This is a genomic window from Pseudomonas sp. M5 (assembly GCF_016907075.1).
GTDB lineage: Bacteria > Pseudomonadota > Gammaproteobacteria > Pseudomonadales > Pseudomonadaceae > Aquipseudomonas > Aquipseudomonas putida_E.
Genome location: NZ_JAFBBH010000001.1, coordinates 4,429,059 through 4,486,729 on the forward strand (window position 1 = coordinate 4,429,059; position 57,671 = coordinate 4,486,729).

Below are 57,671 nucleotides of genomic sequence, written 5' to 3' on the forward strand. Positions count from 1 at the left end.
GTGGCACATCGATGACGTGGTCGCCGAACAGCAAGATGTCCAGGTCGAGCGTGCGTGGGCCCCAGCGTTCCTTGCGTACACGGCCCTGTTCATTCTCGATGGCCTGCAGGGCGTCCAGCAGGTCCAGGGGGGCGAGAGAGGTATCCAGAGCGGCGACGGCGTTGGTGTAACGCGGCTGGCCAGGCAGCAGGGAGTCGCTGGTGTACAGGGCAGAGGCCGCCACCAGGCGGGTGCTCGCGACCCGGTCCAGCGCCTGCAGGGCGTTGCCCAGTTGCTCGGCAGGCGCATCCAGGTTGCTGCCAAGGCCGATGTAGGCGCGAGTGGTCACTCGAACGCCTCATCGCCACCACGTTTGCGCTTGCTGTTGCTGCGCTTGCGCTTGCGTGGGCCGGCCCCGGTGCCTTCATCACGGCTGCCCAGCTCGCGGATCATCTCGCGGCGCTCGGAGTCGCTGGCATCCTGGTAATCGGTCCACCACTGGCCAAGGTCGTCGGTTTCTTCGCCTGCGCTCTCGCGCAGCAGGAGGAAATCGTAGCCAGCACGGAAGCGTGGGTTGTCGAGCAGCAGGTCTGCGCGTTTGCCGCTGCGTCGTGGCAGGCGCTCCTGCATGTCCCAGATCTCGCGGATAGGCAAGGTGAAACGCTTCGGAATGGCAATGCGCGCACACTGTTCGGCAATCAGGTCGTGGGCTGCGCCATTCATGGCCGGGATCGGCGGTACACCCTGGTTTTGCAGGTGCAGTACGCGGCTTGGCAGGGCTGGCCAGAGCAGGGCGGCGAACAGGAAGGCCGGGGTCACCGGTTTGCCTTGCTTGATACGCAGGTCAGTGTTGCTCAGCGCCTGGCTGATCAGGGTATGGGTGTAGGTCGGGCGCTCTTCCAGTGCATGCGCACTGGCCGGGAACAGCGGCTCGAACAATGCCAGGTCGACCAGCATCTCGAAGACGATCGCGCCTTGGCCGGACAGGAACAGCTTGAGGCATTCCTCGAACAGCCGCGCAGGCGGGATTTCGCGCAGCAGCGGTGCCAGGCCGCGGATCGGCTGGAAGGTGTGCTTTTCGATGCCGAAGTCGAGTTTGGCGGCAAAACGCACCGCACGCAGCATGCGTACCGGGTCTTCCTGGTAGCGATGCGTCGGGTCACCGATCAGGCGCAACAGGCGGTTGCGTACGTCGTGCACGCCGTTGGCGTAATCGAGGACGCGTTCGCTGACCGGGTCGTAGTACAGGGCGTTGATGGTGAAGTCGCGGCGTTGCGCGTCCTCTTCCAGGCTGCCATATACGTTGTCACGCAGAATGCGACCACTGGCATTGTGCGACGAGCGGTGACTGTCACCTTGGTCGTCTTCTGAGTGATGGGCACGGAAGGTCGCGACTTCGATGATTTCACGGCCGAAATGCACGTGAACCAGCTTGAAGCGACGGCCGATGATGCGCGCATTGCGGAACTCGGCACGTACCTGCTCAGGTGTTGCGCTGGTGGCGACGTCGAAGTCCTTGGGCGTGATGCCCAGCATCAGGTCGCGCACGCAACCACCGACCAGGTAGGCCTGGTAGCCCGCGCCTTGCAGGCGCTCGACGATATTCACCGCATGGCGGCTGAACTGGTGGCGCTGCAGCGAGTGTTGGCTCTTGTTGATCACCTCAGGCGTGGTGCGCTTGTGGTGCTGGCCCGGTACGGGAGGGCGGAAAGACTGGAACAGCTTCTTCAGCATGGGATGCACTGTGTGAAGGAATGTTCGGCCAAGAATAGGAGAATGGCCGCATGATGGGCGGGGATTCTAGCATTTACTCGGGGAATGGTGTAGGCGGTAGCAGGATGGACTGCCAGAAGGGAGAAACGACAAGGGGAGCCTAAGCTCCCCAAGAAGTCGTTGCGTGCTCTTATTGTTTTTATGCCGGGCTTCTTGTTTTTGTTGAGTGCCCTGCCCACAAATCTCAAAGCTTGTGGACGACCCCCAATCCAGGGGTTAAGAGCAAACGGATTGCTTTGGCCGCTGATGTCACGCTGATCATTCGATCCAACCAGTTCAGGCGCTGCTTTTTAGTGCAGTTTTTGTTGTTCTCTGCCTGGTCGTGGGGCAAGCCCCAAACACGCATCCTCTCCAAAAGAATCAGTTAGCTGCGCCTCCGCCGTCTTGTTTTTATTGTGCGTGAGCCGTTTCGTCTTGTTCTTATTCTGAGTTGCAGTGCTTGTTATTGTTCTTGTACTGAACATATAGCAGGTGGCGTGCCAACTTTTGCAAACCCAATGAAATCAATGGCTTGGCGGGTTTTTGAAAAGGCTGGCGGGTGGTAAATGTCGGAATTTCGTTACCGTACGCCTCGGGAACTGTTACGGCGCAAAGATTGGGTAACAGATTTTTGCGGGTACTGATGTGTTACCACGGGTTGCCGCGACCTGTTCAGCGTCCATGCGATCAAGCGCCGCGCGGGCGGCGCTCGATCTGACTGGCGCCACCTTTGCTGCGGCGTGCACCATCGGAGTCGCTCATTCGCTGGTAGCGTTGCTCTTGCGGCGCGGTATGCCCAGGCGCTGACGGCGCTCCCACAGGCACTTGCGGCTGACCCCGAGCTTGCGGGCAAGCTCGGTTTCGGTCATGTGGTCCTGGTGCTCAAGCACGAAATGCTGGAAGTAGTCTTCCAGCGATAGATCCTCGGTCGGCTCATGGCTGGCGTTGCTGGCAGCGCCAGCGGCCATCGCCTTGTCGAGAAGGTCGTCATCGTCCATATCGCTCAGCTCGATATCGATACCCAGCAGTTCGGCCGATATTTCCGCGCTCTCGCTCAGAATCACCGCACGCTCTACGGCGTTCTCCAGTTCGCGCACGTTGCCCGGCCAGCTGTAATGACGAATGGCTTGCTCGGCTTCAGGCGAGAAGTGCAGGTCGTCACGACCGATGCGCGCGCTCTGCCTGGCGAGGAAGGCGCTGGCGATCTCGTTGACGTCACTGCCGCGCTCGCGCAGGGCTGGCAATTTCAGGGCGATCACATGCAGGCGATAGTAAAGGTCTTCACGGAATTGCCCAGCCTTGGCCAGGTTTTTCAGGTCGCGGTGGGTCGCGGCAATCAGGCGCACATCGACTTTTTGCGACTGTACCGAACCCACCCGGCGGATTTCGCCCTCCTGCAGTACGCGCAGCAGACGGGCCTGGGCTTCCAGTGGCAGTTCACCGATCTCATCGAGGAACAGGGTGCCGCCGTCTGCCGCTTCCACCAGGCCGGCACGCCCGGCGCTGGCACCGGTGAACGCACCTTTTTCGTGGCCGAACAGTTCCGACTCGATCAAGGTTTCGGGAATGGCCGCGCAGTTCACCGAGATCATCGGCGCTTTGGCGCGCCGTGACAGGTTGTGCAGGGCACGGGCTACCAGTTCCTTGCCGGTACCGGACTCACCCTGGATGAGCACATTGGAATCGGTGGGCGCCACCTTGCGGATCTTGCTGTACATATCCTGCATGGGGGGGCAGGAGCCAATGATGCCGATCTCGCCGTTGGCAGATGCCGGGGCGCCTTTGTCGGCAGGCGCTGCCTTGCCGTTGCTGCGTGGCTCGGCGGCTGGGGCGGGTGCCGGCGCACTCTGCCGGTCGCGCAGGATGCGCGCCACGGCCTGGAGCATTTCGTCGTGGTCGAAAGGCTTGGCGATGTAGTCCACCGCGCCCATCTTCATCGAGTCCACCGCCGAGCGCAGGCTGGCGTAACTGGTCATGATCAGCACCGGGGTGCCTTGGCCGAGCTTGATCAACTCGGTTCCCGGCGCGCCGGGCAGGCGCAGGTCGCTGACGATCAGGTCGAAGGTGGCAATGCTGAAGCGTTCCTGGGCTTCCTGCACCGAGCCGGCTTCGCTGACCTGGTACTGGTTCCGCTCGAGCAGGCGACGCAAGGCCGAGCGGATGATGGTTTCGTCTTCGACGATCAGAATATGCGGCATTGATTCAATTCTCTCGACGGTCTCGAATTTCAGGGGACGTCGCTACGACATGCCGGGGCAGGGTCACGCGGATCCGTGTGCCACGTTGCCGTTCGATGTCGGCCGGGCTGTCGATGGTGATTTGCCCATAATGCTCTTCCACGATGGAATAGACCAGAGCGAGCCCCAGTCCGGTTCCCTCGCCCGGGTCCTTGGTGGTGAAGAAAGGTTCGAACAGGCGGTCCATGATGTTCTTCGGAATCCCACTGCCTTCGTCCTCGACGATCAGGTCGACGGTGTGCTCGCTGACTTCGGTGCGTACCCGCACGGCGCTGCCGGGCGGCGAAGCATCGCGCGCGTTGGAGAGCAGGTTGATCAGTACCTGGGCCAGGCGCTGGGGGTCCCCCTCGGCCCAGTGGTCGGGGTCGCAGAGGTTGAAGAACTGTACTTCGAAATTGCGCCGGTTCAACGCCAGCAGACCGATGGCATCCTGGGCCACTTCAGCCAGGCACACCGGCTCTTCGCTGTTCTGGTGGCTACCGCCGGCATGGGCAAAGCTCATCAGCGACTGCACGATGCGCGACACCCGTTTGGTCTGTTCGAGTATCTGGCTCGACAATTCGATGATCTCGCCGTCCCCTTCGCGCTCCTCGCGCAGGTTTTGCGCCAGGCAGGCGATGCCGGTGATCGGGTTGCCGATCTCGTGGGCCACGCCCGCAGCCAGGCGGCCGATGCTGGCAAGGCGCTCGGAGTGCACCAGCTTGTCTTCCAGGGCCTGGGTCTCGGTGAGGTCTTCGACCAGCAGCACCAGGCCGCTGTTGCCGGGTGCCAGGGGCTCGTCGATGGCTGCCTTGTGCAGGTTCAGCCAGCGCGGCTGCCCGTCCAGTGCCAGGCGCTGCTTGTGCAAGTGCTCATCAGGCACGTTGATGAAACCTTGCAGCAGGCCGCGCCAGGGTTCATCGATGGTTACCAGGCGCGACCCGACCACGTGTTTGGCGGCGATGCCGGTCAGCTCTTCCATGGCCTTGTTCCACATCAGGATTTCCTGGTCCTTGGCCAGCGAGCAGACGCCCATGGGCAGCTCCTGCAGGGTCTGGCGGTGGTAGCGGCGCAAGGCATCGAGTTCAGCAGCCAGGCCCGTCAGGCGCGAGTGGTAGTCTTCCAGGCGGCTTTCGATGAAGTGGATGTCTTCGGTGACGTAGTTCTCGTTGCCAGACTTGTAAGGCAGGAAGGTTTCGACCATGTCCTGGGCCACGCTCGGGCCCATCAGGCCCGAGAGGTTGGCCTCGATGCGGTCACGCAGGCGGCGCAGGGCATAGGGGCGGCGCTCGTCGAACGGCAGGTAGAGGTCACGCAGGGCTTGTTCGACTTCCTTCTGTGCAGCCTTGGCGCCCAGTGGCTTGGCCAGTTGGGTGGCGAATTCCTGCGGTGAGGCAGCATGCAGCTCGCGGCGCTGGGGGCGGCGCACGTTGTCCACCGCGCATGCTTCAGCGGCGCTGACTTCCTCGCTGCTGGCGTTGGTGAACAGTGAAATCAGCGTGAACAACAATACGTTGGCGGCCAGCGAGGCAATTGCCGCCATGTGCCAGCTGGTGTCGTCGAGCACATAGATCATGTCCAGCAGCGGGATGTAGAAGCCCTGCAGGTTGCCCAGCAGGGGCAGCAGCATGGTCACCATCCATACCAGGGTGCCGGCCAGCAGGCCGGCGATGAAGCCACGGCGGTTGGCGGTCGGCCAGTACAGCACCGACAGCACCCCAGGCAGGAACTGCAAGGTGGCGACGAAGGCGACGATGCCCAGGTTGGCGAGGCTCTGGTGGGTGTTCTGGTTCAGGTAGAACATGAAGCCAGCGGTGATGATGGCGACTATCAGCGCGCGGCGGGTCCATTTCAGCCAGCGGTAGATGTTGCCTTCGGCCGGTGGCTGGTACAACGGCAGCACCAGGTGGTTGAGCGCCATGCCCGACAGCGCCAGGGTGGTGACGATGATCAGGCCGCTGGCGGCAGACAACCCACCGACATAGGCCAGCAGTGCCAGCGCCTTGTTGTTGGCGGCGATGCCAAGGCCCAGTGTGAAGTACTCGGGGTTGGTACTGGCGCCCAGGCGCAGGCCTGCCCACAGCACCAGCGGCACGGCCAGGCTCATCAACAGCAGGAACAGCGGCAGGCCCCAGCTGGCGCTGACCAGTGAGCGCGGGTTGAGGTTTTCGGTGAAGGCCATGTGGTACATGTGCGGCATGACGATGGCCGAGGCGAAGAACACCAGCAGCAGGGTGCGCCATGGGCCCTCCTGCAAGGGGGTGTGCAGCGCTGCCAGGGCTGTCTGGTTCTGCAGCAGCCACACTTCCAGCCCGTGCGGGCCCCCGAACACGCCGTATAGGGCATACAGGCCAATGCCGCCCAGGGCCAGCAGCTTGATCACCGACTCGAAGGCGATGGCGAACACCAGCCCTTCATGCTTTTCGCGCGTGGCGATGTGGCGTGAGCCGAAGAAGATGGTGAACAGGATGATCAGCGCACAGAAGGCAAAGGCCACCCGGGCCTTGACTGGTTCACCGGTGAGAATGCTGATCGAGTCGGCCACTGCCTGAATTTGCAGCGCCAGCAGGGGCAGTACCCCGATCAGCATGAAAATGGTCGTCAGCGCACCGGCCCAGGTGCTGCGAAAGCGAAAGGCCAGCAGGTCGGCCAGTGACGACAATTGGTAGGTGCGGGTGATCTTGAGGATCGGGTAGAGCAGCACCGGTGCCAGCAGGAAGGCGCCGGACACCCCAAGGTAACAGGCGAGGAAGCCGTAGCCATACTGATAGGCCAGGCCCACCGAGCCGTAGAACGCCCATGCGCTGGCGTAGACGCCCAGCGACAGGGTGTAGGTCAGCGGGTGGCGAATGATCGAACGGGGTATCAACCCACGCTCGCTGATCCAGGCCACGCCGAACAGCACCATCAGGTACGCGGCGCTGATCAGGATCATCTGGGTCAGGCTAAAGCTCATCGGCATCTCGTTGGCTCTGCAGGATGAAGGTGACGACGATCAGGATCAGCCAGAGCAGGTAAGGGCGGTACCAGGCACCGGTCGGTTCGATCCACCAGTCCATGATGGCCGGGGAGAACAGGTAGATCCCCACGACCAGAAGCAGGACCAAACGATAGATGTACATGCTGGCCTCGATGGTTGGGCGCTGCGGGCTTGGACTTATTATTGGCGCAAATGGCTGGGGCGATGCTAGCGGGAATCGGTGGTGTTCGCCAAGGGTTTGAAATTATTGGGCTTTTGTTTTTGAGACGTTAGTTGCCTGTAATGGCCCTATCGTCGGTAAGCCCGCCCCCCACAAGTACCCACACCTATAGGTACTGCACTGTACCTGTGCAAGCCGGCTTGCCGGCGATAGGGCCGGTGATGCTTCAGTTCAAATCAGCCTCGGGCACCGTCGTTCGCTGTGCAATGGCCGCTGGCTGCCAGCGCTGGCGCGCCACGGCCAACACTTCAGCCGGCGTTGCCGTCAACAACTGGGGGTCAGCTTCCTGGCCCAATGCCCGCAACGCCCGCAACAGCAACGGCGTCGCCTGGCCAGCCTCAAGGGGCGGCGAACGGTACGACTTGCCCAGCTTGTGCCCATCAGGTTGCACGATCAGCGGAATGTGCAGGTAGCGCGGCTGGGAAAAGCCCAGCAATTCCTGCAGGTACAGTTGGCGCGGCGTGTTGTCGAGCAGGTCGGCCCCGCGCACGATGTCGGTAACACCTTGCCAGGCATCATCCAGCACAACGGCCAACTGGTACGCATACAGCCCGTCGCGGCGCTGAATCACGAAATCGCCCACCTCGCGCCCAAGGTGTTGCTGGAACGCCCCTTGCACCCGATCGGTAAAGCGGTAGAGCAGTTCTGGCACCCGCAGGCGGATGGCCGCGCCTTCACGGGCATGCCCGGCGTTGCGGCAAAACCCTGGATAGATGCCGTTGTAGCCTTCGAGCTGCTTGCGCGAACAGGTGCAGGCATAGGCCAGGCCCATATTGAACAAGCGCTCGACCACTTCTGCATAAGCCGGGTGGCGCTGGCTCTGGAAGACAACCTCGCCGTCCCACTCCAGCCCATAGCGCTCCAGCGTCTGCAGGATTGCATCACGGGCGCCCGGCATTTCCCGGGGCGGGTCGGTGTCTTCCACGCGAAGCAGCCAGCGGCCATTGACCGCACGGGCGTCAAGCCAGGAGGCGAGGGCTGCGACCAGCGAGCCGAAGTGCAGAAAACCGCTGGGGGTGGGGGCGAAGCGTCCGATGTAGCGGGAGTCGTTCATGGGTGGTCGTGCGTATGAAATGAAACGGGGCGCATGATGCGCCCCGTTCGGGTAGGAGAAGGATCAGCCTTTGCCGACTGTTTTTTCCTTTTTCTCCGCGATTTCCTTGCAGTCGAAGCACAGGTCGGCAGTCGGACGGGCTTCCAGACGGCGCAGGCCGATCTCGATACCGCAGGAGTCGCACCAGCCGTACTCGTCGTCCTGAATTTTCTGCAGGGTCTTGTCGATCTTCTTGATCAGCTTGCGCTCGCGATCGCGGTTGCGCAGCTCAAGGGCGAATTCCTCTTCCTGGCTGGCGCGGTCGGCCGGGTCCGGGAAGTTGGCCGCTTCGTCTTTCATGTGATCAACGGTGCGATCCACACTGACCATCAGCTCGCCTTTCCAGGCATTGAGCAGCTTGGTGAAGTGCTTTTTCATGGGCTCGCCCATGTACGCCTCACCCTTGCTTTCGACGTAGGGCTCGACACCGTACATGGTCTGGACTTTTTGCTTTTCTACGGTGGACATGAATAGACCGCCTCTCACTCATCTGATCCAATGCGCAGGATGCTCCATCTCCGGCACCCGCCGGCCCTGCGACTGCGAGCCGCCGAACTTACCAGATAGATCGGGGGTGCGCTAGCCCGCCCGGTCCTAGCTGTTGACAGCGCCGTGAAGCGCACGTTCGGTGCCGCGCAGAGGTAGAATCACCAGTTTAGACCCAATTGAGAGAAGGTCATGGCTCACCCCTACAGTGCGCGCAGCCGCGCCATCGAACCCTTCCACGTCATGGCGTTGCTGGCGCGGGCCAACGAGCTGCAAGCGGCCGGTCATGATGTGATCCACCTGGAGATCGGCGAGCCGGACTTCACCACTGCCGCGCCTATCGTCGAGGCAGGCCAGGCAGCGCTGGCTGCCGGGCATACCCGCTATACCGCCGCGCGTGGCCTGCCGGCACTGCGCGAGGCGATTGCGGGTTTTTACGACCAGCGTTATGGCGTTGCGGTAGACCCTGAACGCATCCTGATCACCCCGGGGGGCTCTGGCGCGCTGCTGTTGGCCAGCAGCCTGCTGGTCGACCCGGGCAAGCACTGGCTGTTGGCAGACCCCGGCTATCCATGCAACCGCCACTTCCTGCGACTGGTCGAGGGTGGTGCGCAACTGGTACCTGTCGGGCCTGAGGTGAACTACCAGCTGACCGCCGACCTGGTGGCCCGTCACTGGAACCAGGACACTGTCGGTGCCCTGGTCGCCTCGCCAGCCAACCCCACCGGTACGGTGCTGGAGCGTGATGAGCTGGCCAGCCTGGCCAAGGCCACCCGCGAACGAAATGGCCACCTGGTGGTGGACGAGATCTACCACGGGCTGACGTACGGCATGGACGCTGCGAGCGTCCTGGAGGTGGATGATTCGGCATTCGTCCTGAATAGTTTTTCCAAGTATTTCGGCATGACCGGGTGGCGGCTTGGCTGGCTGGTTGCGCCGCCTGACGCCGTGGCCGATCTGGAAAAGCTGGCGCAAAATCTGTACATCAGCGCGCCCAGCATGGCCCAGCACGCCGCACTGGCCTGCTTCCAGCCTGAAACCCTGGCAATATTCGAAGCGCGCCGCGCCGAGTTTGCCCGTCGTCGCGACTACCTGTTGCCCGCCCTGCGCGAACTGGGCTTTCGCATTGCCGTGGAGCCGCAGGGCGCGTTCTATCTATATGCCGACATCAGTGCCTTTGGTGGCGATGCCTTTGCCTTCTGTCGGCACTTTCTGGAAACCGAGCATCTGGCGTTCACGCCGGGCCTGGACTTTGGTCGCCACCTGGCCGGCCATCATGTGCGCTTTGCCTACACCCAGAGCCTGCCGCGGCTGGAGGAAGCGGTCCAGCGCATCGCCCGGGGCTTACGGAGCTGGCAAGGCTGATGGTGTTCTTTCCTCCACTCGAGCAGGGGCGGCTGTTGCGCCGCTACAAGCGGTTCCTGGCGGACATCGAACTGGCCAATGGGGAGCAACTGACCATCCATTGCCCCAACACCGGCTCCATGCTCAATTGCATGCGTGAGGGCGGGCAGGTCTGGTTCAGTCGCTCCAACGACCCCAAGCGCAAGCTGCCGGGCACCTGGGAAATCAGTGAAACGCCCCAGGGGCGGCTGGCCTGCGTCAACACGGGGCGGGCCAACGCGCTGGTCGAAGAAGCGCTTCGCGCCGGCGTGATCCGAGAGCTGGCGGGCTTCACTGCACTCAAACGTGAGGTGGCCTACGGTGAAGAAGGCAGCCGTGTGGACTTTCGCCTGGAGTTCGACCACGGGCCGGCCTACGTCGAGGTCAAGAGTGTGACACTGGGGTACCCGGACACGGCAGTGGCTGCTTTCCCGGATGCTGTCACCCAGCGCGGTGCCAAGCACCTGCGCGAACTGGCGACGCTGGCCCGGCAAGGTATACGTGCGGTGCAGTTGTACTGTGTGAACCTGACAGGCATCGAAGCGGTGCGCCCGGCCGACGAGATCGATGCGGCTTATGCCCGGGCACTGCGCACCGCGGTGGCGGATGGAGTAGAGGTGCTGGCCTATGGTGCGCGCCTGGATGCCGGGCACATCGTCATCGACCGTCCGCTACCGGTGCTGCTCAACCCCTGAGCCAGATGCCCTGGCTATCTTCCAGGCAGTCCAGGGCCTGCAGCGCGTCACCTTCGCAGGGGCCTGCCACGCATTCGCCATTCTCAATCAGGAACAGCGCCCCGTGATGGGCGCAGTGGATCAGGCTGGCACTGTCATCGAGAAATGCGTCCGCCTGCCAGTTCAAGGGGATACCCCGGTGCGGGCAGCGGTTGCGATACAGGTGCACACGGCCCTGGCGACGCACGCCGAACAGTTCGGTGCCGTCTACGCTGAAGGCGCGGCTGTGGCCCTCGGCCAGCGCTGCGGAAGTACAAAGGAAGTGCATTTGCGGGAACGACTCGTGAAACAAGTGATGGCTTGACGCGTCAATGCGAATAATTATCAAATTGCCCGCTATCGCTGCGCCCGGTTGTCTATGGTGCGCAGTTCCGCCGTTCGCCACAAGGCGTGTGGCTCGCCTTCAGAAGGAATCCGATGATGCGTCGTCCCACTGTCTTGCTTGCCTTGTGTGCGGCCCTGGTTACTTGCACCCAGGCCCTGGCCGCCGACCTGCCACAGCGCTGGGTCAGTGCTGGCGGCGCATTGAGCGAGTGGATCAGCGCACTGGGCGGCGAACCGCGCCTGGTGGGTGTGGACACCACCAGCCAGCATCCTGAGTCACTCAAGGGCCTGCCAAGTATCGGTTACCAGCGCCAGTTGTCGGCCGAGGGCATTCTCAGCTTGCGCCCGGATGTACTGGTGGGCACAGAAGAGATGGGGCCGCCACCTGTGCTTGCGCAAATCCGCAAAGCCGGCGTTCGGGTGGAGCTGCTCTCCAGCAAGGCTGACCTCGCCGCCGTGGATGCAAACCTCGAGCAGTTGGGTATGTTGCTCGGCGCCGAGCAGAAGGCCGCGCAACTCGTTGCCGATTATCATCAGCAGCTCGAGGTATTGCAGGAGCAGGTCAAGCAGGCTCAGGCCAGCCACAAGGTGCCGGGTGTGCTGTTGCTGGTCGGCCATGCCGGTGCCAAACCGCTGATTGCCGGGCAGGGCACCGCAGGTGACTGGCTGCTGCGTCAGGCAGGTGGGCGAAACCTGGCGGAGCATCAGGGATACAAGAACTTCTCCAATGAGGCGTTGGCGGCGCTGGACCCGGATGTCGTGGTGTTCTCCGACCGCGCCTTGGTCGGCGACCAGGCCCTGCAGGCACTGCTCAAGGAAAACCCGGCCCTGAACGCCTCCCGCGCGGTACGCGACAGGCGCCTGGTGCCACTCGACCCGACCTTGCTGGTTGGCGGCCTGGGCCCGCGCTTGCCGCTGGCCCTGCAAGACCTGGCGGCTGCGCTCTACCCGGCGGCAAAGGTCAGCTTCACGCAATGAAGCCGCGCGTGCAGCCACGTACACTGATTATCTGCCTGAGCCTGCTGTGCCTGTTGGCGGTATGGCTGTCCCTCGCGTTGGGCCCTGTGAGCTTGCCGCTGTTCGATACCTTGCGCGCGGGCCTGCGGTTATCGGGGCTGCGCATCGATGGCGAAGGCCTGCAGCAGGCCGAAATGATCCTGGGCCAGATTCGCCTGCCACGCACACTGCTGGGTTTGGCAGTGGGGGCGGTGCTGGCCCTGTGCGGTGTGGCCATGCAGGGGTTGTTCCGCAATCCGCTGGCCGACCCTGGGCTTGTGGGTGTCTCCGCCGGTGCCGCAATGGGCGCCGCAGTGGCTATCGTTGGCGGTAGTTGGTTTGGCGGCATGCCTGAGGCTTTCGCACCTTACTTATTGTCACTGTGCGCCTTTGCCGGCGGCCTCGGGGTCACCGCGCTGGTCTATCGCCTTGGGCGGCGCGACGGGCAGACCAATGTGGCCACAATGTTGCTGGCCGGTGTAGCCATGACTGCGCTGGGGGGCGCGGCGGTTGGCCTGTTTTCCTACCTGGCCGACGATGCCACCCTGCGCACGCTGACCTTCTGGAACCTGGGCAGTCTCAATGGTGCCAGCTACGACCGGCTGTGGCCGTTGCTGATCGTTGCCGCAGGCGTCGCGCTGTGGTTGCCGCGCCGGGCGCGGGCGCTCAATGCCTTGCTGCTGGGCGAGTCCGAGGCGCGGCACCTGGGGATCGAGGTGGAGCGGCTCAAGCGCGAGTTGGTGTTCTGCACGGCCTTGGGTGTGGGAGCGGCCGTTGCGGCGGCGGGGCTTATCGGCTTCATCGGCCTGGTGGTACCGCACCTGGTGCGCTTGCTGGCCGGGCCTGATCACCGCGTGGTGTTGCCCGCCTCGTTGTTGGCCGGCGGCGTGCTGATGCTGCTCGCCGACCTGGTGGCGCGCTTGGCGCTGGCGCCGGCCGAGTTGCCGATCGGTATTGTCACGGCATTTATCGGTGCGCCGTTTTTCCTGGTTCTGCTGATCAGAGGGCGCAGCTGATGTTGCAAGTCGAGGGCCTGTACCTGCGTCGTGGTGGGAATGAAGTACTGCAAGACCTCCACCTGCAATTGCACCCGGGCCAGGTCATGGGCGTGCTCGGGCCGAATGGTGCAGGCAAGAGCAGCCTGCTGGGCGTGCTGTGTGGCGAGCTGTCGCCCGGCCAAGGAAGCGTGACGCTGCAGGGCCGGCCGTTGGCCGATTGGCCTGGGCAGGCGCGGGCCAGGCGCCTGGCGGTGTTGCCGCAGGTGTCCAGCCTGGGCTTTGCGTTCAGGGTCGAGGAAGTGGTGGGCATGGGGCGAATGCCGCATGACAGCGGCCAGGTGCGTGACGCTGAGATCGTTGAGGCGGCCCTGCGCGCGGCGGATGCCTGGCACCTGCTGGGTCGCAGTTACCTGGCTTTGTCGGGCGGAGAGCGGCAACGGGTGCATCTGGCCCGCGTACTGGCTCAGCTTTGGCCGGGTGAGGAGGGGACTACGCTGCTGCTTGACGAGCCGACCTCGATGCTCGACCCCTTGCACCAGCACACCACCTTGCAAGCCGTGCGCAGTTTTGCCGATCGCGGCGCAGCGGTATTGGTGATCCTGCATGACCTGAACCTGGCGGCGCGCTACTGTGATCGTATCCTGTTGCTCGAAGGCGGCCGTGCCCATGCTCTGGCGTCGCCGCAGGAGGTATTGACGCCCAGGGCGCTCAAGGCCGTGTTCGGCATTGACGTATTGGTGCAGGCCCATCCGGAACGGGGGCATCCGCTGATCATCACCCGCTAGGAGGCGTTGCCGATGCATCATTCCTTACTGTCTGGCGCGTTGCTGGGCTTGTTGCTGGCGTTGGGTGGCTGCCAGGCCAGCTTGCCGCCGTTACCCGCCTGGCAGAGTAGCGAGGGGCGTGACAGCGCAGAACTGGGGCAAATCCACGACCTGGCCAGTGGCAAGGTCATCAGCCCGGAACAGCTGGTCGAGCAACTGGCTGGCGTACCGCGAGTGCTGGTAGGCGAAAAGCATGACAATGCCGACCATCACGCCTTGCAACTTTGGTTGATCCGCGCCATGCAGGCCCGGCGTGCCCAGGGCAGCCTGCTTCTGGAAATGCTGCAACCGCAGCAGCAGTCACGGGTCGATGCGGTTGAAGGCCAGGCCCGGTTGCCGCAGGACCTGCCCAAGGCCCTGGCGTGGCAGGAGGGCTGGGACTGGCAGCTGTACGGGCCGATCGTACGTGAAGCACTGGGTAACCATATTCCCCTTCTGGCCGCCAACCTGTCGCCTGGCGAAATGCGCCAAGCCTACCGGCAGGCGGCGGCGGTGCCGGGGGCGCAGTCCAATGCCCCGTCAGTAAAGGCGGCATTGCTCGAGCAGGTGAGGGCCGGGCACTGTAATTTGCTCCCCGAGAGCCAGTTGCCGGCCATGCTGGCCGTTCAGCAACAACGTGACCGGCGCATTGCCGAGCGGCTGCTGGCAGCGCCGCAGCCGGCCTTGTTGTTCGCCGGTGCATTCCACGCACGCAAGGACCTGGGCGTGCCGCTGCACCTTGCCGACCTGGGGGCCGAGGGGCAGAGCAAAGTGCTGCTGCTGTCCGAGGTCGGTCAGCAGGTCGAGGCGGGGATGGCAGACTTTGTGTGGTATACGGCTGCGATGCCGGAGCAGGACTATTGCGCACGGTTGCGTAGGTAGACGGGGAAGCGCGGGCGCTGACAATGCAGTGACAAGCAAAAAAAGACCCGGCAAAAATGCCGGGTCAATAACCGTGATTAGCCTGATGAGGAGATAATCTGAGAGTCCGAACCAGGGGCTTTCAGCTTATCCAACCAGTCTCGCGACCAGTTGTGATAATCATAACGATTCTCATTATCGAGTCAATCCCCATCTGATGTTTATTTTGCATTTTTTTGCGCAGGGCATTTCGCATCCAGTTGTTGATTGAGCGCTTGCTTGCGTTCGGCCGGCAAATCGTTCCAGTGCATGTCCAGCAGCGCGCCTTCAATGGCGTACAGCAACACCTTCGACGCCCGGAATCCTCGGGTTTTCACGGCCTGGTACGCACCTACCGCGCCGAGTCGACGCAAATCCGATGCACTGTGGATACCGGCCGCATGCAACCACTGCGCGGAGGTCTTTCCAAGATTCTTCAGATGCTGCAATTCATCGTTCATCGAGCCTCCTTGCGATGGCTGAACGGGTATTAGGGGATAAATCGCGAGCAGGTCAGAGAGGAGTGTAGCGGGGGTTGGAAAATGCGCGGCCTTTTGCCATCGGGGGCGACGAGATGCCCTGTTTGCGCTGGGTGCAGGAATGCGGGCCGGCCAATTGCCGGCCCGAATTGCGTTGAATCAAAGACCGGGCAAACGCTGACGGACCTGGTCGATCACCTGGTCCATGCTGCTGGCATCCTGAGTATCAACACGTGTGCTCTGCTGCAGTTCAACGTCATCCAATGGCTCACGGCTGGCCTGCTGTGCCTTGACCACTTCCAGGGTGGCGTCCGACGGGTCGCTATTCTGGGCCAGGCGCTGCGCCAGCCAACTGGCGATGACCGCCTCCGGTGCCTGGCAATCGAGGATCAGCAGTGGCACGCCGGTATCGCTCGCGACCTCGGCTGCGGCCTTGCGGTGTTCGTGCTTGAGGTAAGTGGCATCGAGCACTACCGGGAAGCCTGCGCGCAGGATGGTCGCGGCAAGCTGGTGCAGGCGCTGGTAGGTGGCGGTGCTGGCATCGTTGTCGTAGATGCCGGCTTGCAGTTGGCCTGCTTCGGCTTTCTGCTGTTCACCGAACAGGCGCTTGCGCTCCACATCGGAACGCACGCGCACGGCGCCCAAGGCTTCGACCAGGCGCATGGCGACGTGGCTCTTGCCCACTGCCGAGACGCCGTGGGTGATGGCCAGCAGGCGCGAAGGGATGGCGCTGTAGCTTTCAGCCAGGTTGGCGTAGTTGCGGTAGGTGCGCAGGCTGGTGGCGCGCTGCACGCCATCGGCATTGGCCGGCATGCTGAACAGGGCGATCTTGGCGCGGACCAGGGCGCGGTAGGCCTTGTAGAAGTTCAACACTTCCAGGCCTTCATAGTCGCCGGTCAGCTCCAGGTACTGGCTGACGAAGCGCCGCGCCAGGCATTTGAGGCCGCGGTCTTCCAGGTCCATGGCGAGGAAACCGGTGTCGGCCCAGACGTCGGTCATGCGGAACGGTTCATTGAACTCGATGCAGTCGAAGATCACCACCTTGCCATCGATCACGGTGGCGTTACCCAAATGAATGTCGCCATGGCATTCGCGGGTGAACCCATTGGCCTTGCGCGCCGCGAACAGGCCTTCAAGGCGTTCGAAACTGCTGCGCGCCCAGGCCTGCAGGTTGTCCAGCTGCTGCAGGTCGGCCTTGTCACTGAGGAATGGGCGGATCTGCTCGAAGTTTTGCTCGACCGGGGCCATGACGCTTTCAGGTGAGCCATAGGGCTGCTCGGCGGGCACTTTCGGAGTTTGCAGGTGGAATTCGGCGATCTGCCGGGCCATTTGGTCGATGTGCCCGGCATTGAGTTCACCGTTGGCCTGCAGGGTGTTGAGCATCTGCCCCTGCGGGAACTGGCGCATTTTCAGCGCGTACTCGATCGCCGCACCTTCACCGCCGAGCTGCGGGGCTTCGGCGCTGCCAGTGATCGGCAGCACTTCCAGGTACAGGCCGTCGGTCAGGCGCTGGTTCAGGCGCAACTCTTCGTTACAGAAATGCTGGCGCTGATCAAGCCCGGTGAAGTCGAGGAAGCCGAAATTCATCGGCTTCTTGATCTTGTAGGCGTATTCGCCAGTGAGCAGGACCCAGGAGATATGCGTCTCGATGAGTTGGAACCCGTCCACGGGGTGAGGGTAGAGGGCAGGGTTCTGCAACGCTTTGATCAAGGCTTGGCTCACGGGAAATCCTTCCGGGGGCAGGGAATTCGAAGGCGCCATTATGGTCAATGGTGCCGCCCCTGCATACCGCCAGAGGGCGCCTGCCCAGCCTTTACAAAGTGCGTATAATCCGCCGCCATGACTCGAACCCGAAATTCCCGTACTCCTAAGAAACGCCCGACCGGCCGCTCGCGCGCCTGGCTGGGCTGGGCGTTGAAGCTCAGCCTGGTTGGCCTGGTGATCGTTGCCGGCTTCGCGGTTTACCTCGATGCTGTCGTCCAGGAGAAGTTCTCCGGCAAGCGCTGGACCATCCCTGCCAAGGTGTACGCCCGGCCGCTGGAGCTGTTCGTCGGCCAGAAGCTGAGCAAGAACGACTTCCTCACCGAACTCGATGCTCTCGGCTACCGGCGTGAAAGCGCGGCCAATGGCCCGGGCGCTGCGGCTGTCAACGGTAACACCGTCGACCTCAACACCCGCGGCTTCCAGTTCTACGAGGGTATGGAGCCCGCGCAGTTCGTGCGTGTGCGCTTCTCCGGCGACTACGTTGCCGGGCTGTCCGGCGCCAACAATGGCAAGCTGGATGTGGTGCGCCTCGAGCCGTTGATGATCGGGGGTATCTACCCGAAGAACCTCGAGGACCGCATCCTGATCAAGATCGATCAGGTGCCGCCGTACTTGCTCGAAACCCTGGTGGCAACCGAAGACCGAGACTTCTACAGCCACTTCGGCGTGTCGCCAAAGTCCATCGCACGCGCAATGTGGATCAACACCTCCTCCGGTTCCATGCGCCAAGGTGGCAGTACCCTGACCCAGCAGTTGGTGAAGAACTTCTACCTGACCAGCGAGCGCACCCTCAGCCGCAAGCTGACCGAAGCGATGATGGCCGTACTGCTGGAGATGCACTACGACAAGCGCGAAATTCTCGAGGCCTACCTCAACGAGGTGTTCGTCGGCCAAGATGGCCAGCGCGCCGTGCATGGCTTTGGCCTGGCCAGCCAGTTCTTCTTCAGCCAACCGCTGTCGGAGCTCAAGTTGCACCAGATCGCCCTGTTGGTGGGTATGGTCAAAGGGCCGTCCTACTACAACCCGCGTCGCCACCCCGAGCGGGCTCTGGCGCGGCGTAACCTGGTCCTGGACCTTGTGGCCGAGCAGGGCGTTGCGAGCCAGGAAGCGGTCGATGCGGCGAAGAAGATGCCGCTGGGCGTGACCAAACGAGGCAGCCTGGCCGACAGTTCGTTCCCGGCCTTCCTCGACCTGGTCAAGCGCCAGCTGCGCCAGGACTATCGCGACGAAGACTTGACTGAAGAGGGCCTGCGCATCTTCACCAGTTTCGACCCGATTCTGCAGATGAAGGCCGAAACCTCGATGAATGAGACCTTCAAGCGTCTGTCGGGGCGCAAAGGCGCTGACGAGGTCGAATCGGCGATGGTCGTGACCAACCCGGAAACCGGTGAGGTGCAGGCCCTTATCGGCAGTCGTCAGGCCGGATTCGCCGGCTTCAACCGTGCCATCGATGCCGTGCGGCCGATTGGCTCGCTGGTCAAGCCGGCGGTGTACCTGACCGCGCTGGAGCAGCCGAGCAAGTACACCCTGACCAGCTGGGTGCAGGACGAGGCGTTTTCGGTCAAGGGCGCCAATGGCCAGGTGTGGCGCCCGCAAAACTATGACCGCCGCCCGCATGGCACCATTTACCTGTACCAGGGGCTGGCCAACTCCTACAACCTGTCGACCGCCAAGATCGGCCTGGAAGTGGGTGTGCCCAACGTCATCAAGACCATCGGCCGGCTCGGGGTCAGTGTCGACTGGCCTGCGTTCCCGGCAATGCTGCTGGGGGCCGGTGGCATGTCGCCGATGCAGGTGGCGACCATGTACCAGACCATCGCCAATGGCGGTTTCAATACGCCGATGCGCGGCATCCGCAGTGTGCTCACCGCCGAAGGTGAGCCGCTCAAGCGTTACCCGTTCCAGATCCAGCAGACCTTCGATCCGGGCTCCATCTACCTGGTACAGAACGCGATGCAGCGGGTGATGCGCGAAGGTACCGGCCGCTCCGTGTACAACGTGCTGCCCAGGTCGCTGACCCTGGCGGGCAAGACCGGTACCAGTAACGACTCGCGTGACAGCTGGTTCTCAGGCTTCAGCCAGGACCTGCTGGCGGTGGTGTGGATGGGCCGTGACGATAACGGCAAGACGCCGTTCACCGGGGCTACTGGCGCACTGCAGGTGTGGACCAGCTTCATGAAGAAGGCTGACCCGCTACCGCTGGACATGCCGCAACCGGACAACGTGGTACAGGCCTGGATCGACCCCTACAGTGGGCAGGGTTCCGACGCAAGCTGTCCGGGGGCGGTGCAGATGCCGTATATTCGCGGGAGCGAACCGCCCGCCGGCGCGATCTGTGGCGGCGAGCAGAATCCGGCAGAATCGGTCATGGACTGGGTCAAAGGCTGGATGAATTAAGCCCTGGCAGCATTGATGAGGTGTGAAGTGAAAAAGTGGTGGTTTCCTGCCGTGACGGCACTGGTGGTGCTGCAGGGCTGTTCCAGCGTTCAGCGTGGCAACATCCCGGTTGTGGACTCGAGCACACGGGTGTCCAACAGTGAACGCGTGACGGCCAACCGCTCGGCGGCCGGCATCAGCAATGGCACCTCGCAGGCGCAGACCCTGCCTGAGGACTCCGGCGTGACCGTGATGATTCCGCAAGGTGCCGGTGCCACGGGCATCCAGACGTTCCCGGCAGGCAATGGCGTGGCCCCGATCAGCACCACGCCGATTACCACTGGCCCCGGCACATCTGCACCGATGACGACCAACCCCAACCCGATCGCCGACGAACCGTTCGACATCGCGTCGATGAACAGTGCCCCGGCCGCTGCCAGCGCGCCAACCGGCATTCCGCGCAGCAGTGCGGCATCCGGGGGGCTGTCGGCTGACGAGCAGCTCGATGGCCCGGTGCTGGCATTGTTGACCACCGCCCAGTCGCAACAGGGCAGTGGCGACTTCAACGGTGCGGCCTCGAGCCTGGAGCGCGCCCAGCGCATCGCCCCGCGTGAGCCGCAGGTACTGTTCCGTCTGGCGCAGGTGCGCCTGTCCCAGGGCGATGCGGCGCAGGCCGAGCAATTGGCGCGCCGTGCCCTGACCTATGCCAATGGTCGCCCTGACCTTCAGGCCGAGCTGTGGAACACCATCGCCCAGGCCCGTGAGAAGCAGGGTGACAGCGCCGGCGCCGCGCTGGCCCGGCAAAAAGCGCGGGTCAACTCCTGATGATCGAGCAGCGCATTCTGGACATCGCCGACCACCTGCTGCTCATCGAGCGTGAGTTGATCGTGCAGGGCTGGTGGGCTGACGAGCCGCCAAGCGATGAGGCGCTGGCCAGCACAGTGCCTTTTGCGGTCGATAGCATGAGCTTCGAGCAGTGGCTGCAGTGGATATTCCTGCCGCGCATGAAGATCATCATCGAGCTTGGTCAACCGCTGCCCAACGCCTCGAGCATTCTGGTGATGGCCGAGACGGTGTTCGTCGACCGGCCGGAGCAGAGTCGTGAGTTGCGGCGCCTGCTGGCAGAGTTCGATCAATTGATCGCTGCTTGAGCCTGATTTCTTCTCTTTTTCCTTCAGGGGCCGCAGATTGTGGCCCTTTTTTGTGGAAAAGTTATTTTTCCTGCTGCTGTGTCGGTTTTTAGTGGTGGCAGGAATTCATCTTGAGGAAAAATTGGCAATAATTTTTCTTGACTTGTAGCCGCCAAATCACAAGAATCCAGTTTCCGCTTTAGAGGGACTGCCAGAAGCAGACCCGCTAAGCAGATCATGAGGCGCACACCCGCGCCGACCTGTTACACCCCGCAACGCGTTACCTCGCGCTGGGTGGGATAACCCCGCAACACTCAGGGGTGCTCCCAATACTTGCTCAGTCAGTGCTGACGTTCGCTCATGCTCTGCTTGGCAGTAAACCTATTAAGACCCGTCCACTAGGGACGGTATTCTGGCGTTTTAGAGGTGAACAACGTGGAGCTTTTATCTGGCGCTGAGATGGTCGTCCGCTTCTTGCGTGACGAAGGCGTTAAGCACATCTACGGGTACCCTGGTGGTGCTCTCCTGCATGTTTACGACGCCCTGTTCAAGGAACCGGAAGTCGAGCACATCCTGGTTCGTCACGAGCAGGCTGCTACCCATATGGCGGACGGCTACGCCCGCGCCACCGGCAAGGCCGGTGTGGTGCTGGTAACCTCCGGCCCGGGCGCGACCAATGCCATCACCGGTATTGCCACCGCTTACATGGACTCGATTCCGATGGTCATCCTGTCCGGCCAGGTGCCTAGCACCATGGTGGGTACCGATGCCTTCCAGGAAACCGACATGATCGGCATCTCGCGGCCGATCGTGAAGCACAGCTTCATGATCAAACACGCTACCGAGATCCCTGAAGTTCTGAAAAAAGCCTTCTATCTGGCGCAATCCGGCCGTCCAGGCCCGGTCGTGGTCGACATTCCAAAAGATATGACCAACCCGGCCGAGAAGTTCGAATACGTCTATCCGAAGAAGGTCAAGCTGCGCTCCTACAGCCCGGCAGTGCGTGGCCACTCCGGCCAGATCCGCAAGGCTGCCGAGATGCTGCTGGCTGCCAAGCGTCCGATCGTCTATGCCGGTGGCGGTGTGATTCTCGGTGGTGGCTCCGAAGCGCTGACCGAAATTGCCAAGTCGCTGAACCTGCCAGTCACCAATACCCTGATGGGCCTTGGCGGCTTCCCGGGTACCGACCGCCAGTTCCTCGGCATGCTCGGCATGCACGGCAGCTACACCGCCAACATGGCCATGCACAATGCCGATGTGATTTTCGCGGTCGGCGCGCGCTTCGATGACCGCGTGGTCAATGGTCCGGCCAAGTTCTGCCCGAATGCCAAGATCATTCACATCGACATCGACCCGGCGTCGATCTCCAAGATGATCAAGGCCGACGTGCCGATCGTGGGCCCGGTCGACAGCGTGCTGAGCGAGATGCTCGGCATCCTCAAGGAAATCGGCGAGCAGCCAGACAAGGCCGCGGCCGAAGCCTGGTGGAAGCAGATCGACGAGTGGCGCGGTAATGGCGACCTGTTCCCCTACAACAAGGGCGACGGCAGCGTCATCAAGCCGCAGACCGTCATCGAGACCTTGTGCGAAGTGACCAACGGCGATGCTTTCGTCACCTCCGACGTCGGTCAGCACCAGATGTTCGCAGCACAGTACTACCGCTTCAACAAGCCGAACCGCTGGATCAACTCCGGTGGCCTGGGCACCATGGGCTTCGGTTTCCCGGCAGCCATGGGCATCAAGCTCAATTTCCCGGATCAGGACGTGGCCTGCGTGACTGGCGAAGGCAGCATCCAGATGAACATCCAGGAGCTGTCCACCTGCATGCAGTACGGCCTGCCGGTGAAGATCGTCAACCTGAACAACGGCGTGCTGGGCATGGTCCGTCAGTGGCAGGACATGGCCTACAACGGCCGTCACTCGCACTCCTATGTCGAGTCGCTGCCTGACTTCATCAAGCTGGCCGAGGCCTATGGCCATGTGGGTATCCGCATCACCAGCCTGAAGGACCTCAAGCCGAAGCTCGAAGAAGCCTTCGCGATGAAGGACCGCCTGGTGTTCATCGACATCGCGGTCGACCGTACCGAGCACGTCTATCCGATGCAGATCAAGGATGGCTCGATGCGTGACATGTGGCTGAGCAAGACGGAGCGTACCTGATATGCGGCACATCATTTCCCTGCTGCTGGAAAACGAACCCGGTGCTCTGTCCCGCGTGGTCGGCCTGTTCTCCCAGCGCAACTACAACATTGAAAGCCTGACCGTGGCGCCCACCGAAGACCCGACCCTGTCGCGTCTGACGCTGACCACCGTTGGCCATGACGAAGTGATCGAACAGATCACCAAGAACCTCAACAAGCTGGTCGAAGTGGTCAAGCTTGTCGACCTGTCGGAAAGCGCTCACATCGAGCGTGAACTGATGCTGGTCAAGGTCAAGGCCACCGGTGCCCAGCGTGCCGAGATCAAGCGCACCACGGACATCTTCCGTGGCCAGATCGTCGATGTTACCGCCAGCGTGTACACCGTACAGCTCAGTGGTACCAGCGACAAACTGGACAGCTTCATCCAGGCCATCGGCACTGCATCGATTCTCGAAACCGTGCGCAGTGGCGTCACCGGCATTGCCCGTGGCGACAAAGTGCTCAGCATCTGAATTCAAAAATTAGCGATGGCTCCGCAGGGGCCGAGATATAACCAGGGGTATTTCATGAAAGTTTTCTACGATAAAGACTGCGACCTTTCCATCATCCAGGGCAAGAAAGTCGCCATCATCGGTTACGGTTCCCAGGGCCACGCCCAAGCGTGCAACCTGAAGGACTCCGGTGTAGACGTTACCGTCGGTCTGCGTAAAGGTTCGGCTACCGTTGCCAAGGCTGAAGCTCACGGCCTGAAAGTGGCCGACGTTGCCACCGCCGTCGCTGCTGCCGACCTGGTCATGATCCTGACCCCGGACGAGTTCCAGGGCGCTCTGTACAAGAACGAAATCGAGCCGAACATCAAGAAGGGCGCCACCCTGGCCTTCTCCCACGGTTTCTCGATCCATTACAACCAGGTCGTTCCACGTGCCGACCTCGACGTAATCATGATCGCGCCGAAGGCCCCGGGCCATACCGTGCGTTCCGAGTTCGTCAAAGGCGGCGGTATCCCTGACCTGATCGCTATCTACCAGGACGCCTCCGGCAACGCCAAGAACGTCGCCCTGTCCTACGCTTCCGGCGTTGGTGGCGGCCGTACCGGCATCATCGAAACCACCTTCAAGGACGAGACTGAAACCGACCTGTTCGGTGAGCAGGCCGTTCTGTGCGGCGGTACCGTCGAGCTGGTCAAAGCCGGTTTCGAAACCCTGGTCGAAGCTGGCTACGCGCCGGAAATGGCCTACTTCGAGTGCCTGCACGAGCTGAAGCTGATCGTCGACCTCATGTACGAAGGCGGCATCGCCAACATGAACTACTCGATCTCCAACAACGCCGAATACGGTGAGTACGTCACCGGTCCGGAAGTCATCAACGAAGAATCCCGCAAGGCCATGCGCAACGCTCTGAAGCGCATCCAGGACGGCGAGTACGCGAAGATGTTCATCTCCGAAGGCGCCACCAACTACCCATCGATGACCGCCAAGCGTCGCAACAACGCCGCTCACGGTATCGAAGTCATCGGCGAGCAACTGCGTTCGATGATGCCGTGGATCTCGGCTAACAAAATCGTCGACAAGACCAAGAACTGAGTCTTATCGAATGATGAAAAACGCGGCTTCGGCCGCGTTTTTTCGTTCTGGCATTCAGCTTCTGGTATAAAGCAGACCAGTGGCCTGCCGTCAGAACCTGTTTCGCGGGCCCGTGTCGAACATTTTCCATCCTGTTGCAAGGTACCCTCCATGAGCGAACGTCCCGAAGAGCCGAACAAGCCCTCCGACGCCGAAAGCCTGCTACCTGTCGATGAGCACGTTGAAGAAGGGCATGATGCCGAAGGGCGCAAGGTGCGCCATCGCGGTATCTATCTGTTGCCCAACCTGTTCACCACCGCCAACCTGTTTGCCGGTTTCTATTCCATCATCAACTCGATGAGCGCGCAGAGCGCCCTGAGTGCTGGCGACCCGCGCGAGGCGAGCAAGTACTTTGCATTTGCCGCCATCGCCATCTTCGTGGCCATGGTGCTCGACGGCCTCGATGGCCGTGTCGCCCGCATGACCAACACCCAGAGCGCCTTCGGGGCCGAGTACGACTCGTTGTCGGACATGGTCGCCTTCGGCGTGGCCCCGGCCCTGCTGGCCTTTGGCTGGGCGCTGGGCGACATGGGCAAGGTCGGCTGGATGGTCGCCTTCATCTATGTGGCCGGTGCCGCGCTGCGCCTGGCGCGTTTCAATACCCAGGTTGGTACTGCCGACAAGCGCTACTTCATCGGCCTGGCCAGCCCGGCTGCCGCTGGTGTGGTCGCCGGTACCGTATGGGCCTTCAGCGACTATGGTATCCAGGGCTCCAAGTTGTCGTTTTTGGTGGCACTGCTGGTTGCCGCCGCCGGTATGTTGATGGTCAGCAACATCAAGTACAACAGCTTCAAGGAGCTCGACCTCAAGGGCCGCGTGCCGTTCGTGGCGATCCTGGCGGTGGTGCTGGTGTTTGCCGTGGTATTCAGCGACCCGCCGCGCATCTTGCTGCTGATTTTCCTTGCCTACGCCGCTTCTGGTCCGATCCAGTTCCTGCTCAAAGGCCGCCATCGTAAATCCTGAATGATTTAATGATGGAATAACCCTGCGGCTCCATAGTCTTACTGGTACATCCGTTAACCAGTGCTGTGGAGCCGTCATGCTTATAAAGCTTCCCAGGTCTTCCGATTGCAAGGCATCGGAGATCACTCCCGAAAGCATCTACCTTTCCCGTCGTACCCTGTTGGGTGGCTCCATGGCCGGCGTTGCGCTGGGTGCGATGCCCTTTGCGGCGCGCACGGCCCAAACATCGCGTTACGCAGATGTCGAGGCAGGTAACGCACCGGCCTGGTTCACCAGCAAGCTGGCTGACACGCGTTGGCAAGCGGTGACGGTAAAAGACGAGGCGATCACGCCCTTCAAGGATGCCACTCATTACAACAACTTCTATGAGTTCGGGCCTGATAAAGGCGACCCCGCCGCCAATGGCGGGAGCCTGAAGACCGAACCCTGGTCGGTGGTGGTCGATGGTGAGGTTGGCAAGCCCGGGCGTTATGCGCTGGAAGACTTTGTCAAACCCTACGCGCTTGAGGAGCGTATCTATCGGTTACGCTGCGTGGAGGCCTGGTCAATGGTCATCCCCTGGTTGGGCTTTCCCCTGGCGCAAGTGCTCAAGCAGGTTGAACCGACCTCAAAAGCGCGTTATGTACGGTTCGAGACCCTGCAGGATCCGCAGCACATGCCGGGTCAGCGTTCGGGCTTCGCGTTGATCGATTGGCCGTACGAAGAGGGCTTGCGCCTGGATGAGGCGATGAACCCGCTGGCCATCCTGGCGGTCGGCATGTATGGGCGCGAGTTGCCCAACCAGAACGGTGCGCCGCTGCGCCTGGTGGTGCCGTGGAAGTACGGGTTCAAGAGTATCAAGTCGATCGTGCGGATCAGCCTGGTGGCCGAACGGCCGCGCACGACCTGGGAGAGTCTTGCGCCTGATGAATATGGTTTCTATGCCAACGTGAACCCCGAGGTCGATCACCCGCGCTGGAGCCAGGCGCGCGAACGGCGCCTGCCCAGTGGCCTGTTCAGCCCCAACGTGCGACAGACACAGATGTTCAATGGCTACGCCGATGAAGTGGCGTCGCTGTACGCTGGCCTCGACCTGCGGAAGAACTATTGATGCGTTATCCCTGGCTGCGCCTGGCTATCTTTATAGTGGGTTGTCTGTTTCCGCTGTGGTGGTTGTATGAGGCGGCGATGAACCTGCTCGGACCGGACCCGGGGAAGATCCTTATGGATCGGCTTGGGCTGGGGGCGTTGATCTTCCTTTTGATCACGCTGAGCATGACGCCGCTGCAGAAGCTGACAGGCTGGTCGGGGTGGATCGTTGTGCGTCGGCAACTGGGGTTGTGGTGTTTTGCCTATATCGTGCTGCACCTCCTTTGCTACCTGTTCTTTATCCTGGGGCTGGATTGGGGGCAGTTTGCCGTCGAGCTGCGCAAGCGGCCGTACATCATTGTGGGGGCGCTCGGCTTTCTTTGCTTGCTGGCGTTGGCGGTGACTTCCAATCGTTACAGTCAGCGGCGCTTGGGCGCGCGCTGGAAGAAACTGCACAAGCTTGTGTATGTGATTCTCGGTTTGGGCCTGCTGCACTTCCTGTGGATTGTGCGCTCCGATCTGCGTGAGTGGGCGATCTACGCGGCCATTGCTGGCGTGTTGATGGTGCTGCGGGTGCCGGCGGTGGCGCGGCGAGTGCCTCGAATCATGGGGCGTCGGGGAAGGGTGGCTTCCTAGGCGCTAAAAGGAAAATGGCGAACACCTGCTGTGCTTGATAGGGCCATTTCCGCCTATATTTCAATTTCTTGAAATTAAGCCTTGACGGGCGTTCGAATCTCCTTATAATGCGCCCCACTTCCAGCGTAGTCGGAACGAGAAACTCCTTGAAATTCAAAGAGTTGCTTAATCCAGGTAGTGCTGGTGGTGCTTCGGTCGTCTGATCGATAGCGGTGAAATGGTGGTTGACAGCGCTTCTAAACGCTGTATGATTCGCCTCCCGCTACGAGAGATCGCAGCGAGCCAAGTGTTTGAAGTTGAACGAGTTTCTCGCAAAAAACTTCAAAATAAACGCTTGACAGCCTCTGAGGAAAGCGTAGAATGCGCACCTCGGTTGAGACGAAAAGCTCTTAACCAAACGCTCTTTAACAAATCGAATCAAGCAATTCGTGTGGGTGCTTGTGAGTACGGACTGATAGTCAGAAAGATTATCAGCATCACAAGTGACCATGCGAGAAATCACATAGTCATTTGAGATTGCTGAGCCAAGTTTAGGGTTTCTTAAAAACCCAAGCAGTATTGAACTGAAGAGTTTGATCATGGCTCAGATTGAACGCTGGCGGCAGGCCTAACACATGCAAGTCGAGCGGATGATGGGAGCTTGCTCCTTGATTCAGCGGCGGACGGGTGAGTAATGCCTAGGAATCTGCCTGGTAGTGGGGGACAACGTTTCGAAAGGAACGCTAATACCGCATACGTCCTACGGGAGAAAGCAGGGGACCTTCGGGCCTTGCGCTATCAGATGAGCCTAGGTCGGATTAGCTAGTTGGTGGGGTAATGGCTCACCAAGGCGACGATCCGTAACTGGTCTGAGAGGATGATCAGTCACACTGGAACTGAGACACGGTCCAGACTCCTACGGGAGGCAGCAGTGGGGAATATTGGACAATGGGCGAAAGCCTGATCCAGCCATGCCGCGTGTGTGAAGAAGGTCTTCGGATTGTAAAGCACTTTAAGTTGGGAGGAAGGGCATTAACCTAATACGTTAGTGTTTTGACGTTACCGACAGAATAAGCACCGGCTAACTCTGTGCCAGCAGCCGCGGTAATACAGAGGGTGCAAGCGTTAATCGGAATTACTGGGCGTAAAGCGCGCGTAGGTGGTTTGTTAAGTTGGATGTGAAAGCCCCGGGCTCAACCTGGGAACTGCATCCAAAACTGGCAAGCTAGAGTACGGTAGAGGGTGGTGGAATTTCCTGTGTAGCGGTGAAATGCGTAGATATAGGAAGGAACACCAGTGGCGAAGGCGACCACCTGGACTGATACTGACACTGAGGTGCGAAAGCGTGGGGAGCAAACAGGATTAGATACCCTGGTAGTCCACGCCGTAAACGATGTCAACTAGCCGTTGGAATCCTTGAGATTTTAGTGGCGCAGCTAACGCATTAAGTTGACCGCCTGGGGAGTACGGCCGCAAGGTTAAAACTCAAATGAATTGACGGGGGCCCGCACAAGCGGTGGAGCATGTGGTTTAATTCGAAGCAACGCGAAGAACCTTACCAGGCCTTGACATGCAGAGAACTTTCCAGAGATGGATTGGTGCCTTCGGGAACTCTGACACAGGTGCTGCATGGCTGTCGTCAGCTCGTGTCGTGAGATGTTGGGTTAAGTCCCGTAACGAGCGCAACCCTTGTCCTTAGTTACCAGCACGTTATGGTGGGCACTCTAAGGAGACTGCCGGTGACAAACCGGAGGAAGGTGGGGATGACGTCAAGTCATCATGGCCCTTACGGCCTGGGCTACACACGTGCTACAATGGTCGGTACAGAGGGTTGCCAAGCCGCGAGGTGGAGCTAATCTCACAAAACCGATCGTAGTCCGGATCGCAGTCTGCAACTCGACTGCGTGAAGTCGGAATCGCTAGTAATCGCGAATCAGAATGTCGCGGTGAATACGTTCCCGGGCCTTGTACACACCGCCCGTCACACCATGGGAGTGGGTTGCACCAGAAGTAGCTAGTCTAACCTTCGGGAGGACGGTTACCACGGTGTGATTCATGACTGGGGTGAAGTCGTAACAAGGTAGCCGTAGGGGAACCTGCGGCTGGATCACCTCCTTAATCGACGACATCAGCCTGCTGATGAGCTCCCACACGAATTGCTTGATTCTTTGTATAAAGACGATGCTGTAACGCGACCCTGTTATAGGTCTGTAGCTCAGTTGGTTAGAGCGCACCCCTGATAAGGGTGAGGTCGGCAGTTCAAATCTGCCCAGACCTACCATTACATGGTTCAGCCGTAGAATACGGGGCCATAGCTCAGCTGGGAGAGCGCCTGCCTTGCACGCAGGAGGTCAGCGGTTCGATCCCGCTTGGCTCCACCACTTTTGCAGTAACTTGTCAGAACTTAGAAATGAACATTCGGCTTGAATGTTGATTTCTGGCTTTTGTCAGATCGTTCTTTAAAAATTCGGATATGTGATAGAAATAGACTGAACACCAGTTTCACTGCTGGTGGATCAGGCTAAGGTAAAATTTGTGAGTTCTGCTCGAAAGAGCAACATGCGAATTTTCGGCGAATGTCGTCTTCACAGTATAACCAGATTGCTTGGGGTTATATGGTCAAGTGAAGAAGCGCATACGGTGGATGCCTTGGCAGTCAGAGGCGATGAAAGACGTGGTAGCCTGCGATAAGCTTTGGGGAGTCGGCAAACAGACTGTGATCCAGAGATCTCTGAATGGGGGAACCCACTCAGCATAAGCTGAGTATCTTGTACTGAATACATAGGTGCAAGAGGCGAACCAGGGGAACTGAAACATCTAAGTACCCTGAGGAAAAGAAATCAACCGAGATTCCCTTAGTAGTGGCGAGCGAACGGGGACCAGCCCTTAAGTTGATTTGAGATTAGTGGAACGCTCTGGAAAGTGCGGCCATAGTGGGTGATAGCCCCGTACACGAAAATCTCTTATCAATGAAATCGAGTAGGACGGAGCACGAGAAACTTTGTCTGAACATGGGGGGACCATCCTCCAAGGCTAAATACTACTGACTGACCGATAGTGAACCAGTACCGTGAGGGAAAGGCGAAAAGAACCCCGGAGAGGGGAGTGAAATAGATCCTGAAACCGTATGCGTACAAGCAGTGGGAGCCTACTTTGTTAGGTGACTGCGTACCTTTTGTATAATGGGTCAGCGACTTATATTCAGTGGCGAGCTTAACCGAATAGGGGAGGCGTAGCGAAAGCGAGTCTTAATAGGGCGTTTAGTCGCTGGGTATAGACCCGAAACCGGGCGATCTATCCATGGGCAGGTTGAAGGTTAGGTAACACTGACTGGAGGACCGAACCGACTACCGTTGAAAAGTTAGCGGATGACCTGTGGATCGGAGTGAAAGGCTAATCAAGCTCGGAGATAGCTGGTTCTCCTCGAAAGCTATTTAGGTAGCGCCTCATGTATCACTGTAGGGGGTAGAGCACTGTTTCGGCTAGGGGGTCATCCCGACTTACCAAACCGATGCAAACTCCGAATACCTACAAGTGCCGAGCATGGGAGACACACGGCGGGTGCTAACGTCCGTCGTGAAAAGGGAAACAACCCAGACCGTCAGCTAAGGTCCCAAAGTCATGGTTAAGTGGGAAACGATGTGGGAAGGCTTAGACAGCTAGGAGGTTGGCTTAGAAGCAGCCACCCTTTAAAGAAAGCGTAATAGCTCACTAGTCGAGTCGGCCTGCGCGGAAGATGTAACGGGGCTCAAACCATGCACCGAAGCTACGGGTATCACCTTTGGTGATGCGGTAGAGGAGCGTTCTGTAAGCCTGTGAAGGTGAGTTGAGAAGCTTGCTGGAGGTATCAGAAGTGCGAATGCTGACATGAGTAACGACAATGCGAGTGAAAAACTCGCACGCCGAAAGACCAAGGTTTCCTGCGCAACGTTAATCGACGCAGGGTTAGTCGGTCCCTAAGGCGAGGCTGAAAAGCGTAGTCGATGGAAAACAGGTTAATATTCCTGTACTTCCAGTTATTGCGATGGAGGGACGGAGAAGGCTAGGCCAGCTTGGCGTTGGTTGTCCAAGTTTAAGGTGGTAGGCTGAGATCTTAGGCAAATCCGGGATCTCAAGGCCGAGAGCTGATGACGAGTTGCCTTTAGGCGACGAAGTGGTTGATGCCATGCTTCCAAGAAAAGCTCCTAAGCTTCAGATAACTGGGAACCGTACCCCAAACCGACACAGGTGGTTAGGTAGAGAATACCAAGGCGCTTGAGAGAACTCGGGTGAAGGAACTAGGCAAAATGGCACCGTAACTTCGGGAGAAGGTGCGCCGGTGAGGGTGAAGGACTTGCTCCGTAAGCTCATGCCGGTCGAAGATACCAGGCCGCTGCGACTGTTTATTAAAAACACAGCACTCTGCAAACACGAAAGTGGACGTATAGGGTGTGACGCCTGCCCGGTGCCGGAAGGTTAATTGATGGGGTTAGCGCAAGCGAAGCTCTTGATCGAAGCCCCGGTAAACGGCGGCCGTAACTATAACGGTCCTAAGGTAGCGAAATTCCTTGTCGGGTAAGTTCCGACCTGCACGAATGGCGTAACGATGGCGGCGCTGTCTCCACCCGAGACTCAGTGAAATTGAAATCGCTGTGAAGATGCAGTGTATCCGCGGCTAGACGGAAAGACCCCGTGAACCTTTACTATAGCTTTGCACTGGACTTTGAATTTGCTTGTGTAGGATAGGTGGGAGGCTTTGAAGTGGGGACGCCAGTTCTCATGGAGCCATCCTTGAAATACCACCCTGGCAACTTTGAGGTTCTAACTCAGGTCCGTTATCCGGATCGAGGACAGTGTATGGTGGGTAGTTTGACTGGGGCGGTCTCCTCCCAAAGAGTAACGGAGGAGTACGAAGGTGCGCTCAGACCGGTCGGAAATCGGTCGTAGAGTATAAAGGCAAAAGCGCGCTTGACTGCGAGACAAACACGTCGAGCAGGTACGAAAGTAGGTCTTAGTGATCCGGTGGTTCTGTATGGAAGGGCCATCGCTCAACGGATAAAAGGTACTCCGGGGATAACAGGCTGATACCGCCCAAGAGTTCATATCGACGGCGGTGTTTGGCACCTCGATGTCGGCTCATCACATCCTGGGGCTGAAGCCGGTCCCAAGGGTATGGCTGTTCGCCATTTAAAGTGGTACGCGAGCTGGGTTTAGAACGTCGTGAGACAGTTCGGTCCCTATCTGCCGTGGACGTTTGAGATTTGAGAGGGGCTGCTCCTAGTACGAGAGGACCGGAGTGGACGAACCTCTGGTGTTCCGGTTGTCACGCCAGTGGCATTGCCGGGTAGCTATGTTCGGAAGAGATAACCGCTGAAAGCATCTAAGCGGGAAACTTGCCTCAAGATGAGATCTCACTGGGATCTTGAATCCCCTAAAGGGCCGTCGAAGACTACGACGTTGATAGGTTGGGTGTGTAAGCGCTGTGAGGCGTTGAGCTAACCAATACTAATTGCCCGTGAGGCTTGACCATATAACACCCAAGCAATTTGCTTCTGCAAATTGTGGTGGTGAAGACGAAAGAACCGAAAGTTCGCAACATCACAACTATCGCATATCCGAATTCGCTGGGCTGTCCATCTGGACATTCTGGCTACAGAATTTCTTGACGACCATAGAGCATTGGAACCACCTGATCCCATCCCGAACTCAGTAGTGAAACGATGCATCGCCGATGGTAGTGTGGGGTTTCCCCATGTGAGAGTAGGTCATCGTCAAGATTCATTTCGCAAAACCCCTATCTGCGTAAGCAGGTAGGGGTTTTGTCTTTTCTGGCTTTTACAGATCCCGGACTCGGCGGCTAGCCGTGATATCGTTCCCCATCAGCCCGAACTGCCTTCCAGAGAACCATCAATGGCCAACCCGACTTCACTCCATCCCGGCTTCATGATCGTGCACGGCAATCGCCTGGACGACTTGCGCAGCCTGGTGGTGAGCTGGATGCGGCGCTATCCGCTGGCCCCCCTGGAAAACGAAATCGCCCTGGTACAAAGCAATGGCATCGCCCAGTGGCTCAAGCTGGCCTTGGCCGAGGACCCGCTCGAAGATGACCAGGGTGGTTGTGGGATCGCTGCTGCCATCGAAGTGCAGTTGCCGGGCAGCTTCATGTGGCAGCTGTACAGAAAAGTCCTCGGGCGTGACGAGATTCCAGAGGTTTCCTTGCTCGACAAGGCCCCGCTGACCTGGCGACTCATGCGTTTGCTGCCAGCGCTGATCGAGCGCACGCATTTCGAACCGTTGCGACGCTTCCTCACCGACGACGGTGATCTACGCAAACGCTATCAGCTGGCAGAGCGCCTGGCTGACCTGTTCGACCAGTATCAGGTCTATCGTGCCGACTGGCTCAAGGATTGGGCTGCCGGCCAGCACGTCCTCAATACGGCCCGTGGCGAACGCAAACCCCTGGCACCTGGCAACCGCTGGCAGGCCGAGCTGTGGCGGGCCTTGCTCGAGGATGTAGGTGAACAAGGCATGGCCCAGAGCCGTGCAGGGGTGCACCAGCGATTCATCGAACGGATCAACAGCCTTGAGCAACCCCCTGCGGGTCTGCCTTCACGGGTAATCGTATTCGGTATCTCATCGCTGCCTGCCCAAGCGTTGGAGGCACTGGCAGGTCTTGCGCGGTTCAGCCAGGTATTACTGTGTGTGCACAACCCTTGTCGCCATCACTGGGCGGACATCGTCGCCGACAAGGACCTGCTGCGCCACCAGTACAAGCGCCAGCAGCGCAAGCAGGGCATGCCCGCGCAGTTGGATGACGAGTCCTTGCACCAGCACGCCCACCCCTTGCTTGCCGCCTGGGGCAAACAGGGCCGCGACTACATCAACCTGCTCGACAGTTATGATGACCCAGGCAGCTACCAGGGCGCATTCAGCGATGGACGCATCGACCTTTTCAGCGAAAGCGAGCCGGCAACACTGCTCAAGCAGCTGCAGGACGATATCCTCGAACTGCGCCCGCTTGCTGAAACCCGTGAGCTGTGGCCTGAGGTCGATCTGGCGCAAGACCGCTCCGTGCGCTTCCACATCGCCCACAGCCCACAACGCGAAGTAGAGATCCTGCACGACCAATTGTTGGCCCGCTTCAGTGCCGACCCCACCCTGCGCCCACGTGACGTCATCGTGATGCTCCCGGCAATCGACAACTATGCACCGCATATCCGTGCCGTTTTCGGCCAGCTACAGCGCAACGACCCGCGTTACATACCCTTCACCCTGACCGATCAGGGCCAGCGCGGGCGTGATCCATTGTTGATTGCCCTGGAGCATCTGCTCAAGCTGCCAGACAGCCGTTTCGCCGTCAGCGAAGTGCTCGATCTGCTGGACGTACCGGCTGTACGAACGCGTTTCGGGATCCGCGAAAGCGACCTGCCCACGCTGCACCGCTGGATCGAGGGCGCCGGTGTCCGTTGGGGGCTCAATGCCGAGCAGCGAGCGTCCCTGGGCCTGCCCGAAGGGCTGGAGCAGAACAGCTGGCGGTTCGGCCTGCGGCGTATGCTGTTGGGTTATGCCGTCGGTATGGGGGAGGGCTGTGACGGTATCGAACCTTACGACGAAATCGGCGGCTTGGATGCTGCGCTGATCGGCCCGTTGGTGGCCTTGCTCGACGCCCTCGATGTGGCCAACCATGCCCTCTCTCAGCCAGCCACTGCGGCCCAGTGGGGCGAGCGACTGAACGCGCTGTTGCAAGTGTTTTTCCTGGCAGAAGGCGAGCACGACGAATTCCTGCTCATGCAACTGCAGGAGCTGCGCGATAGCTGGCTACAGGTGTGCGAGACCGTAGGCTTGCAGGACTTGTTGCCCCTCACGGTCATACGCGAGGCGTGGTTGTCGGGCCTGGATCAGGGCAAGCTGTCCCAGCGTTTTCTTGCAGGTTCGGTAAACTTCTGCACCCTCATGCCGATGCGTGCCATCCCGTTTAGAGTGGTCTGCCTGCTTGGCATGAACGATGGCGATTACCCGCGCGCCCAGCAGCCGCTGGACTTCGACCTGATGGCCAGTGACTACCGCCCCGGCGACCGCTCGCGTCGGGAGGATGACCGTTACCTGCTGCTCGAAGCGTTGTTGTCCGCGCGCGATCAGCTGTACATCAGCTGGGTCGGCCGGAGCATCCGCGATAATAGCGAGCGCCCGGCATCCGTGCTCATAGGCCAACTGCGCGATCACCTGGCGGCAGGTTGGCGGCTGGCCGGTGGCAGCGGCAGCCAGCAAGCGGGCGAGCAGTTGTTGCATGCGTTGACTCAAGAGCACCCGCTGCAGCCCTTCAGCCCGCGTTATTTCCAGAAAGGCAGCGCGTTGTTCAGTTATGCCCATGAATGGCAGCTGCTGCACCAAGTCTGCGATGAGTCTAAACAGGCGGATGTTGGCCTGCCGGCTTACAGCAGCGATGAAGCCCTGACCCTTACGCAACTGCAGGACTTTCTGCGTCATCCGGTGCGTCACTTCTTCAGCCAGCGCCTGAAAGTGTTCTTCGAGGCGCTGGAGGCGCCGACGCCGGATGAGGAGCCGTTTGTCCTCGATGCCTTGCAGCGCTATAGCGCCAGTGAAGGCCTGCTCGGCGCGGCGCTGGCCGAGCCGGAAAACGCCGAGCAGGCGCTGCAAGCCCAGGCGCGCCGGCTGCAGGCGTGCGGCATGCTGCCGTTGGCCGGGTTCGGCGAGCTTCTGCAGGCAGAGCTGATCCAGCCGCTGCCCGATCTGCTGCAACGCCATCGCCAATTGTTGCAGCGCTGGCCCAACGTGGTCGAGGGCGCACTGCCGATCCATTTCGAGCATGGCAGCCATCGCCTGGAGGGTTGGCTTGGCCGGGTGTATCAGGCCGATGACCAAAGCCTGTTGAGCATCACCACGGTGCCCAACACCATCAGCGCCGGGCGTCACAGCCTCAAGTGGCACCGGCTGATCGCCAGTTGGGTCATGCACCTGGCGGCGTGCGCCGAAGGCTATCCGCTGCATAGCGCCCTGTTGGCCAGCGACATCACCCTGCTGCTCGCGCCACTGCCACAACACGAAGCTGCCGAGCAGCTCGGCCATCTGCTGGTGTCACGCCAGGCCGCAATGAATGCGCCGCTGCCGGTCGCCGCCAAGACAGCGTTCGCCTGGCTGGCCCAGGACGATCCTGACAAAGCCCTCGCCGCAGCTGCCCGTGCTTACGAAGGTGATGGCCGCACCAGTTTCGGTGAGCGCAGCGAAAGCCTGGCCCTGGCCCGACAGTTCCGTGACTTCGCCGCACTCAGTGCCGACGAAACTTTTGAAGGCTGGTGCGAAACCCTGTACCGCCCGTTATTCAGCGCAGCCTGGCAGACGCTGGGCAACCCGGAGAGTGGCGCATGACCCAGGTCCGTCCCCTGGCACTGAGTTTCCCCCTGCATGGCAGCCAACTGATCGAAGCCAGTGCCGGTACCGGCAAGACGTTCACGATTTCGGCGCTTTATCTGCGGCTGATCCTCGGCCATGGCGGCGAGTGCGCTTTTGGCCGCGAGTTGCTGCCACCGCAGATCCTCGTGGTGACCTTCACCGATGCCGCCACCAAGGAACTGCGCGAGCGTATTCGCGCGCGCCTGGCCGAAGCTGCACGCTTCTTTCGCGGCGAGTTACAGGAAGCCGACCCGCTGCTGCACCAGCTACGTGACGATTACCCACCCGAGCACTGGCCGCGCTGCGCCAACCGCCTGGAGATCGCCGTACAGTGGATGGACGAAGCGGCAGTCTCGACCATTCATGGCTGGTGCCAGCGCATGCTTCGCGAGCATGCCTTCGACAGCGGCAGCCTGTTCACCCAGAGCCTGGAAACCGACCACAGCGACCTGCTTGGCCAGGTCATGCGCGACTACTGGCGGCGGTTCTGCTACGGCATGCACGGCGAGGCCCTGGGCTGGGTGCGTAGCCATTGGGGCAGCCCCGATGCATTGTTGCCCAGGATCCGCCCCCTGTTTGGTCGCGTGCGTGCGCAGCAGGATGAGCAAGAACCGCAAGCGCTGATTGATGCAGCGCTGCTGCAGCGCGCCGATCAGTTGCACCAGCTTAAAGCCCCATGGGCGCAATGGGTCGAGCAGTTGCAACAGATCTGCCGGGACGCCGTCGCCGCCAAGCAGGCCGATGGCCGCAAGCTGCAGGCGCGCTTCTTCGAACCCTGGTTCGACAAGTTACGCGCCTGGGCTGCTGATGAGCAGATAGTGGAACTTGACCTTGGGACTGGCTTTACGCGCCTGACTCCAGCAGGCATGGCCGAAGCCTGGAAGGTCGGTGAGCCTCCAGATCACCCAGCGCTGCACGCCATGCAAGACCTGCCACAACAGCTGCAGGCTCTGGCAAGCCCCGATGCACGCCTGCTCGAACACGCCGCTGTCTGGGTTTCGGCGCGCTTCGAGGTGGAAAAGCGCCGCCGCGCCGAAATGGGCTTCGATGACATGCTGCTGCGCCTGCAACATGCGTTGGCCAGTGAAGCCGGCGAGAGATTGGCAGGCCTGATTCGCGAACAGTTCCCGGTAGCCCTGATCGACGAATTCCAGGATACCGACCCGGTTCAATACGGCATCTTCGAGCGCATCTACCGCATCAGCGAAAATCGTGAGGAAACCGGCCTGTTCATGATCGGCGACCCCAAGCAGGCCATCTATGCCTTCCGGGGCGCCGACATTTACACCTACCTGTCCGCGCGGCGCGCCACCGCCGGGCGGCTGCACAGCCTGGACACCAACTACCGTTCCAGCGAGGCCATGGTGGCCGCTGTCAACCGGGTGTTCCTGCAGGCTGAAGCCCGTGAGCAAGGGCGGGGCGCCTTCCTGTTCCGAGAAGACGATGACAACCCGTTGCCGTTCATCGAGGTGCGCGCCAAGGGGCGCAGCGAACGCCTGCTGATCGACGGCCAAGCCATCGCGGCCCTGCAGTGCTGGCAACTGGAAAGCGACGACCCCGTCTCCAGCACACTGTACCGGCAGCAACTGGCGGCCAGTTGCGCCAGCCACATCGTCGCCCTGCTCAACGGTGCCCAGCGCGGCCAGAGCGGTTTCAGCAAGGCTGACGGTGAGCTGCGCCCGTGCCTGCCCTCTGACATCGCCATCCTTGTACGCGACGGCCATGAAGCGCAGCTGGTGCGAGCCGAGCTTGCCGCCCGTGACGTTCGCAGCGTGTACCTGTCCGACAAGGACTCGGTTTTCGCCGCCCAGGAGGCGCATGACTTGCTGGCCTGGCTCAAGGCCTGCGCCGAGCCGGACTCCGAGCGCCTGCTCAAGGCCGCCTTGGCCAGCCTGACCCTGGACCTGTCGCTGGCCGAACTGGACCAGCTGAACCAGGACGAGCGGGTCTGGGAAGACTGGGTAATGCGTTTTCGCCGCTACCGCGACACTTGGCAGCGCCAGGGCGTACTGCCGATGTTGCGGCACCTGCTGCACGACTTCCAGTTGCCGCGTACGCTCATTGCCCGCAGCGATGGCGAGCGGGTGTTGACCAACCTGCTGCACCTTGCCGAGCTGCTGCAGCAAGCGGCGGGCGAACTGGACGGCGAACAAGCGCTGATCCGCCATCTGGCCGAGCACCTGGCCAATGCCGGGCAGGCCGGTGAGGACCAGATCCTTCGCCTGGAGAGTGATGAACAACTGGTCAAGGTCGTGACCATCCACAAGTCCAAGGGCCTGGAATACCCCTTGGTCTACCTGCCGTTCATCTGCACCAGCAAACCGGTCGACGGTAGCCGCCTGCCGCTGGCCTGGCACGACAGCCAGGGCAATGCACAGATGACCCTGACCCCCGACCCGGCACAGATTGCCCTGGCCGATGATGAACGTCTCGCTGAAGACCTGCGCCTGCTCTACGTGGCCCTCACACGTGCCCAGCACGCATGCTGGCTGGGCGTCGCCGACCTCAAGCGCGGTAACCAGAAAAGCTCGCAGCTGCACCGTTCCGCGCTCGGCTATCTGCTTGGCGGCGGAGTGCCACTGCAGGGCTCGGAACAACTGGCGGACTGGCTGCAGAGCTTGCAGGCAGGCTGCCCGCACATTGCCTGCCCCGGCCTGCCGGAGGCAGACGAAGAGCGCTACCGATCGCCCCATGCCGAGCGCGAGCTGCTGCCTGCACGCAAGCCTCGTCGCGCAGCGGTGGAGCATTGGTGGATCGCGTCGTACAGCGCCTTGCGGGTGGGTGAACAGACACTGGGGGGCGACAGTTCCCGGGCCCAGCAGTTGCTCGACGATGAGGGGATCGATGCTCAACTGCCCCGTGAGGTGCCCGCCGACAGCGGCGACATTCACCGCTTCCCGCGCGGGCCGAACCCCGGCACCTTCCTCCATGGTTTGCTTGAGTGGGCCGGGCGCGAAGGCTTCGCCGAGGTCGCTGCCAACCCCAAACTGATCGAGCGCACCGTCGGCCAGCGCTGCAACCGGCGCGACTGGACCGGCTGGATCCCGACGCTCAGCCAATGGTTGCAGCAACTGCTGAACGAGCCACTGCCGGCCCGTGACATGAGCCTGACGTTGGCGCAGTTGCAGCACTATCAGATAGAAATGGAATTCTGGTTCGCCAGTCATCAGGTCGATGCAGAGCAACTGGACCGGTTGGTCGCCCGCCACACCCATCCAGGCGCAGCGCGCCCCGCTGCTCAGCCGACACTGCTCAACGGCATGTTCAAAGGCTTTATCGACCTGGCGTTCGAGCTCGATGGCCGCTACTACGTGGCCGATTACAAGTCCAACTGGCTTGGCCCGGATATCCAGGCCTATGACACCCTGGCCATGGAAAAGGCGATCCTGGAGCACCGCTACGACTTGCAATACGTGCTTTATCTGCTGGCCCTGCATCGCCAGCTGCGTGCACGGCTGCCCGATTACGATTACGACCGGCATGTGGGCGGTGCGCTGTTCATCTTCTTGCGCGGGGCCAGCAGCAGCGGCCACGGCGTGTACTTCGTCAAGCCGCCACGTGAGTTGATCGAGGCGCTCGATGCGCTGTTCCGTGGCGTTCACGCGCCTCAACAACAGGACCTGTTCGCCGGAGCTGCGCCATGAGCCGCACCCTTGATGACCTCTTGCCTACCCCATTGAACGCAGAGCACCTGCTGACGCTGGCGCCACAACGTAACAGCGCAGACCTGCTGCAACTGCTCGACCGCTGGGTTGAGCGCGGCTGGTTGCGGGCTTTGGACCGGGCTTTCGTGTCCTTCCTGGAAGAGCGCGCACCCGGCAGCGATCCGCTGTTGCTGCTGGCCGCTGCGTTGGCCAGCCATCAACTGGGCCACGGGCATGTCTGCCTGGACCTGCAGCAAACCCTTGCCGAGCCGGATTTCGCCCTGTCGCTGCCGCCGGAGGGCGATGCTTTGGCAGGCCCGTTGCTGCTACCGTCGCAATTGCTCGCCAACCTCGACCTGCACACCTGGCGCGAGCGCATTGCCGCCAGCCCCCTGGTTGCAACTGGCAATACCCCTGGTCATAACGCCCGGCCATTGGTGATCAGCGGCGAGCGCCTCTACCTGCGCCGCTACTGGAGTTATGAGCGGCAGATAGACGAAACCCTGCGCCAGCGCCTGAGCCAGGACGAGGCCACGCCCGCCGACCTGCCTGCACGCCTTGCGCAGTTGTTCGACGAAGGCGCTCTGGCAGGCCAGGTGGATTGGCAGAAACTGGCCTGTGCCCTGGCCACCCGCGCCGGCTTCAGCATCATCACCGGGGGGCCGGGCACCGGCAAGACCACCACGGTAGTGCGCCTGCTGGCCTTGCTGCAGGCACCTGCAGTCGAGCAGGGCAGGCCTCTGCGCATTCGCCTCGCAGCGCCCACCGGCAAGGCTGCAGCACGCCTGACCGAATCCATTGGTCAGCAGGTCGAGCGCTTGCAGGTGAGTGCCGATGTCCGCGGGCAGATTCCTACCGATGTCAGCACCGTGCACCGGCTGCTCGGCAGCCGTCCGGGGTCGCGGCACTTCCGCCACCATGCAGGCAACCCGCTGCCGCTGGATGTGCTGGTGGTGGATGAAGCGTCGATGATCGACCTCGAAATGATGGCCAACCTGCTCAATGCCTTGCCACCCAAAGCCCGGTTGATCCTGTTGGGGGACAAGGACCAGCTGGCCTCGGTCGAGGCGGGCGCGGTGCTCGGCGACCTGTGCCGGGATGCCGAAGAGGGCTGCTACTCATCCGCTACCCAGGCATGGCTGGAGCAGATTGGCGGTCAGTCGCTGGCCGACAGTGGCCTGAAGGCCGGCGACGCGCAACGCAACCCATTGGCCCAGCAGGTGGTGATGCTGCGTTTTTCCCGGCGCTTTGGCGAAGGCAGCGGCATCGGCCAGCTGGCGCGCCTGGTCAACCGCCAGCAAGCCCAGGCGGCCCGCGACCTGTTGACCATGCCCCCGGCCGATGTATTCGGCCTGGCCCTGCGCGGCGAGCACGACCGCGCCTTTGATCGGCTGATACTGGACGGTCTGAACCGCGGCGCTGAGGGACCGCAAGGCTATCGTAGCTATCTGCGTACCATTGGCCGCCATCGTCCAGCGCCTGGTAGTGCTTTCGACGACCCGCACTGGGAGCAGTGGGCTGGCAAGGTGCTGCGCAGCTTTGAGGACTTCCAGTTGTTGTGCGCGGTGCGCAAGGGTGCCTGGGGGGTTGAAGGCCTTAACGAGCGGGTGGCGCGGGTGCTGCACAGCGCCGGGCTGATCGACAGCCAGCAGCCTTGGTACGAAGGGCGCCCGGTACTGGTGACGCGCAACGACTACGGCCTGGGCCTGATGAACGGTGACATCGGCATCGCCCTGCGCTTGCCGGACGAGCAGGGCGAGCCTTTGCTGCGCGTGGCCTTCCCACGCAACGACGGCAGTGGCGGGGTACGTTTCGTGCTGCCCAGCCGGCTCAACGAGGTGGAAACGGTGTTCGCCATGACCGTTCACAAGTCCCAGGGCTCTGAGTTCAGCCACACCGCGCTGGTACTGCCCGATGCGCTCAACCCCGTGCTGACCAAGGAGCTGGTATACACCGGTATAACCCGGGCCAAGCATTGCTTCAGCCTGGTCGAGCCACGCCAGGGCATCTTCGAAGAAGCGGTGGCACGCAAGGTACGGCGTATTTCCGGGCTGATGCTCGAACAGGTGTGATGCACTGCTGTAGGAACTGCCGTGTGCCGCGAAAGGGCGCTCGCATCGTAATGATGGCGTTGCGCTATCGTTGAGCCGCGGCCAACGAGGCCTTTGAGCTGACTGCCAGAACCTCAGAGCAGCGGGCGCAAAGTGTGGCCAAGGTGTGCTTCCACAACTACATCGAAGGCAGTGGAAAACGTGGGGCCGGCTTGCCGGCGATGGGCTGCACAGCAGCCCCATCACTCCTGAGCGAAACGCATCTCACGCGTTTGCCCCATCAACAACGGCGCATTCGCCTCCGTCACCCCACGAATGTACTCCCACAGCAAGGTAATGCGCTTCAACTTGCGCAGATCCTCCCGGCAATACATCCAGAATTGCCGCGTCACCTCGATCTGCTCAGGCAGCACCGTGACCAATCGCGCATCCTGCGCCGCCAGGAAACACGGCAAGATCGCCAACCCTCGCCCCTGCAACGCCGCCGTGTACTGTGCAATCACGCTGGTACTGCGAAGGTGCGCGCTGGCGTTGGGAATCAGGTTGGCCAGGTACAGCAGCTCTGAGCTGAACGCCAGGTCATCCACATAGCTGATGAACGGATGGCCAACCAGGTCGCTGACCTGGTTGATCGGCGCATGGTCGTCCAGGTAATCCTGGGTCGCATACAGCCGCAGCCGATAGTCGCACAGCTTGCAGCACACATAAGGCCCATGCTCGGGCCGCTCCAGGGCGATGACGATGTCCGCCTCACGTTTGGAGAGGCTTATGAAGTGCGGCAGCGGCAGGATATCCACCGATATCGCCGGGTAGGCATCGACGAAATGGCTCAGCTGCGGGGTAACGAAAAAGCTGCCGAAGCCTTCGGTACAGCCCATGCGCACATGGCCCGACAACGCCACACCTGAACCGGACACCTGTTCGCAGGCCATGTGCAGCGTGCTTTCGATCGACTCCGCGTAGCCCAGCAAGCGCTGCCCCTCGGCGGTCAGGACAAAGCCGTTGGTCCGCGACTTTTCGAACAGCAACGTGCCCAGCGCCCCCTCCAGCGAGCTGATGCGCCGCGACACCGTGGTGTAGTCCACGCTTAGGCGTTTGGCGGCGCTGCTAGCCTTGCGGGTGCGGGCCACTTCGAGGAAAAACTTCAGGTCGTCCCAGTTGAGCGCGCTCAGGGAGGTGAGATCTTTTTGCATGTTGATCCGGTTTTTTTGTGCGTTCTTGTTGGATGTTTGCACATCTATACTCGAAAAAAGCCCCATGACGCCACCTCGCGTTTGCACGGCGCTGGCGATCTCGTCCTGACAATAATTCCAAGGAGAACGCAGATGAACGCACCCCAATCCCCCGACCAGACCAAGGTCGAACAGGTCAAGCTGCTGATCGACGGCCAGTGGGTCGAGTCGAAAACCACCGAATGGCGCGACATCGTCAACCCGGCCACCCAGCAGGTGCTGGCGCGAGTGCCGTTCGCCACCGCCGAAGAAGTGGATGCCGCCGTGGCTGCTGCCGAGCGCGCCTTCAAGACCTGGCGCGACACCCCGATCGGCGCACGCATGCGCATCATGCTCAAGCTGCAGGCGTTGATCCGCGAACACAGCAAGCGCATCGCCCAGACCCTGAGCGCCGAGCAGGGCAAGACCATTGCCGATGCCGAAGGTGATATTTTCCGCGGCCTGGAAGTGGTTGAGCACGCCGCCTCCATCGGTACCCTGCAGATGGGCGAGTTCGCCGAAAACGTCGCCGGCGGTGTCGACACCTACACTCTGCGCCAACCCATCGGCGTGTGCGCCGGCATCACCCCGTTCAACTTCCCGGCGATGATCCCTTTGTGGATGTTCCCGATGGCGATCGTCTGCGGTAACACCTTCGTGCTCAAGCCGTCCGAGCAGGACCCGCTGTCGACCATGATGCTGGTCGAGCTGGCGCTGGAAGCCGGCGTGCCGGCCGGCGTGCTGAACGTGGTGCACGGCGGCAAGCAGGTAGTGGATGCGATCTGCACCCATAAGGACATCAAGGCGATTTCCTTCGTCGGTTCCACCGAAGTCGGCACACATGTGTATAACCTGGGCAGCCAGCACGGCAAGCGCGTGCAGTCGATGATGGGCGCGAAGAACCACGCCGTGGTCCTGCCCGATGCCAACCGCACCCAAACCATCAACGCCCTGGTCGGTGCCGCCTTCGGCGCCGCGGGTCAGCGCTGCATGGCCACCTCGGTGGCGGTGCTGGTGGGCAAGGCGCGTGAATGGCTGCCGGACATCAAGGAAGCGGCCAGCAAGCTCAAGGTCAACGCCGGTAGTGAGCCGGGCACCGATGTCGGCCCGGTGGTCTCCAAGCGCGCCAAGGAGCGCGTGCTGGGCCTGATCGAAAGCGGTATCAAGGAGGGCGCCAAGCTCGAACTCGACGGCCGCGACGTGAAGGTGCCGGGCTACGAGCAAGGCAACTTTGTCGGCCCGACGCTGTTCTCCGGGGTGAAGACCGACATGCAGGTTTACACCCAGGAAATTTTCGGCCCGGTACTGGTGACCCTGGAAGTCGACACCCTCGACGAGGCCATCGCCCTGGTCAATGCCAACCCGTTCGGCAACGGCACCGGCCTGTTCACCCAGAGCGGCGCGGCGGCGCGCAAGTTCCAGAGCGAAATCGACATCGGTCAGGTCGGCATCAATATCCCGATCCCGGTACCGGTGCCGTTCTTCAGCTTCACCGGTTCGCGTGGCTCCAAGCTCGGTGACCTTGGCCCGTACGGCAAGCAGGTGGTGCAGTTCTACACTCAGACCAAGACCGTTACCGCCCGCTGGTTCGATGACGACAGCGTCAATGACGGTGTGAACACCACCATCAGCCTGCGCTAAGGAGATCGCCATGCGTATCGCATTCATCGGCCTGGGCAACATGGGCGCCCCCATGGCCCGCAACCTGATCAAGGCCGGGCACCAGCTGAACCTGTTCGACCTGAACAAGACCGTACTGGCCGAGCTCGCCGAACTGGGCGGGCAGGTCAGCGCCTCGCCCAAGGAAGCGGCAGCCAACAGCGAACTGGTGATCACCATGCTGCCGGCCGCAGCCCATGTGCGCAGTGTCTACCTGAACGACGACGGCGTGCTGGCGGGCGTGCGCCCGGGCACACCGACCGTGGACTGCAGCACCATCGATCCGCAGACTGCGCGCGAGGTGTCCAAGGCCGCTGCGGCCAAAGGCGTGGACATGGGCGATGCGCCGGTTTCCGGCGGCACCGGCGGCGCGGCGGCCGGCACACTGACCTTCATGGTCGGCGCCAGCACTGAACTGTTCGCCACGCTCAAGCCGGTGCTGGAACAGATGGGCCGCAACATCGTGCACTGTGGCGAGGTCGGCACCGGGCAGATCGCCAAGATCTGCAACAACCTGCTGCTGGGCATCTCGATGATCGGCGTGTCCGAGGCCATGGCGCTAGGCAATGCGCTGGGCATCGATACCAAGGTGCTGGCGGGCATCATCAACAGCTCGACAGGGCGTTGCTGGAGTTCCGACACCTACAACCCGTGGCCGGGCATCATCGAAACCGCCCCGGCATCACGCGGCTATACCGGCGGGTTTGGCGCCGAGTTGATGCTCAAGGACCTGGGGCTGGCTACCGAGGCTGCGCGCCAGGCGCATCAGCCAGTGATTCTCGGTGCTGTGGCCCAGCAGCTCTATCAGGCAATGAGCCTGCGGGGTGAGGGTGGCAAAGATTTCTCGGCGATTGTCGAGGGGTACCGCAAGAAGAATTGACGAGCGAGGTGGACTTCATCGCGGGCCGGGCGGCCTTCCCTCTGTAACTGCGCACCAGAGGGAAGGGCACTTGCTCCGCGATTTTTTTGTCTGTTGAGGCCCTTCGCCGGGGACAACAAACAACACGTTGGATCAGGCGAAAACGAAATACTTGCGTACCGTCTCAACCACTTCCCAAGTCCCTTTCATCCCAGGTTCGATCACGAACACATCACCCGCCTTCAGGTGCTTGGGCTCCTCACCTTCCGGAGTGATGATGCAATAGCCATCGAGGAAGTGGCAGAACTCCCACTTCTCGTAGTTGACCTCGAACTTGCCCGGTGTGCAGATCCAGGTGCCCATGATCTTGCTGCCGTCGGCCGACAGGTAGGCATTGAGGTTGACGGTGTGTGGATCGCCGCCGATGCGCTTCCACTTGGTGGCGTCCACGACCGGCGTCGGGCAGGTTTCGCGCAGGACGGTAATGAAATCGGACATGGCACAACTCCTGTGACTGGCTGAATGACTCGACACCATAGGGCCATTGGCCGAGCCGCAGTTGCCTGGGCTCGACGCTCAGGTGCCTGACTGCGCTATGCGCATGCGTGTGGGGATGAGCGTTCAGGCCTTTGCCAGCCGCTCGACCAACCCGGCCGCATAGCCCGGCAACCCCGCAAAATCCCGTGCGCACAGCCGCAAGCGGCGATTCGCCCAATCCTCGCGCAGCGCCACCCAGTGCAGCGGCAACAGGCCTTCCCAGCGCTTCACTGCCGCCAGCGGCACCACGCCAACCCCGGCGCCACCCGCAACCATGCGGATCACCCCGTCAAAGCCTTCGGCGCGCACCCGTACGCGCATGCGCCTACCTTCGCGCAGGGCCTGTTCCTCCAGATACAACGCCAGGGCGCTGTTCGCACCGAGCCCGACATGCCCGTGGGCAAGGCTGTCGATGAAGCTTGGGGCAGGCTTCGAGCTGAGGGGGTGAGCCAGCGGTGTGATCAGCGCTAGCGGGTCGTCTCGAAACGGTCGGGTTTGCAGGTGCGTGCTGGGCGCAGCGGTGGAGATGATGCCCAGGTCGGCCATGCCTTGGGTGATCGACTGCACGATCCTCAGGCTCGGCATTTCCTGCACGTCGACGCTCACGCCAGGGTTGTCGGCCAGATACCCGGCCAGCAGCTCCGGCAGGTATTCGGTCAGCGCCGCCGTGTTGCACAGCAGGCGTACCTGACCCTGCTGCCCCTGAGCGTACTGGCCCAGGTCGAACTGCAGGCGTTCGACCTGCTGGCCGATCAACCGCGCATGCTGAAGCAGCGCCTGGCCAGCCGGGGTCGGTTGCACACCGCGGCGGTTGCGTTCCAGCAACGCAGTACCGAGTGAGGCTTCCATGGCGCGGATTCGCGCACTGGCAGCAGGCAGCGACAGGTGGCTGCTGCGGGCCCCGGCCGTGATGTTGCCGCACTCCAGGGTGTGCCGGAACAGCGTGAGATCAATCAGGTCGAAATGCATCAGCCTCTGTCCTGGCGAGAGTCAGGGTGAGTATATGGCAGATTTTCAGCCACTGCGGTGCACGCCATGATGGTGGTCATGAATAACCTGATCGCTTTCTATCAACATATCGGGCCGGCCTTGTCCCTGCTGGTAATCGTGACTTTCGTGCTAGCTGGCGCGGTAAAAGGCGTGATCGGCCTGGGCCTGCCGACCATTGCGATGGGGCTTTTGGGCCTGGCTATGCCTCCGGCGCAGGCTGCCGCCTTGCTGATCGTGCCATCGACCATCACCAATCTCTGGCAACTGGCGGCGGGCGGCCATCTGTCGGCGTTGCTGCGGCGTCTTGGGCCGATGCTCGCCATGATCTTCATCGGCACGCTGGTCGGCAGTGCCTGGCTGGGGATCAACAGTGGCCCATGGGCGGCGCACGCGTTGGGCGCGGCGCTGCTGGTGTATGCGGTGTATGGCTTGATCGGGCCTGGCCTGCGGCTGGCGCCGGGCAGGGAAGGGTGGCTGGGACCAGTGTGCGGGGGGGTGACCGGCATCGTGACTGCCGCCACGGGTGTATTCGTGATGCCCGCAGTGCCCTACCTGCAGAGCCTTGGCCTGAGCCGAGACGAAATGATCCAGGCATTGGGCCTGTCGTTCACCGTCTCGACCGTGGCGCTGGCCCTGGGGCTGGCCGGGCAAGACGCCCTGGGCAGCCAGGCACTGGGCGCTTCATTGCTGATGCTGGCGCCCGCGCTGCTGGGCATGCTGGCTGGCCAGTGGTTGCGGCAGCGCATCAGCGCCGAGCTGTTCAAACGGTGCTTCTTCATCGGCCTGGCCGCGCTGGGCGGCCATCTGCTGATCAACGGCTAGCGGAGGACGCACTGAGCATTTCGATCAGCTGGATATCGAAGTCGCGCTCCAGGTAGTCCATACGTTTTTCGAAGAACTCGACCATATGCGGCAGGGCCGAATGCACGTCCAACGCTGCTTTGTTGGCCCACACCTCAAAGAATACGAACAGGCTCGGGTCTTCCTTGTCGCGCAGCATGTGGTATTCGATGCAGCCAGGCTCATTGCGGCTCGGTTCAACGTAAGCACGGAACAGGGTATCGAAGGCGTCGGCCATTTCCGGACGGGTCTTTGCCTTGAGAATGAAGGCGTATTGCTCGCTCATTGATCACAACTCGTTGGTGGAGGGTGAAGCGATTCTAAGGCAATAATAAGCTTCGTATTCGTGACTTATGGTCAATTGTATTTTGCCCCGCTCACCCTGTATCCCGTGACCCTGAATCGCTAATCTGCCGGCCATTGATTCTTGACTTGAGGTCAGCATGAAAAAGATTCTCCTGCTCAATGGCGGTAAACAATTCGCCCATTCCGAAGGTCGCCTTAACCAGACTTTGCACGACGCCGCCCTTGCTCATCTCGACCGAGCCGGTTTCGACGTGCAGCAAACCTTCATCGACGCGGGCTACGACGTGCAGGCAGAGGTGGCGAAGTTCCTCTGGGCCGATGTGGTGATCTACCAGATGCCGGGCTGGTGGATGGGCGCACCCTGGACCGTGAAGAAATACATCGACGAAGTCTTCACAGCAGGCCACGGCAGCCTCTACGCCAACGACGGCCGGACTCGCTCGGATGCTTCGCAGAAGTACGGCAGCGGCGGTCTGGTGCAGGGCAAGCAGTACATGCTGTCGCTGACCTGGAACGCACCGCAGCAGGCCTTCGACGACCCGAGCGATTTCTTTGAGGGCAAAGGGGTGGATGCAGTGTATTTCCCGTTCCACAAGGCCAATGAGTTTCTTGGCATGACCGGCCTGCCGACCTATCTGGCAGTCGATGTGATGAAGCGCCCGGATGTGCCGGCTGCATTGGCAGCTTATGAGGCGCATCTGAATAAAGTGTTCGGCATGGCTCAGTAAGTGCCTTTCAATAGGGCCGCTTCGCGCCCCCTTGCATAGAGGCCGATCAGCCGCTATCAATCACGGCATATCATTGTCAGGCCAATCCTGTGAAAACCCGATCCGAAGAACTCCAGGTATTCGTCGCCGTTATCGACTGCGGTTCGATTTCCGCTGCCGCCGAGCAACTGGGGCAGACCCCTTCGGCGGTCAGCCGCACATTGTCGCGCCTGGAGGCAAAGCTGGGCACTACGCTGGTCAATCGCACCACCCGGCGCATGGACCTGACCGAAGAAGGGCGCTTCTTCCTGGAACGCTCACGGTTGGTGCTCGAGCAGATGAATGACATGGAAGAGCGCCTGTCGATGAACCGCCAGACGCCTTCCGGGCGCCTGCGCATCAACGCCGCAGCGCCGTTCATGCTGCACGCGATCTTGCCGTGGATCGGTGAATTTCGCAGCCAGTACCCCGACATCGAGTTGGAACTGAACACCGATGACCTGATCATCGACCTGCTGGAGCAGAGCACCGACGTGGCGATCCGCATCGGTGAGCTGGCCGACTCCAGCCTGCACGCGCGTTCGCTGGGGTGCAGCCCGGTGCAGGTACTGGCAAGTCCGGCGTACCTTGAGCGGCACGGTACACCGCAGCATGTCGAAGACCTGAACCATCACTGCCTGCTCGGTTTCAGCCAGCCCGAGTCACTCAACCAGTGGCCGCTGCGCCATGCCCAGGGCGACCGCTGGGCGATCCGCCCGGCGCTGATCGCCTCCAGCGGCGAGACCCTGCGCCAGTTGGCGCTGGCCGGGGAGGGTATCGTCAGCCTGTCGCACTTCATGACCCACGAGGACATCCGCGCCGGCCGCCTGCAGGTCATTCTGAGCGAGGCCAACAACGGCTACCGCCAGCCGATCCACGCTGTTTACTACCGCAACACGCAACTGGCCCTGCGCATCCAGTGCTTCCTCGACTTCATCCAGCGCAAACTGGCGATGTACGCCTGCTGAGTTGCCTGAACGCGACAAATCCTGTCCAAGGGCGGCGAAACTTCCTACATGTGATTGCACAGTCGAGACGCTTCGGCCTTACTGAGTGATCAACAAAAACAACACCAAGGAAGTGTCATGCGTATTGTCCTGTTCCAGTCCATGGCCCTCGGCGCCGCGATCTTGAGCTGTTCATCGGCCTATGCGGTAACCCTGGAGGGTGGCGCGGTGGCCGCGCCCGATCAATATGGCGCACAGGTGGCCGCCGACATCCTGAAAAAAGGTGGCAACGCGGTGGATGCGGCAGTGGCCACCGCCTTCACTTTGGCGGTGACCTACCCTGAGGCCGGCAACATCGGTGGCGGTGGTTTCATGACCCTGTTCGTCGACGGCAAGCCGTATTTCCTCGACTACCGGGAAGTGGCGCCCAAGGCCGCGACCCGTAACATGTACCTGGACGAAAAAGGTGAGGTCATCGAGAACCTCAGCCTGGTCGGCGTGCGCGCAGCCGGTGTGCCTGGCACGGTGATGGGCCTGTGGGAAGCACACGAGAAATTCGGCAAGCTGCCCTGGAGCGAGCTGCTGACCCCCGCCATCGGCTATGCGAAAAACGGCTTCAAGGTTGCCGAAAAGCAGTACCAGTACCGCAATGACGCGCAGGGCCTGTTCAAGACCGCGACCAACTTCAACGACTATTTCGGCACCATGAAGGTGGGCGAGCTGTTCAAACAGCCAGAGATGGCCCAGACCCTTGAACGTATTGCCGACAAAGGCGTGAGCGAGTTCTACCAAGGCAAGACCGCCGACCTGCTGGTGGCGCAGATGCAGGCTGACAAAGGCCTGATCACCAAAGAAGACCTCAAGGACTACAAGGCCGTCTGGCGTGAGCCCATGGCCCTGAGCTGGCGCGGCAATGTGGTCTACACCGCGCCACCGCCAAGCTCGGGCGGCGTTGCACTGGCCCAGTTGCTGGGCATCAAGGAAGACCGTGCGGCCGATTTCAAAGGCGTGGCGCACAATTCGGCGCAATACATTCACCTGCTGGCCGAGATCGAGAAGCGCGTGTTCGCCGACCGCGCCGACTACCTGGGCGACCCGGCCTTCACCAAGGTGCCGGTAGACCAGCTGATCGCCAAGGATTACCTGGCCAAGCGCGCCGCGCAGGTCAACCCCAAGGCCATTTCCGCGACCGAGGATGTCAAACCGGGCCTGGAGCCGCACCAGACCACGCACTTCTCGATCGTCGACAAACAGGGTAACGCGGTCAGCAATACCTACACCCTCAACCTCGACTACGGCAGTGGTGTGGTGGTCAAGGGCGCGGGCTTTTTGCTCAACGACGAAATGGACGACTTCAGTGCCAAGCCGGGCGCAGCCAATGCCTTTGGTGTAGTGGGCGGTGATGCCAACGCTATCGAGCCGGGCAAGCGCATGCTGTCGTCCATGAGCCCGAGCCTGATGACCCGCGATGGCAAGGTTGCACTGGTGATCGGTACACCCGGCGGCTCGCGGATCTTCACTTCGATCTTCCAGGTGATGAACAACCTGTACGACTACGGCATGCCCCTGGACAAGGCCGTGGCGGCGCAGCGTGTGCACCACCAGTTGTTGCCCAAGGACACCATCTACTTCGACAGCTACGCACCGCTGAGCGGGCCGGTAGCCGACGACCTGAAGAAGATGGGTTACGTGCTGGAGGATCAGGGCTGGGAGATGGGGGATATCCAGGCGATCCGGGTGAACGGGGCGAAGCTTGAGACGGCTTCGGATCCGCGTGGGCGCGGGGTGGGGATGGTCGTTAAATAATCGGTTGTCAGTTCTGGTGTCATGGCCGGCAAGCCGGCTCCTACTGGTATCGCGCAGCCTCGAGCCTTGCGTATCCCTGATGGAGCCGGCTTGCCGACAATGGGCCGCAAAGCGGCCCTAAAGTACGAGGTCAGACGCGGAACTGGCTGACCAGCGTCTGCAGGTGCCCACCCAGGCGCGCCAGCTCGACACTGGACGCCGCGGTCTCATCACTGGCCGCTGCGGTCTGCTCCGACACATCGCGCACATTCAGGATGCTGCGGCTGATCTCCTCAGCCACCGCGCTCTGCTGCTCGGCTGCCGCGGCAATCTGCTGGTTCATCGACTGGATGCTCGACACCGTGCTGGTGATGTTTTCCAGCGAAGTGCCGGCTTTGCGCGCCAGTTCGACACTGCTGTCGGTCAGGGTGCGGCTGCCTTGCATGGCGTTGGCCACTTGCTGGGTGCCATGTTGCAGGCCAGCCACCAATTCTTCGATCTCTTCGGTGGATTTCTGCGTACGCTGGGCCAAACCACGTACCTCGTCGGCGACCACGGCAAAGCCACGGCCAGCCTCACCGGCACGGGCGGCTTCGATGGCAGCGTTGAGCGCCAGCAGGTTGGTCTGTTCGGCTACCGACTTGATCACATCCATGACACTGCCGATTTTCTGGCTTTCCTGCTGCAGCAGGTTCATGGCTTCGGTGGAGCGGTGCACTTCCTCGGCCAGGCGTTCGATCTGGCTGATCGCTTCACCGACCACGCGATCACCTGCGCGTGCTTCGTCATCGGCGCCGGTCGCTGCGTGCGAAGCCTGCTCGGCATTGCGCGCCACTTCCTGAACGGTCGCGGCCATTTCGTGCATGGCGGTAGCGACCTGGTCGGTTTCGACCTTCTGGCTGTTTGCGCCAGCGCTGGTCTGCTCGGTGACCGCCGACAGTTCCTCAGCGGCGCTGGCGATCTGCGTGACACCGTCGCGGATGCCGGTGATGAGCTCGCGCAGGGTGGTGCCCATGCGGGCGATGCCCTGCTGCAGCACGCCGATTTCGTCGCGACGGGTAACCCGCAGGTCGTGGGTGAGGTCGCCACCAGCGATGCGCTCCACCGCTTGCAGCGTGTCATGCAGCGGGCGGGTGATCTGGCGGGTGATCAGCACCGCCGCCAGTACACCGACCAGCAGGGCCAGCAACGTGGCGATGGTCTGCAGGCTGCGCGCCTGGGCGCTCTCGGCGTCGCGGCGGTCGATCTGGATCTTGTACAGCGCGTCGCTGCGCTTGACGATATCGCCGCCCTGCACGGTCATCTCTGCACGGGCGGTGGTGATGTCGGCGACTGCATCGCGGAACTGGCGCACGGCCTCGCGGTAGGCCTGTATCGATTGCTCCAACTGCTGCACGCGCGTGGCTTCGGCAGGCAGCTGACGCTTCAGGTTGTCGATCTCGGCAAGTGCCGACTCCAGCTGGCGCAGGGCGGCCTGTTCGTTGGCCGCAGAGTTGTCGGCAATATAACCGCGCACATCCACTCGCACTTGCAGCAGTTGCTGGCGCGCCTTGCTGATCAGTTGGTATTGCGACAAGCGCACGCTATCGGCTTCGGGGCGGCCCATGACGTCCTCGCCGAGCAGATCCATGGCCGCGTCGGCCTTGGCAGCCGATACATTCATCGCGTCACGTGCAGCCAGCGAGCCTTTGTAGCCGGCACGCATCTTGTTCAGCGAAACCTCGTACTCGCTGATGGTCTGGCCCAGTTCTTTGAGCAGCTTGACGTTTTCCGGGCTCTTGAAAGTACTGACCAGGTATTCTTGCTGCTTGCTGAAGGCATCCAGCTTGGCCTGGGTGTTGGCTGCGGCAGCATCGTCGCCATTGGCGATCATGTACTGCAGGCGCGCTACGCGCAGGTCGGTCAGGTCTTTGTTGAGCTTGCCGATATCGCCCATCCAGTTGCTGCGGTCGATGAGGCTGCCCAGGCTGTTCCAGCCGGTCAGGGCCAGCAGGCCGGTGAGGACCAGCACCAGGCCGAAGCCCAGGCCGAGTTTGAGGTTGACGCTGATGTTGGCAAACCAGCTGTTCATGCACGCTCTCCAGAAATGATTTCGCTCACTTGATCAATGTTCGATCGCGAGGCGTTGTTGTTCTGGATGCCCGCTGAATCGTGCAGGGGTTATCGGCAAATGGCGGGGAAGCTGAAACGCTTTTTCAGCTCAATTGCAACACCACGCGCGGCAGCGGGCTTGCCGCGCGCAGGGACCCCTTGAAATTTCAAAGGCTTCGCGCACTGAACGTGTCGCAGCTGTTCACATCGCCCTGGGCAAACCCGGCCTTGAACCAACGCACCCGCTGCGCCGAGGTGCCGTGGGTAAAGGAGTCAGGTACCACGCGCCCCTGGCCCTTTTGCTGCAGTCGGTCATCACCGATGGCATTGGCAGCATTGAGTGCTTCCTCGACATCCCCTGGCTCCAGCCAGTTCAGGCGTTGCTGCGCCTGGTAAGCCCATACACCGGCCAGGCAGTCGGCCTGCAATTCCTGGCGCACCAGCAAGCCATTGTCACCCTCCAGGCGCTGGCCTGCACGGCGCGCGGCATCGACCTTGGCCGACACGCCAAGCAAGGTTTGCACGTGGTGGCCGATCTCGTGGGCGATCACGTAGGCCTGGGCGAAGTCGCCTGCGGCGGCGAAGCGGGTTTCCATTTCACGGAAGAACGACATGTCCAGGTACACCCGCTGGTCGGCCGGGCAGTAGAACGGCCCCACCGCCGCTGAAGCGAAGCCGCAGGCGGAATTCACCTGGCCGCTGAACAGCACCAGCTTAGGGTCGCGATACTGCTTGCCAGCCTGCGAGAACAGAGCCTTCCAGGTGTCTTCGGTGTCGCCCAGGATCGAGGCGACGAACTGGGCCTGCTCGTCGTTGGCCGCTGGGGCCTTGTTGCCCGCACCGCTTGGGGCTTGCTGCTGCTCCATCTGGCCAGTGAGCTGGCCGAGGATCTGCAGCGGGTCCTGGCCAGTGAGCCAACCGATGCCGACGATCAGCAGGATGGCCCCGAGCCCCAGGCCCTTGCCGCCGCCAAAGCGCATGCCACCACCGCCGCCGCCTTGGCCACGGGCATCGACCACATTGTCGCTACGACGGCCTTTTCGCCATTCCATGAAGTGCACTCCAGAGCCTGAAACATGAAGACAAAGGTTAGTTCACGCCAGCCAAAGGTACTAATGCATAACCATTTGGTTAAGTAACGGTCGGCGGAATTCAATATTCATCTGGGGCGACCTATCCGAAACTGCAAGTCCGCCTGCGAACCACAGGCGCTTTGATAACTCCAAGAGAGGAAAACGGCATGCCCGCCCAGGACAACAGCCGCTTCGTGATCCGTGATCGCAACTGGCACCCCAAGGCCCTGACCCCCGACTACAAGACTTCCATTGCCCGCTCGCCGCGCCAGGCATTGGTCAGCATCCCGCAGTCGATCAGCGAAACCACCGGCCCGGACTTCACCCACCTGGGCTTCGGCGCCCACGACCATGACCTGCTGCTGAACTTCAACAACGGCGGCCTGCCGATTGGTGAGCGCATCATCGTTGCTGGCCGTGTCGTCGACCAGTACGGCAAGCCAGTGCCCAATACCTTGGTAGAGATCTGGCAGGCCAACGCCGGCGGCCGTTACCGCCACAAGAACGACCGCTACCTGGCCCCGCTGGACCCGAATTTCGGTGGTGTCGGCCGCTGCCTGACCGACAGTGAAGGCTACTACAGCTTCCGCACCATCAAGCCCGGCCCATACCCATGGCGCAACGGCCCGAACGACTGGCGCCCGGCGCACATCCACGTCGCTGTCAGCGGCCCGTCGATCGCCACCAAGCTGATCACCCAGCTGTACTTCGAGGGCGACCCGCTGATCCCGATGTGCCCGATCGTCAAGTCGATCGCCAACCCAGAAGCGGTGCAGCAACTGATCGCCAAGCTCGACATGAGCAACGCCAACCCCATGGATTGCCTGGCGTACCGCTTCGACATCGTGCTGCGCGGCCAGCGCAAAACCCACTTCGAAAACTGCTGAGGACCCCGCCATGCCAATCGAACTGCTGCCGGAAACCCCCTCGCAGACCGCCGGCCCCTACGTGCACATCGGCCTGGCCCTGGAAGCGGCCGGTAACCCTACCCGTGATCAGGAAATCTGGAACCGTCTGGCTAAGCCGCAGGCACCGGGTGAACACATCCTGCTGATCGGCCAGGTGTATGACGGCAACGGCCACCTGGTGCGCGATTCATTCCTGGAACTCTGGCAAGCCGATGCCAATGGCCAGTACCAGGATGACTACAACCTGGAAAACGCCTTCAACAGCTTCGGTCGTACTGCCACCACCTTCGATGCCGGTGAGTGGACCGTGCAGACCGTCAAGCCCGGTGTGGTGAACAACGCTGCCGGTGTGCCGATGGCCCCGCACATCAACATCAGCCTGTTTGCTCGCGGCATCAACATCCACTTGCACACGCGGCTGTATTTCGATGATGAGGCCGAAGCGAACGCCAAGTGCCCGGTGCTCAACCTGATCGAGCAGCCGCAGCGCCGTGAAACCTTGATTGCCAAGCGTTGCGAGGTGGATGGCAAGACGGCGTACCGTTTCGATATCCGTGTTCAGGGGGAAGGGGAGACGGTCTTCTTCGACTTCTGAGTGTATTGGGGCTGCAAAGCAGCCCCAATTTCCGTCAATCAGCGCCGAACCAGCAATACCCCACTTTCCATGTGGTGGGTATACGGGAACTGGTCAAACAACGCACAGCGTTCGATGCGGTGCGTGTCCTGCAACTGCTCGATGTTGGCCGCCAGCGTTTCTGGATTGCACGAGATATACAGAATCCGTTCAAAACGCCGTGTCAGCTCGCAAGTATCCGGGTCCATCCCCGCACGTGGTGGGTCGACGAACACGGTCCCGAACGCATAACTCTTCAGGTCGATCCCTTCCAGCCGTCGGAACGGACGAACCTCGTTCAGCGCCTGGGTCAGCTCTTCCGCTGACAGGCGCACCAAGCGCACGTTATCCACCGCGTTCTCTTCGAGGTTGCTCAGGGCGGCGTTGACCGAGGTCTTGCTGATCTCGGTGGCCAGCACTTGGCGTACGCGGGTGGCCAGCGGCAGGGTGAAATTGCCGTTACCGCAGTACAGTTCCAGCAGGTCGTCATCGCGCTCGCCGATGGCGTCGTACGCCCAGCTCAACATCTTCTGATTAACCGCGCCATTGGGCTGGGTGAATGCGCCTTCCGGCTGGCGATAGCTGAACACCCGGCCAGCCACATCGAGTTTTTCCACGGCGTAATCACGGCCGATGACCAGCCGCTTGCCCTTGGAGCGGCCGATCAGGCTCACGCCCAGTTCTTCGGCCAACTGCCGTGCTGCCACTTCCCAGGCCTCGTCCAGCGGGCGGTGGTAGCACATCGTGACCATCGCATCGCCGGCAAGGGTGGTGAGGAACTCCACCTGGAACAGCCGATTGCTCAGTTCTTCACTGGCCTGCCAGGCAGCCTTGAGGCGCGGCATCAATGCGTTGATGCGCTCGCTGGCGATGGGGAAATCGTCGATCAGGATGGCCTTGTGCTTCTCGCCCGGGGCGAACATCGCATAGTGGCGCTGGCCATCCTCGCGCCACAGGCGGAACTCGGCACGCAAGCGGTAATGCTCGCGCGGCGAGTCG

General features: G+C 61.5%; 43 protein-coding genes, 2 tRNA genes and 3 rRNA genes (2 of these 48 cut by a window edge). 31 read left to right on the forward strand and 17 right to left on the reverse strand.

What is annotated here, in order from left to right; genetic code table 11:
- From folK to dksA, 7 genes are all read right to left on the reverse strand, one after another.
- Positions 1-328, reverse strand: partial view of a 2-amino-4-hydroxy-6-hydroxymethyldihydropteridine diphosphokinase gene (gene folK, locus JOE27_RS20145; RefSeq protein ID WP_012312667.1) — the 5' portion only. Its footprint begins 152 nt before the window's first position; the window shows 328 of its 480 coding nt (coding positions 1-328); its start codon is at positions 326-328; its stop codon lies beyond the left edge, outside the window.
- Positions 325-1,713 (reverse strand): polynucleotide adenylyltransferase PcnB, encoded by a 1,389-nt coding sequence (locus tag JOE27_RS20150; protein ID WP_115273547.1) that lies wholly within the window; start codon positions 1,711-1,713, stop codon positions 325-327. The genes folK and JOE27_RS20150 overlap by 4 nt, the downstream gene beginning before the upstream one ends.
- A 776-nt stretch (positions 1,714-2,489) precedes the next feature.
- A complete protein-coding gene (locus JOE27_RS20155) occupies positions 2,490-3,929 on the reverse strand; it encodes a sigma-54 dependent transcriptional regulator (RefSeq protein WP_046788166.1) in 1,440 nt (479 codons plus the stop codon).
- Positions 3,930-3,933: 4 nt separating this feature from the next.
- A complete protein-coding gene (locus JOE27_RS20160; RefSeq protein ID WP_012312670.1) occupies positions 3,934-6,909 on the reverse strand; it encodes a sensor histidine kinase in 2,976 nt (991 codons plus the stop codon).
- Entirely contained in the window at positions 6,893-7,069 is a 177-nt protein-coding gene (locus tag JOE27_RS20165; protein WP_003250005.1) for a hypothetical protein, read from the reverse strand. Before JOE27_RS20165 ends, JOE27_RS20160 begins: the two co-directional genes overlap by 17 nt.
- 244 nt (positions 7,070-7,313) lie before the next feature.
- Positions 7,314-8,201, reverse strand: a complete 888-nt coding sequence (gene gluQRS / locus JOE27_RS20170) for a tRNA glutamyl-Q(34) synthetase GluQRS (protein ID WP_119688257.1) — start codon at positions 8,199-8,201, stop codon at positions 7,314-7,316.
- 63 nt (positions 8,202-8,264) lie between these two features.
- Positions 8,265-8,708, reverse strand: coding sequence for an RNA polymerase-binding protein DksA (dksA, locus tag JOE27_RS20175; RefSeq protein ID WP_039604811.1), 444 nt, complete (start codon positions 8,706-8,708; stop codon positions 8,265-8,267).
- A gap of 210 nt (positions 8,709-8,918) precedes the next feature.
- Here dksA and JOE27_RS20180 point away from each other — a divergent pair, with 210 nt between their 5' ends.
- Together JOE27_RS20180 and sfsA are read left to right on the forward strand one after the other, a co-directional pair.
- Entirely contained in the window at positions 8,919-10,091 is a 1,173-nt protein-coding gene (locus JOE27_RS20180; protein ID WP_046788168.1) for a pyridoxal phosphate-dependent aminotransferase, read from the forward strand.
- Entirely contained in the window at positions 10,091-10,804 is a 714-nt protein-coding gene (sfsA, locus tag JOE27_RS20185) for a DNA/RNA nuclease SfsA (RefSeq protein ID WP_039604039.1), read from the forward strand. The genes JOE27_RS20180 and sfsA overlap by 1 nt, the downstream gene beginning before the upstream one ends.
- Here sfsA and JOE27_RS20190 read toward each other — a convergent pair.
- Positions 10,794-11,111, reverse strand: a complete 318-nt coding sequence (locus tag JOE27_RS20190) for a Rieske (2Fe-2S) protein (RefSeq protein WP_115273551.1) — start codon at positions 11,109-11,111, stop codon at positions 10,794-10,796. The two genes, sfsA and JOE27_RS20190, sit on opposite strands and share 11 nt — an antisense overlap.
- Positions 11,112-11,260: 149 nt before the next feature.
- Here JOE27_RS20190 and JOE27_RS20195 point away from each other — a divergent pair, with 149 nt between their 5' ends.
- The 4 genes from JOE27_RS20195 to JOE27_RS20210 are packed head-to-tail and all read left to right on the forward strand — an operon-like array spanning position 11,261 to position 14,846.
- The gene (locus JOE27_RS20195; RefSeq protein WP_125923564.1) at positions 11,261-12,145 is read left to right on the forward strand and encodes an ABC transporter substrate-binding protein; all 885 of its coding nucleotides are present in this window, start codon (positions 11,261-11,263) and stop codon (positions 12,143-12,145) included.
- Positions 12,146-12,195: 50 nt separating this feature from the next.
- Positions 12,196-13,179, forward strand: a complete 984-nt coding sequence (locus JOE27_RS20200; protein ID WP_174142464.1) for an iron ABC transporter permease — start codon at positions 12,196-12,198, stop codon at positions 13,177-13,179.
- Positions 13,179-13,946 (forward strand): heme ABC transporter ATP-binding protein, encoded by a 768-nt coding sequence (locus JOE27_RS20205; protein ID WP_204919648.1) that lies wholly within the window; start codon positions 13,179-13,181, stop codon positions 13,944-13,946. The genes JOE27_RS20200 and JOE27_RS20205 overlap by 1 nt, the downstream gene beginning before the upstream one ends.
- 12 nt (positions 13,947-13,958) lie before the next feature.
- The gene (locus tag JOE27_RS20210) at positions 13,959-14,846 is read left to right on the forward strand and encodes a ChaN family lipoprotein (RefSeq protein ID WP_204919650.1); all 888 of its coding nucleotides are present in this window, start codon (positions 13,959-13,961) and stop codon (positions 14,844-14,846) included.
- Between the two features lie 200 nt (positions 14,847-15,046).
- Here JOE27_RS20210 and JOE27_RS20215 read toward each other — a convergent pair whose 3' ends face one another.
- The gene (locus JOE27_RS20215; protein WP_012312680.1) at positions 15,047-15,325 is read right to left on the reverse strand and encodes a TfoX/Sxy family protein; all 279 of its coding nucleotides are present in this window, start codon (positions 15,323-15,325) and stop codon (positions 15,047-15,049) included.
- Positions 15,326-15,502: 177 nt separating this feature from the next.
- On the reverse strand, positions 15,503-17,065 hold the full coding sequence (locus JOE27_RS20220) for a bifunctional aminoglycoside phosphotransferase/ATP-binding protein (RefSeq protein ID WP_119688260.1): 1,563 nt from the start codon (positions 17,063-17,065) through the stop codon (positions 15,503-15,505).
- 117 nt (positions 17,066-17,182) lie between these two features.
- Between JOE27_RS20220 and mrcB the strand changes: the two genes are divergently transcribed.
- From mrcB to recD, 17 genes are all read left to right on the forward strand, one after another.
- Positions 17,183-19,504: a penicillin-binding protein 1B gene (gene mrcB, locus JOE27_RS20225; RefSeq protein ID WP_174142444.1), complete on the forward strand. Its 2,322-nt coding sequence runs from the start codon at positions 17,183-17,185 to the stop codon at positions 19,502-19,504.
- Between the two features lie 15 nt (positions 19,505-19,519).
- Entirely contained in the window at positions 19,520-20,308 is a 789-nt protein-coding gene (locus JOE27_RS20230) for a tetratricopeptide repeat protein (protein ID WP_046788177.1), read from the forward strand.
- Entirely contained in the window at positions 20,308-20,634 is a 327-nt protein-coding gene (locus JOE27_RS20235; RefSeq protein WP_012312684.1) for a YqcC family protein, read from the forward strand. The genes JOE27_RS20230 and JOE27_RS20235 overlap by 1 nt, the downstream gene beginning before the upstream one ends.
- Positions 20,635-21,048: 414 nt before the next feature.
- Positions 21,049-22,773 carry an acetolactate synthase 3 large subunit gene (locus JOE27_RS20240; RefSeq protein ID WP_174142442.1) on the forward strand — a complete coding sequence of 575 codons (1,725 nt, stop codon included), beginning with the start codon at positions 21,049-21,051 and terminating at the stop codon, positions 22,771-22,773.
- A gap of 1 nt (position 22,774) precedes the next feature.
- Entirely contained in the window at positions 22,775-23,266 is a 492-nt protein-coding gene (gene ilvN, locus JOE27_RS20245; RefSeq protein ID WP_003250040.1) for an acetolactate synthase small subunit, read from the forward strand.
- Positions 23,267-23,320: 54 nt separating this feature from the next.
- On the forward strand, positions 23,321-24,337 hold the full coding sequence (gene ilvC / locus JOE27_RS20250) for a ketol-acid reductoisomerase (RefSeq protein ID WP_012312686.1): 1,017 nt from the start codon (positions 23,321-23,323) through the stop codon (positions 24,335-24,337).
- 150 nt (positions 24,338-24,487) lie between these two features.
- On the forward strand, positions 24,488-25,339 hold the full coding sequence (gene pssA / locus JOE27_RS20255; protein ID WP_012312687.1) for a CDP-diacylglycerol--serine O-phosphatidyltransferase: 852 nt from the start codon (positions 24,488-24,490) through the stop codon (positions 25,337-25,339).
- 76 nt (positions 25,340-25,415) lie between these two features.
- Positions 25,416-26,429 (forward strand): protein-methionine-sulfoxide reductase catalytic subunit MsrP, encoded by a 1,014-nt coding sequence (msrP, locus tag JOE27_RS20260; RefSeq protein WP_204919653.1) that lies wholly within the window; start codon positions 25,416-25,418, stop codon positions 26,427-26,429.
- On the forward strand, positions 26,429-27,043 hold the full coding sequence (gene msrQ / locus JOE27_RS20265) for a protein-methionine-sulfoxide reductase heme-binding subunit MsrQ (protein WP_174142441.1): 615 nt from the start codon (positions 26,429-26,431) through the stop codon (positions 27,041-27,043). The genes msrP and msrQ overlap by 1 nt, the downstream gene beginning before the upstream one ends.
- Positions 27,044-27,603: 560 nt before the next feature.
- Positions 27,604-29,140: ribosomal RNA gene (locus tag JOE27_RS20270) — 16S ribosomal RNA — on the forward strand.
- 86 nt (positions 29,141-29,226) lie between these two features.
- A tRNA-Ile gene (locus tag JOE27_RS20275) sits at positions 29,227-29,303 on the forward strand.
- A 24-nt stretch (positions 29,304-29,327) separates the two neighbouring features.
- Positions 29,328-29,403: transfer RNA gene (locus JOE27_RS20280), tRNA-Ala, on the forward strand.
- A 236-nt stretch (positions 29,404-29,639) separates the two neighbouring features.
- Positions 29,640-32,531: ribosomal RNA gene (locus tag JOE27_RS20285) — 23S ribosomal RNA — on the forward strand.
- Positions 32,532-32,662: 131 nt separating this feature from the next.
- A 5S ribosomal RNA gene (gene rrf / locus JOE27_RS20290) occupies positions 32,663-32,778 on the forward strand.
- The 16S, 23S and 5S rRNA genes sit together here with 2 tRNA genes alongside, the layout of an rRNA operon.
- Before the next feature lie 133 nt (positions 32,779-32,911).
- Positions 32,912-36,388 carry an exodeoxyribonuclease V subunit gamma gene (gene recC / locus JOE27_RS20295; RefSeq protein WP_204919655.1) on the forward strand — a complete coding sequence of 1,159 codons (3,477 nt, stop codon included), beginning with the start codon at positions 32,912-32,914 and terminating at the stop codon, positions 36,386-36,388.
- Positions 36,385-40,056, forward strand: coding sequence for an exodeoxyribonuclease V subunit beta (recB, locus tag JOE27_RS20300; RefSeq protein ID WP_204919657.1), 3,672 nt, complete (start codon positions 36,385-36,387; stop codon positions 40,054-40,056). Before recC ends, recB begins: the two co-directional genes overlap by 4 nt.
- Positions 40,053-42,128, forward strand: coding sequence for an exodeoxyribonuclease V subunit alpha (recD, locus tag JOE27_RS20305; RefSeq protein WP_204919660.1), 2,076 nt, complete (start codon positions 40,053-40,055; stop codon positions 42,126-42,128). Before recB ends, recD begins: the two co-directional genes overlap by 4 nt.
- A gap of 221 nt (positions 42,129-42,349) precedes the next feature.
- Here the strand turns inward: recD and JOE27_RS20310 are convergent, their stop codons facing one another.
- Positions 42,350-43,300 (reverse strand): LysR family transcriptional regulator, encoded by a 951-nt coding sequence (locus JOE27_RS20310; RefSeq protein WP_204919662.1) that lies wholly within the window; start codon positions 43,298-43,300, stop codon positions 42,350-42,352.
- Between the two features lie 132 nt (positions 43,301-43,432).
- On the opposite strand from JOE27_RS20310, the gene JOE27_RS20315 reads away from it, so the two are divergent.
- Both JOE27_RS20315 and mmsB read left to right on the forward strand, forming a co-directional pair.
- The gene (locus JOE27_RS20315; RefSeq protein WP_204919664.1) at positions 43,433-44,959 is read left to right on the forward strand and encodes a CoA-acylating methylmalonate-semialdehyde dehydrogenase; all 1,527 of its coding nucleotides are present in this window, start codon (positions 43,433-43,435) and stop codon (positions 44,957-44,959) included.
- Positions 44,960-44,969: 10 nt separating this feature from the next.
- Positions 44,970-45,857 carry a 3-hydroxyisobutyrate dehydrogenase gene (mmsB, locus tag JOE27_RS20320; RefSeq protein ID WP_046784696.1) on the forward strand — a complete coding sequence of 296 codons (888 nt, stop codon included), beginning with the start codon at positions 44,970-44,972 and terminating at the stop codon, positions 45,855-45,857.
- Positions 45,858-45,989: 132 nt separating this feature from the next.
- On the opposite strand, the gene JOE27_RS20325 is transcribed toward mmsB, so the two are convergent.
- Together JOE27_RS20325 and JOE27_RS20330 are read right to left on the reverse strand one after the other, a co-directional pair.
- Entirely contained in the window at positions 45,990-46,334 is a 345-nt protein-coding gene (locus tag JOE27_RS20325) for a cupin domain-containing protein (protein WP_003258412.1), read from the reverse strand.
- Between the two features lie 123 nt (positions 46,335-46,457).
- Entirely contained in the window at positions 46,458-47,342 is an 885-nt protein-coding gene (locus JOE27_RS20330) for a LysR family transcriptional regulator (protein ID WP_119688267.1), read from the reverse strand.
- Between the two features lie 78 nt (positions 47,343-47,420).
- Between JOE27_RS20330 and JOE27_RS20335 the strand changes: the two genes are divergently transcribed.
- Positions 47,421-48,185, forward strand: coding sequence for a sulfite exporter TauE/SafE family protein (locus tag JOE27_RS20335; protein ID WP_204919666.1), 765 nt, complete (start codon positions 47,421-47,423; stop codon positions 48,183-48,185).
- Here the strand turns inward: JOE27_RS20335 and JOE27_RS20340 are convergent.
- The gene (locus JOE27_RS20340) at positions 48,175-48,489 is read right to left on the reverse strand and encodes a putative quinol monooxygenase (protein ID WP_046784702.1); all 315 of its coding nucleotides are present in this window, start codon (positions 48,487-48,489) and stop codon (positions 48,175-48,177) included. The two genes, JOE27_RS20335 and JOE27_RS20340, sit on opposite strands and share 11 nt — an antisense overlap.
- A 157-nt stretch (positions 48,490-48,646) precedes the next feature.
- Between JOE27_RS20340 and JOE27_RS20345 the strand changes: the two genes are divergently transcribed.
- From JOE27_RS20345 to ggt, 3 genes are all read left to right on the forward strand, one after another.
- On the forward strand, positions 48,647-49,237 hold the full coding sequence (locus JOE27_RS20345; RefSeq protein ID WP_046784703.1) for an NAD(P)H-dependent oxidoreductase: 591 nt from the start codon (positions 48,647-48,649) through the stop codon (positions 49,235-49,237).
- An 89-nt stretch (positions 49,238-49,326) separates the two neighbouring features.
- Positions 49,327-50,223, forward strand: a complete 897-nt coding sequence (locus JOE27_RS20350) for a LysR family transcriptional regulator (RefSeq protein ID WP_115273567.1) — start codon at positions 49,327-49,329, stop codon at positions 50,221-50,223.
- 117 nt (positions 50,224-50,340) lie between these two features.
- On the forward strand, positions 50,341-52,008 hold the full coding sequence (ggt, locus tag JOE27_RS20355; RefSeq protein WP_119688268.1) for a gamma-glutamyltransferase: 1,668 nt from the start codon (positions 50,341-50,343) through the stop codon (positions 52,006-52,008).
- Between the two features lie 130 nt (positions 52,009-52,138).
- On the opposite strand, the gene JOE27_RS20360 is transcribed toward ggt, so the two are convergent.
- Positions 52,139-54,058: a methyl-accepting chemotaxis protein gene (locus JOE27_RS20360; protein WP_119688269.1), complete on the reverse strand. Its 1,920-nt coding sequence runs from the start codon at positions 54,056-54,058 to the stop codon at positions 52,139-52,141.
- Positions 54,059-54,245: 187 nt separating this feature from the next.
- The gene (locus tag JOE27_RS20365) at positions 54,246-55,130 is read right to left on the reverse strand and encodes a neutral zinc metallopeptidase (RefSeq protein WP_046784707.1); all 885 of its coding nucleotides are present in this window, start codon (positions 55,128-55,130) and stop codon (positions 54,246-54,248) included.
- A gap of 188 nt (positions 55,131-55,318) precedes the next feature.
- On the opposite strand from JOE27_RS20365, the gene pcaH reads away from it, so the two are divergent.
- Complete coding sequence (gene pcaH, locus JOE27_RS20370; RefSeq protein WP_046784708.1) at positions 55,319-56,038, forward strand: protocatechuate 3,4-dioxygenase subunit beta; 720 nt, start codon at positions 55,319-55,321, stop codon at positions 56,036-56,038.
- Positions 56,039-56,048: 10 nt separating this feature from the next.
- Positions 56,049-56,654, forward strand: a complete 606-nt coding sequence (pcaG, locus tag JOE27_RS20375) for a protocatechuate 3,4-dioxygenase subunit alpha (protein WP_046784709.1) — start codon at positions 56,049-56,051, stop codon at positions 56,652-56,654.
- A 38-nt stretch (positions 56,655-56,692) separates the two neighbouring features.
- On the opposite strand, the gene trmA is transcribed toward pcaG, so the two are convergent.
- Positions 56,693-57,671 carry the 3' portion of a tRNA (uridine(54)-C5)-methyltransferase TrmA gene (gene trmA, locus JOE27_RS20380; protein ID WP_125923831.1) on the reverse strand. Its footprint extends 107 nt past the window's final position, so 979 of the gene's 1,086 nt are visible here — the last part of the coding sequence; the start codon falls outside the window, past its right edge; the stop codon is at positions 56,693-56,695.

Excerpts from the sequence above, each read along its gene's own strand:
- JOE27_RS20155 (WP_046788166.1), bottom strand. The coding sequence starts at position 3,929 with ATGCCGCATATTCTGATCGTCGAAGACGAAACCATCATCCGCTCGGCC.
- JOE27_RS20215 (WP_012312680.1), bottom strand. The coding sequence starts at position 15,325 with ATGAACGATGAATTGCAGCATCTGAAGAATCTTGGAAAGACCTCCGCG.
- JOE27_RS20330 (WP_119688267.1), bottom strand. The coding sequence starts at position 47,342 with ATGCATTTCGACCTGATTGATCTCACGCTGTTCCGGCACACCCTGGAG.
- pcaH (WP_046784708.1), top strand. The coding sequence starts at position 55,319 with ATGCCCGCCCAGGACAACAGCCGCTTCGTGATCCGTGATCGCAACTGG.
- JOE27_RS20210 (WP_204919650.1), top strand. The coding sequence starts at position 13,959 with ATGCATCATTCCTTACTGTCTGGCGCGTTGCTGGGCTTGTTGCTGGCG.
- pcaG (WP_046784709.1), top strand. The coding sequence starts at position 56,049 with ATGCCAATCGAACTGCTGCCGGAAACCCCCTCGCAGACCGCCGGCCCC.
- mrcB (WP_174142444.1), top strand. The coding sequence starts at position 17,183 with ATGACTCGAACCCGAAATTCCCGTACTCCTAAGAAACGCCCGACCGGC.
- JOE27_RS20360 (WP_119688269.1), bottom strand. The coding sequence starts at position 54,058 with ATGAACAGCTGGTTTGCCAACATCAGCGTCAACCTCAAACTCGGCCTG.
- JOE27_RS20315 (WP_204919664.1), top strand. The coding sequence starts at position 43,433 with ATGAACGCACCCCAATCCCCCGACCAGACCAAGGTCGAACAGGTCAAG.
- JOE27_RS20195 (WP_125923564.1), top strand. The coding sequence starts at position 11,261 with ATGATGCGTCGTCCCACTGTCTTGCTTGCCTTGTGTGCGGCCCTGGTT.
- pssA (WP_012312687.1), top strand. The coding sequence starts at position 24,488 with ATGAGCGAACGTCCCGAAGAGCCGAACAAGCCCTCCGACGCCGAAAGC.
- gluQRS (WP_119688257.1), bottom strand. The coding sequence starts at position 8,201 with ATGAACGACTCCCGCTACATCGGACGCTTCGCCCCCACCCCCAGCGGT.
- JOE27_RS20345 (WP_046784703.1), top strand. The coding sequence starts at position 48,647 with ATGAAAAAGATTCTCCTGCTCAATGGCGGTAAACAATTCGCCCATTCC.
- JOE27_RS20325 (WP_003258412.1), bottom strand. The coding sequence starts at position 46,334 with ATGTCCGATTTCATTACCGTCCTGCGCGAAACCTGCCCGACGCCGGTC.
- JOE27_RS20190 (WP_115273551.1), bottom strand. The coding sequence starts at position 11,111 with ATGCACTTCCTTTGTACTTCCGCAGCGCTGGCCGAGGGCCACAGCCGC.
- ilvC (WP_012312686.1), top strand. The coding sequence starts at position 23,321 with ATGAAAGTTTTCTACGATAAAGACTGCGACCTTTCCATCATCCAGGGC.
- JOE27_RS20150 (WP_115273547.1), bottom strand. The coding sequence starts at position 1,713 with ATGCTGAAGAAGCTGTTCCAGTCTTTCCGCCCTCCCGTACCGGGCCAG.
- recC (WP_204919655.1), top strand. The coding sequence starts at position 32,912 with ATGGCCAACCCGACTTCACTCCATCCCGGCTTCATGATCGTGCACGGC.
- JOE27_RS20235 (WP_012312684.1), top strand. The coding sequence starts at position 20,308 with ATGATCGAGCAGCGCATTCTGGACATCGCCGACCACCTGCTGCTCATC.
- JOE27_RS20160 (WP_012312670.1), bottom strand. The coding sequence starts at position 6,909 with ATGCCGATGAGCTTTAGCCTGACCCAGATGATCCTGATCAGCGCCGCG.
- msrP (WP_204919653.1), top strand. The coding sequence starts at position 25,416 with ATGCTTATAAAGCTTCCCAGGTCTTCCGATTGCAAGGCATCGGAGATC.
- JOE27_RS20180 (WP_046788168.1), top strand. The coding sequence starts at position 8,919 with ATGGCTCACCCCTACAGTGCGCGCAGCCGCGCCATCGAACCCTTCCAC.
- JOE27_RS20335 (WP_204919666.1), top strand. The coding sequence starts at position 47,421 with ATGAATAACCTGATCGCTTTCTATCAACATATCGGGCCGGCCTTGTCC.
- recD (WP_204919660.1), top strand. The coding sequence starts at position 40,053 with ATGAGCCGCACCCTTGATGACCTCTTGCCTACCCCATTGAACGCAGAG.
- JOE27_RS20310 (WP_204919662.1), bottom strand. The coding sequence starts at position 43,300 with ATGCAAAAAGATCTCACCTCCCTGAGCGCGCTCAACTGGGACGACCTG.
- dksA (WP_039604811.1), bottom strand. The coding sequence starts at position 8,708 with ATGTCCACCGTAGAAAAGCAAAAAGTCCAGACCATGTACGGTGTCGAG.
- ilvN (WP_003250040.1), top strand. The coding sequence starts at position 22,775 with ATGCGGCACATCATTTCCCTGCTGCTGGAAAACGAACCCGGTGCTCTG.
- mmsB (WP_046784696.1), top strand. The coding sequence starts at position 44,970 with ATGCGTATCGCATTCATCGGCCTGGGCAACATGGGCGCCCCCATGGCC.
- JOE27_RS20230 (WP_046788177.1), top strand. The coding sequence starts at position 19,520 with ATGAGGTGTGAAGTGAAAAAGTGGTGGTTTCCTGCCGTGACGGCACTG.
- ggt (WP_119688268.1), top strand. The coding sequence starts at position 50,341 with ATGCGTATTGTCCTGTTCCAGTCCATGGCCCTCGGCGCCGCGATCTTG.
- JOE27_RS20340 (WP_046784702.1), bottom strand. The coding sequence starts at position 48,489 with ATGAGCGAGCAATACGCCTTCATTCTCAAGGCAAAGACCCGTCCGGAA.
- JOE27_RS20365 (WP_046784707.1), bottom strand. The coding sequence starts at position 55,130 with ATGGAATGGCGAAAAGGCCGTCGTAGCGACAATGTGGTCGATGCCCGT.
- JOE27_RS20165 (WP_003250005.1), bottom strand. The coding sequence starts at position 7,069 with ATGTACATCTATCGTTTGGTCCTGCTTCTGGTCGTGGGGATCTACCTG.
- sfsA (WP_039604039.1), top strand. The coding sequence starts at position 10,091 with ATGGTGTTCTTTCCTCCACTCGAGCAGGGGCGGCTGTTGCGCCGCTAC.
- recB (WP_204919657.1), top strand. The coding sequence starts at position 36,385 with ATGACCCAGGTCCGTCCCCTGGCACTGAGTTTCCCCCTGCATGGCAGC.
- msrQ (WP_174142441.1), top strand. The coding sequence starts at position 26,429 with ATGCGTTATCCCTGGCTGCGCCTGGCTATCTTTATAGTGGGTTGTCTG.
- JOE27_RS20205 (WP_204919648.1), top strand. The coding sequence starts at position 13,179 with ATGTTGCAAGTCGAGGGCCTGTACCTGCGTCGTGGTGGGAATGAAGTA.